The following is a 54,826-nucleotide window of genomic DNA, read 5'->3' on the forward strand; positions in this document are numbered from 1 at the left end:
GGAAAGCGGCTTATACCGCGAGCGCGCAGTCGACCGGCAGCACCGTCGAGCAATTCGCCTTTACCAGCGGCTGCAACCTGATCGCGAAGACCAAGCCGGGCGAGAAATATCAGACGCCGGGCGGTGCATGGAAAACCCGCGACGCGAGCCCGCCCGAACGCGACGCGCGCTGCCCGTAAAATCCGCAACCGAATAATGGAGCCCGTCGGGCTCCCATATGCCGCCGCGCCCCTAAACGCGGCGGCATTTTTTCGACACTAGGCGCGGATGGCCTTGCCCGATTCCGTTCGTGTCGAGCGAAGTCGAGACATCCCTCGTCCGTGCAAGGCCTCACGGCATCTCGACTTCGCTCGATGCGAACGGGAAGAGGGATCGGCGGCGGCATTTTTGTGCGCAAGCAGAAGCATTGACTTAATCGGGCGGCGTTCCTAAACGGACCGCGCCTTAGGGGTCCCCCGAATTTTCGGGCCTTTTTTCGCAGGCGGAATCGGGAGTTTCCGGTTCTGTTTCAGGAGGATGGCGCAAATGACGGGGAATGGCAGCGATCCGGAACTTGGCTCTGAGGATTCGCGCCTGGTCTCGCTCGAAGAGCGATTGGACCGGGCCGAAGCCGCAGAAGCAAGAAGGACCGCAGCGACCGCCGGACCGGAGACCGATGCGAATTACAAGCTCGGCAATCGCGTTCTGGCCGAGCTGCTGGGCGGGATCGGTGGCGGCGCGCTGGTCGGTTGGACGATCGACCATTTCGCCGGCACGGCGCCCTGGGGCCTGTTGGCGGTGCTGTTCCTTGGAATAGCCGTCGCCTTCAGGAATATATTTCGGATTGCGAATGTTCGGCCCAAAAAGCCGGACTGACAGGATTTTAGGCGAGGTATCGCGTGGCGGATCAAGGCAAAGTGGACCCGATGCACCAGTTCGAGGTGCAGAAGATGTTCGACATGTTCCATGTCGGCAATCATGAGGTTGCCTTTACCACCAGCGCGATGTGGATGGTGATCGCCGGCCTCTTGCTCTGGGTCTTTATGATCGGCGGGATGAAGCGCCAGCTCGTTCCCGGTCGCTGGCAGGTCGCCGTCGAGGGCTTCACCGGCTTCATTTCCAGCATGATGAACGCCAATATCGGCCCCGAAGGCCGCAAATATACGCCCTATGTCTTCTCGCTGTTCATGTTCATCCTGATGCTGAACGTGATCGGCCTCATGCCCTTCGGCCTGTTCGGCCTGCATCCCTTCACCGTGACGAGCCACTTCGCGATCACCGGTTTTCTCGCGATCCTGAGCTTCTCGATCGTCCTGATCGTCGGTTTCTGGCGCCACGGCCTGCATTTCTTCTCGCTTTTCGTCCCGCACGGCACGCCCTGGTGGCTGCTGTGGCTGATCCCCGCGATCGAGCTCGTATCGTTCCTCGTCCGCCCGTTCAGCCTCGCTCTCCGACTGTTCGTCGCGATGACCGCCGGCCACGTGCTGATGAAGGTGTTCGCCTCGTTCATCATCGACGGCATCGCTGCTGGCCCCGCGGTTGGCCTTGGCGTCGGGATCCCCAGCATGGCGCTGATGGTCGGGATCAGCGGGCTCGAATTGCTGGTCGCGGGTATTCAGGCCTATGTTTTCGCGCTGCTCACGTCGCTCTATCTGAACGACGCGATCAATCTGCACTGATATTTCAACTAGTTAATTAACGTTTTTCCCAAGGAGTATAAAATGGACGTTCAAGCTGCTTCGCTCATCGGCGCCGGTCTGGCCGCCATCGGTGCCGGTATGGCCGCCATCGGTGTGGGCAACGTCTTCGGTAGCTTCCTCGAAAGCGCGCTGCGCAACCCCGCGGCCGCCGACGGCCAGCAGGGCCGCCTGTTCATCGGCTTCGCGGCCGCCGAGCTTCTCGGCCTGCTGTCGTTCCTGATCGCGATCCTGCTGTACCTCAAGGCAGCCTGATTTCGTCTGCGGGGCTGGCTCGCTAAAAGTCGGCCCCGCGACTGCTTTTCTTTTGTCGGTCGAGTATATCCATGCCTCAAATCAGCCAATTCGCTGAAAGCTGGTACGCCGCATCGCAGATTTTCTGGGTGCTGCTGACCTTTGGCTTCGTCTTTTTCGTCATCGGCCGCGGCATGCTGCCGAAGATCGAGGCGACGGTGGACGCGCGCGACCGCAAGGTGGCCGACGATCTGGCGGCGGCGAAAGCCGCCCATGCCGCGGCCGACGGCCTGGAAGAAAGCTACCGCCAGCAGAGCGACGCGAGCCGCGCCGCCGCGCAAAAGGCGGTGACCGACGCCAAGGACAAGGCGGCAAAAGACGCCGAAAAGCGTCTGGCCAAGGTCGATGCCGAACTCGCCGGCAAGCTGGCGGCGGCGGAATCCGAAATCGGCGCGGCGCGCACGTCGGCGATGGCGGAAATCGAGGCGGTCGCGGCCGAAGCGGCGGGCGACCTCGTCGCCAAGCTGTCGGGTGTGAAGATCGCCACGGCGGATGCCAAGGCGGCGGTGAAGGCGGTGCTCCATGGCTGATTTCCTGATGGTCCTGGCCGAAGGGGTGGCCGAACCGAAGTCTTTCGGTATCCTCACGGCAACCACCTGGGTGTCGATCGCGATGACGATCTTCATCGCGATCCTGCTGTGGAAAAAGGTGCCGGCGCTGATCGCGGGCATGCTCGACAACAAGATTGCCGAGATTTCGAAGCAGCTCAAGGAAGCCGAGCAACTGCGCCTCGACGCCGAATCGTTAAAGGCCGAATATGAGGCGAAGCTCGCCGACGCCGCGAAGGAAGCCGACGAGATGCGCGCCCGCGCCGATGCCGAGGCCGAGGCGCTCGTCGCCAAGGCCAAGACCGATGCGACCGCGCTGATCGCGCGCCGCAAGCAGATGGCCGAAGACCGCATCGCCGCGGCCGAAGCCGGCGCCCTCGCCGAAGTTCGCACCGCGGCCGCCAAGGCGGCGACCGAAGCGGCGGCACGGCTGATCGCCGACAAGCACGACGCCGCAGCGGACAAGGCGCTGGTCGATCAGGCCATCGCGGGCGTCGCCAAGGGCTGAGCCCTTCGACATCACCGGATAACGAAGCGCCCGCGGTTTTCCGCGGGCGTTTTGCTTTGGAGCATTGGTCTTGATTGGAGATGGGCGCAACCGTTGGTCGGTCACTTCATCGTCCAGAGCGATCGGTTGCTGTCGCTCGGCCTACCAACTCCATTCGCATTGAGCGAAGTCGAGATGCCCCTCGGCCTAGGGGTGCCGATGGGCGTCTCGACTTCGCTCGACACGACGGAATACAGAACCGACGGGAAAGCGACGCTTGGTATCTCGTCACCCTGAGCTTGTTTCAGGGTCCATGGCCCAGCCGTTTCCTTCGGCGCTGCGCGGGATTGGAGGTCAGGCCATGGATGCTGAAACAAGTTCAGCATGACGAAACTATACGGCAGTTCACCACCCCAAAGCCACCACGCGTCTCATCTTACCCATCGGCGGCCCCAGCTAGGCCGGCGCGATTTCCCAAAGGATCGGCTTGGTCGCGTGAACATTCTCGCGCGCCTTGGCGAGCGTGACGTTCATCAGGCCGGAGCGAATTCTCCCGTCGCCTCTTCCATCAGATGCAGCACGCCATCGTTGATCGCGAAAAACGCGCCGCGTAGCTTCAGCGTCCCGCGCCGTTCCTTTTCCTGAATGCAGGGAAAGGTTCTGAGGTTGTCGATGCTGACGCGCACCGCGGCCATTTCCATCGCGCGGCCCGCTTCGCGGTTATCGATGTCGGCATGTTCGGCACGCACCGTCTCGGCCGCCTCGTCGAGCACCGCGATCCAGTCGGCGATGAAGCCGCCGCGTCCAGGCTCGGCGCCCGCCATCGACTTGTGAAGCGCCGCGTGGCAGCCGCCGCACATTCCGTGGCCCATCACGACGATTTCCTCGATCTTCAGGAACTGCACCGCGAATTCGAGCGCGGCCGAGACGCCGTGGCGCCCCGGCGTCGTCTCGAACGGCGGCACCAGCGCCGCGACGTTGCGCACGACGAAAATTTCGCCCGGGTTGGTGTCGAAAATCTGCGAGGGTTCGGAGCGGCTGTCCGAACAGGCTATGATCATCACCTTGGGCGATTGCCCCTCCGCAAGCTGTTCCCAGCGTTCGCGTTGCTCCGCCCAGCCGCCGTTACGGAAACGCCGGTAGCCCTCGATCATGTCAGCAAAGTGAGTCATGGACGCGCCTTAGCATAGGTAGAGAGGTTGAGAAGAGGCGCGTGCGCGACTATGTGGGCGAAATGAACGCTCCCGCCCAGCCCCAACCGACCGCCACCACCACTCCCAGTCAGCGCCAGCGCAAGCCCGACTGGATTCGCGTCAAGGCGCCGACCAGCCCCGGTTACGCCGAAACGCGCAAGCTGATGCGCGAGCTCAACCTGCATACGGTGTGCGAGGAAGCGGCGTGTCCGAACATCGGCGAATGCTGGACCAAGAAGCATGCAACGGTGATGATCCTCGGCGACACCTGCACGCGCGCCTGCGCCTTTTGCAACGTCAAGACAGGGATGCCGCGCCCTGTCGACCTGCTCGAGCCCGAGCATACCGCGATCGCCGCCGCGAAGATGGGCCTGAGCCACATCGTCATCACCTCGGTCGACCGCGACGACCTGCCCGATGGCGGCGCCAGCCAGTTCGTCAAGGTCATCAACGCGCTGCGCCGCGAGACGCCGCAGACGACGATCGAGATCCTGACCCCCGATTTCCGCAACAAGCCCGAAAGCGCCGTCGCGGCGATCGTCGATGCGCGTCCCGACGTCTATAACCACAACCTCGAAACCGTGCCGCGGCTCTATCCGACGATCCGGCCCGGTGCGCGCTATTACGCGTCGCTGCGCCTGCTCGAAAGCGTCAAGCGCCGCGATCCGTCGATCTTCACCAAGTCGGGCGTGATGCTCGGGCTCGGCGAGGAGCGGCTGGAGGTCCATCAGGTAATGGACGACATGCGCAGCGCCGACATCGATTTCATGACGATGGGCCAATATCTCCAGCCGACGCCGAAGCATGCCAAGGTCATCGACTTTGTGACCCCGCAGGCGTTCGACGCCTATGCGCAGATCGCGCGCGCGAAAGGCTTCCTGCAGGTCGCCTCGTCGCCCCTCACGCGTTCGAGCTATCACGCCGGCGACGATTTCGAACGGATGCGCGCCGCGCGTGAGGCGCAACTGGCGCGCGTCAAGGCGGACTGATTGCCCCGGCACCACGAAACGCGCGAGTTGCCGTATAGCGACGAGCAGATGTTCGCGCTCGTCACCGATATTGCGCGCTATCCCGAGTTCCTGCCGTGGGTCGTCGCGCTCCGCATCCGCGACGACAGCGAGCATGAAACCGTCGCCGACATGATCGTCGGCTTCAAGGGGCTGCGCGAAAGCTTCTCGTGCCGCGTCCACAAGCAGCGGCCGCACGAGGTGATCGTGAGCTATATCGACGGGCCGATGAAGCACCTCAGCAACGAATGGCATTTCCGGCCCGCCGAGGGCGGCGGTTGCCGCGTCGACTTCATGGTCGATTTCGCATTCCGCAGCCGCATGTTCGAGGCGCTCGCGGGGCAGATGTTCGACAAGGCGCTGCGCAAGATGATCGCGGCGTTCGAAACGCGCGCCGACGAACTTTACGGGGCGGGGAGGGTGACATCCTCCGACGGCCGCAGCGAATCCTTGCCCGGCTGAAGCAGTTCGAGCGCGAACAGCGTCGCATGATGGCGGATCGCGCGGCGATCGGTCGATTCGAACTGGACGCGCTGGGTGAAATAATCGTCGGGGTCCTGCCCGCGCAGCGCGCGCGCGAAGACGACCTGACCGACGGGCTTCTTCTCCGACCCGCCGCCCGGCCCGGCGATGCCGGTGATCGCGACCGCGACATCGGCGTCGCTGTTCGCGAGCACCCCCGCCGCCATCGCCCACGCCGTCGCGAGCGATACTTCGCCGAAGGTTTCGAGGATTTCGCTGCTGACGTCGAGCTGCGACTGTTTGGCGTGTCCCGAATAGGTGACGAAACCCGCGGAGAACACGTCCGAACTGCCCGCTATGTCGGTCAGCGCGGCGCTCACCATGCCGCCGGTGCAGCTTTCGGCGACCGCGATCCGGCGGCCCGCCGCGCGGTTGTCCGCAAGCACGGCGGTGGCCAGATCGTCGCGCGCGGCAAGGCGCGTTTCTTCGGCAGACTGCAAGGTTCAATTCTCCGGAAGTTGCAAGGTCGCGACGGCCTGCGCAGCAATCCCCTCGCGGCGACCGGTGAAGCCCAGCCGCTCGGTCGTTGTCGCCTTCACACTAACCCGTTCGATCGGAAGCGCAAGGATTTCGGCAATGCGCGCGCGGATCGCGGCGCGATGCGGCCCGATCTTCGGCGCTTCGGCGATGATCGTCAGGTCGATATGGTCGATGCGTCCGCCGCGCGCGCCCACCCGCTCGCCGGCGAAGGCGAGGAAGCGGTGCGATGCGGCGCCGCGCCATTGCGGATCGCTTGGCGGGAAATGGTCGCCGATGTCGCCGTCGGCGAGGCCGCCGAGGATCGCGTCGGTGATCGCATGAAGCGCGACGTCGGCATCGCTATGCCCTTCAAGCCCATGACTATGCTCGATTTCTATCCCGCCGATCCACAGCGGCTTGCCGGCAACGAGGCGGTGGACGTCATAGCCCATGCCGACCGCGGTTCGCATCATGGCGTTCGTCCCCAAAAGCCCCGAAAGGATCGCCATATCCTCGGCATATGTCAGTTTGTGGAGCCGGGCATCGCCCGGCACGGTCGCCACGGCCACACCAAGCCGGCGAACGAGTTGCGCATCGTCGGTCGCGGCCGCCTCGACCGCCTCGGCATGCGCGCGGCGCAAAATGCCCAAGCGAAAGGCCTGCGGGGTCTGGACGCGCGCCAGAACGCTGCGGTCGACCACATCGCCGGCTTCGTCGTGCGCCTGTTCGACGAGTGTATCGGGGACGGGCAATGTCGGGATCGCGGCGTCGGCGGTTTGCAGGGCGGCCAGCAAGCGGTCGATGATTTCCCTGCTTACGCCCGGCCGCGCGGCGTCATGGACGAGTATGAACGCCCCGTCTTCCCATTCATCGAGCGCGGCGAGTGCGTTGCCGACCGATTGCTGGCGTTCCGCGCCGGGATCGGCGGAAATCCAGTCCTCCGGCAGCGGGCCGATCGCCGCCATGACGTCACCATTCGCCACTAGCACGCCGCCCGAAATCCTCGGATGCGCGATGAAGGCATCGAGGCTCCATTGCAGCACCGGTTTGCCGCCGAGCCGTTCGAGCTGCTTTGGCCGGTCGAAACCGGCGCGTATTCCCTGGCCGCCGGCGAGCAGGATCACCGCGGCACGCGGGGCAGGGGGAGGGGCGGACTCGCTCATCTGACGCGCCGGTTAGCGCAGCCGCGCCTTGCGGGAAAGCGGCTTAGCGTGTAGGGGCTGCTCAAAATTTAGGCAATCAGACGAAAGCTCCTCGCCATGGCGCCGCTCAGGCCCATCCAGATCGGCAATATCACTATCGCGGATCCCGTGATCCTCGCGCCGATGACGGGCGTCAGCGACCTGCCGTTCCGCAAGCTCGTGCGCTATTACGGCTCGGGGCTCAACGTCACCGAGATGATCGCGAGCCAGGCCGCGATCCGCGAGACGCGCCAGTCGATCCAGAAAGCGGCATGGGATCCGGTCGAAGAGCCGGTATCGATGCAGCTCGTCGGCTGCACACCCTATGAAATGGGCGAAGCCGCGAAGCTCAATGAGGATCGCGGCGCGTCGATCATCGACATCAACATGGGCTGCCCGGTGCGCAAGGTGACCAACGGCGACGCCGGATCGGCGCTGATGCGCGACCTGACGCTCGCCGCGGCGCTGATCAAGTCCTGCGTCGAGGCCGTATCGGTGCCGGTGACGGTCAAGATGCGCATGGGCTGGTGCCACGACAGCCTCAACGCCCCCGAACTCGCGCATATCGCCGAGGATCTGGGCGCAAAGCTCGTCACCGTCCACGGCCGCACGCGCAACCAGATGTATCGCGGCGAGGCCGACTGGGGTTTCGTACGCTCGGTCAAGGACGCGGTCTCGATCCCGGTCATCGTCAACGGCGACATCTGCTCGGCCGCCGATGCCAAAACCGCACTCGCGCAGAGCGGCGCCGACGGCGTGATGATCGGGCGCGGCGCCTATGGCCGGCCTTGGCTGCTCGGTCAGGTGATGGCGGCGCTGCGCGGGGAGGCCGAGCGGCCCGACCCCGGCCTCGACGAACAATATGACGTCATTACATCGCATTACCGCGCGATGGTCGGCCATTATGGCGAAATGACCGGGGTCAATATGGCGCGCAAGCATCTCGGCTGGTACGTCAAGGGACTGCACGGCTCGGCCGAGTTCCGCAACAAGGTCAATCAGATCCCCGACAGCAAGGGCGTGCTCGACGCGCTCGAAGCCTTTTATGGCCCGCATCTGACCAGGGCCGCTGCGTGAGCGCGCTCACGTCGAGCATCCCGCGCTTCGACCATGACGAACTGATTCAGTCGCACCCCATTCCCACGCTGTTGATCGACGGCGGCGGGGTCGTGCTGTTCGTCAATGCCGCCGCCGAACAGCTTTGCAACGTCAGCCGTTCGGCGATGGTCGGGCGCGTCATCTATGACGTCATCGCTATGGATCGCAGCTATCGCCAGCGGATGAGCGACGCCGCGACGTCGGCGCTGTTCGCGCATCGCGCCGAAATCTCGGTCGGCGGGCGCAAAACGGTCTTCGTCGATATGCAGATGGTCCCTTACGGCAGCAGCGGCCACCGCATCCTCGCGCTCGTGCCGTCGCAAAGCGATGCCGAGCTGATGGGCGGCGCGATCGGCCGTTCGGGGCGCGCGGCGGGCGCCGCCGCATCGATGCTCGCGCATGAGATCAAGAACCCGCTCGCGGGCATCAAGGGCGCGGCGCAGCTGCTCGCACGCAAGACCGATGCCGGCGGCGAACCCTTCACGACGCTGATCTGCGCCGAGGTCGACCGGATCGCGACGCTGATCGACCAGATGGAGCATTTCTCGCGCGGGCAGCCGATCGCGTGCGGCCCGATCAACCTCTACCAGCCGATTCATCAGGCGATGGAAACCGCGCGCGCGCGTCAGTTTTCGGGCGTGCGCTTCGCCGAGGATTTCGATCCGTCGCTGCCGCTGGTGCACGGGAACCATGATGCCATGGTGCAGATATTGCTCAACCTCGTGACCAATGGCTGCGAGGCGCTGGGCGGGCGCGACGACGGCGTCGTGCGGTTGACGACCGCCTATCGGCACGGCCTGTCGATCGACAATGGCGACGGACGCGGGCGCATCGCGCTGCCGATCGAGGTCAGTGTCAGCGACAACGGTCCCGGCGTCCCCGCCGACATTCGCGGCGACCTGTTCGATCCCTTCGTGACGACGAAGCGCGAGGGACGCGGGCTCGGCCTCGCGCTCGTCGCCAAGCTCGCGCGCGACATGGGCGGCACGGTCCAGCATATCCGCGACGGCGAATGGACGCGCTTTCGTGTGCATCTGCCCGTAGCGCAAAAGGGGCGCCGCGCATGACACGGGGCAAGACGATCCTGCTCGTCGAGGACGATCCGGCGATCGCGATGATCATCCGCGAAACGCTTGTCGGCGAATGCGGCCATTTCGTGTCGGTCGCCAGCCTTGCCGAGCGCAATGCCTGGCTGGCCGACCACCGCGCGGACCTCGTTATCACCGACGTCGTGCTGCCCGACGGCGACGGCATCGATTCGCTGGCGCACACGGGCATCGACCCCGCGACGCCGGTGATCGTGCTGTCGGCGCAAAATACGCTCGACACCGCGGTGCGCGCGACCGGCATCGGCAGCTATGACTATCTGCCCAAGCCCTTCGATCTCGACGAACTGACCGCGAGCGTCCGCGCCGCGCTTGAACGGCGCAGCGAACCGGCGACGCGTGACGCCGCGGCGCCCGCCGACAGTCACGGGCTGGTCGGGCGCGCACCGGCGATGCAGGCGGTCTACCGCACCATCGCCCGCCTCGCATCGAATGACCTCGCGGTGCTGATCCTCGGCGAATCGGGCACCGGCAAGGAAGTCGTCGCGCGCGCGATCCACGCGACCGGGCTGCGCCGAAACGGGCCGTTCGTTGCGATCAACATGGCGGCGATCCCGCGCGAGCTGATCGAAGCCGAGCTGTTCGGGCACGAAAAGGGCGCGTTCACCGGCGCGCACAGCCGCAATGCGGGACGTTTCGAGCAGGCGGCGGGCGGCACGCTCTTTCTCGACGAGATCGGCGACATGCCGATCGAGGCGCAAACGCGGCTGCTCCGCGTGCTTCAGAGCAACGAATATTCGACCGTTGGCGGCAATCAGGCGTTGCGCGCCGACGTGCGCGTCATTGCCGCGACGCACCGCGACATGCGGACGCTCGTCGCCGATGGCCGCTTCCGCGAGGATCTCTTCTACCGCCTCAACGTCATTCCGGTCACGCTGCCGCCGCTACGCGACCGGCGGAGCGACATCGCCGCGCTTGTCGGCCACTTCGTCGAGGCGGGGCGCGGCTCGGGGCTTCCCCACCGCCAATTCGCGCCTGCGGCGATGCAGTGGCTCGAACGCCATGACTGGCCGGGCAATGTCCGCGAGCTGGGCAACGTCGTCCAGCGGCTCGCCGTGCTTTCGCGCGATACGGTGGTGACGGTGCGCGACGTCGAGACGGTGCTCCGCGAAAACGGCGAGGGCGGCGGAGCGGTCGAGCCCGCCGCGCTGATCGCGCGCGCCGTCGACGACTGGGTGCGCGAGCAGATGGCGGGTGCGACGAACGAGGGCGACATTCACGGACAGCTCGAGGCGATCGTCGAGGCAGCGCTTTTCCGCCGCGTCCTGCGCGAGGTGCGCGGCAATCAGCTCGAGGCGGCGCGGCGACTCGGGATCAATCGCAACACGCTGCGCAAGCGGCTGGGGCAGCTCGACATCGACCCGGCACGCCCCTGAACCGGTAAATAGTCCCGGAATCGGCGCAATTGGGCGACGGACGGGCCGATTGTGTGTTTTCTATGCAACAGGATTGTCGTAACGCGGCAACAATGGCGCAAGCGGCTTCCTTGGCATTCGGCATGGATTCGGACGAAGAGGAAGTGCGCTCGGGCTTCTGGCGCTTTGGAGCACCCGAATATTACACGCTCGCGGTCATCGTCAGCGTGGCGATTGCGACCTATATTTTCGTCACTGGGGACGCGCAGAGCGAGCGATTGCTGACGCCGGCGCTGGTTGCCGCAATCATGGTCGTCAACCTCGTTCCGGCGATGGCGCTGATCGTGCTGATCGGAAGCCGCGTCGCGCGCGCGCGCGCGGTGCGGACGATGGCGGGGGGTAACGGGCGGCTTCATGTGCGGCTCGTTGCGCTCTTTTCGCTAATCGCCGCGGCGCCGACGCTGCTAGTAGTAATTTTTGCGTCGCTGCTTTTTCAATATGGCGTCGATTTCTGGTTTTCCGACCGCTCGCGCGGCATGTTCGAAAATGCGGCCAGTCTGGCCGAGGGCTATTACCTGGAAAACCAACGCGAGGTTGGGGCAAATACCGTCAAAATGGCAGGCGACCTGAGCAGTTTGCTGAGCAGGGCGCGTATGGACGACCCCGACTTCACCAACTATTATTTGCAGCAGGTCGTGGTGCGAAGCCTGAACGAATCGGCCATCATCGAAATTGGCGATGATGGCATAGCGCGCACGGCCGCTATGATCGACCCGGACAATCGCACGGCTGAAAACCGGCTGACGGACGAGATGAAGAACCGGCTTGACGCCGGCGAGGATGTCGTCGTGATTCGCGAACCAGACCGGATTAATGCCGCGACCCGGCTTCCTGGATCGCGCAACGCCTATCTCTACGCCTCACGCGATTTCAATGTGCCGGGCTTCCAGCAGTCGATCCGCGCGGGAACGGTGCTTGCCGACTATAATGATCTGTTCGATCGGTCGCGGCTGCTCCAGCTCCAGTTCAACGGCGCACTCTATCTGGGCTCGCTCTTGCTGCTCGCGCTCGCGGTGATCGCCGCGATCGTCGTCGCCGATCGCATCGTCCGTCCGCTCGGGACGTTGATCGGTGCGACGCGCACGGCGGCGGGGGGCGACCTGTCGGTCCGCGTCACGCCGCCGGCGCGCGACGACGAAATTGCGGTGCTGACGCGCGCCTTCAACCGGATGACCGAGCAGCTGGAAGGGCAGACCGGCGTGCTCGTCAATGTGAACGAGCAGCTCGAGGCGCGGCGCAGCTTCATCGAAGCGGTATTGAGCGGGGTGTCGTCCGCCGTGGTCTCGGTCGATACCGATCGCCGCATCCTGCTGGCGAATGCCGCTGCCGAGCGGCTGATTGGCCAGTCGGCGGAAAGCCTGACCGGCCAGCCGCTCGACGATGTGGCGCCCGAACTGGCGCGGCTGCTCACCGGCGAGGAACGCGAGGGGATCGTGCAATTGTCGCGCAAGGATGCCGAGCCCGCGACGCTCGCGGCCAAGGCGGTGGCGCAGGGCGACGGCTTCGTGCTCAGTTTCGAGGACATCACCCAGCAACTGCTCGACCAGCGGCGCGCGGCCTGGTCCGACGTCGCCCGGCGCATCGCGCATGAGATCAAGAATCCGCTCACGCCGATCCAGCTCGCCGCCGAACGGCTCCAGCGCCGTTTCGGCGATAAGGTCGAGGGCGACGCGGCGACCTTCCGCAAGCTCACCGATACGGTGATCCGACAGGTTCACGACATGCGGCGCATGGTCGACGAATTTTCGAGCTTCGCGCGAATGCCCAAGCCGACCTTCGGCGTCGAGGATGCACGCGACATATTGCGCCAGGCCGTTTTCCTGTTCGAAGTCGCAAAGCCCGACATCGCCTTTTCGGTCAAGACGCCGGCGGAGATCGAACCGCTCGTCTGCGATCGCCGCCTCTTGTCGCAGGCGGTTACCAATATTGTAAAAAACGCTGTCGAAGCAATTGAAGAAAAATATAAAAACTCCGATTCCATCGCTACGGGCCACGTCGGCGCGGCGCTCGAAATCGGCCCGGGGGGAGAGGTGATCATCCGCGTCACCGACGACGGCATCGGGCTGCCCGAGGCGCGCGACGCGATCGCCGAGCCCTATATGACGACGCGACAGGGCGGCACCGGTCTCGGCCTCGCAATCGTCAAGAAGATCGTCGAGCAACATTATGGCGACCTTGAATTTTTGGACAATCCGGCGGGGCAGGGGACGTGCGTGACCCTGACGCTCCATCCCGACCGGCTCCGGCCTTTGGCCGGGAAGGGCGGGGAGCAGAATATGGGGCAAAATGAAACGGTTCCGGGGCGCATCCGGAATCGTCAGGACAGAGAAGATCATGGCGCTTGATATATTGATCGTCGACGACGAACGCGACATTTGCGACCTCGTCGCCGGGGTCATGGAAGACGAAGGTTATGAGGCGCGCACCGCGTCCGACAGCGATTCGGCGCTCGAGGCGATCCGCCAGCGACGGCCGTCGCTCGCGCTGATCGACGTCTGGCTGCAAGGCTCGCGGCTCGACGGCCTCGGCCTCGTCGAAGCGATCAAGGCGTTCGATCCGACGCTGCCGATCATCGTCATCTCGGGCCATGGCGGCCTCGACACCGCGGTCGCCGCGATCCGCCGCGGCGCGTTCGACTTTATCGAAAAGCCGTTCGAGGCGTCGCGCCTGCTCCACCTCGTCGCGCGCGCGACCGAGAGCGAAAGACTCAAGTTCGAATATGAGCAGCTCCGCGAAAAAGCCGGGCCGTCCGACGAACTCACGGGAACGAGCGCCGCGATCAACAATGTCCGCGCGACGCTGAAACGCGTTGCCGGAACGGGAAGCCGCGTCCTGATCACCGGCGCGCCCGGGGTCGGCAAGGAAGTTGCTGCACGCGTGTTGCACGGATGGAGCGGCAGGCACAATGCGCCGTTCCGCGTCATTTCGTCGGCGCGCATGGACCCCGAAACGGTCGAAACCGAATTGTTCGGGTCCGAAGCCGAGGATGGGTCGATCCGCGTCGGGCTGCTCGAACAGGCGCATGGCGGGACCTTGTTCCTCGACGAGGTCGCCGACATGCCGCTGACGACGCAGGGCAAGATATTGCGCGTCCTGACCGACCAGAGTTTCGCGCGCGTCGGCGGCCGCACGATGATCCGCGTCGACGTCCGCATCATTTCGGGGTCGGCGCGCGACCTGATGACCGAAATCACCGAGAGCCGGTTCCGCGAGGACCTCTATTATCGGCTCAACGTCGTGCCCGTGCATATCCCCCCGCTGCGCGAGCGGCGCGACGATATCGCCAGCCTGTGCGACCATTATATCCGGCGTTACGCCGCCGACCGCCGCGTTCCGCCGCCCGAGATCAGCGCCGAGGCGATGGCGGCGCTGCAGGCGCATGAATGGCCGGGCAATGTCCGCGAGTTGCGCAACGTCATCGAACGCGTGATGATCCTCGCGCCAAGCGACCGGCTGGCGCGGATCGACGCCGATATGCTGCCCGCTGAACTGGTGCGCGGCGGGACCGATATCCTGCCCAATTCGGAATCGATCACCGCGATCCCGCTGAAAGAGGCGCGCGAAAACTTCGAGCGCGAATATCTGCGTATCCAGATCAACCGCTTTTCAGGCAATATTTCGCGCACCGCGACCTTCATCGGGATGGAGCGGTCGGCGCTGCACCGCAAACTGAAACTTTTGGGCCTTACCGAGAGTTCGGAAGGCGAAGCATAGGCTGGACGTTCCCGGTGCTTTGCCGCATATTGCGTTTTAGAAGAAGGTTTTGAATGCCGGGGAAAACCGGCGCCGTACCCGCGGTTCCACCGCCAAAAACAGGAGGCAAATGTGTCCGATAAAAACCAGAATCTCCAGGATATTTTCCTCAACGCCCTCCGCAAGAGCAAGACCCCGGTGACCATGTTCCTGGTCAAGGGCGTCAAGTTGCAGGGCATCATCACCTGGTTCGACAATTTCTCGCTGCTGCTCCGCCGCGATGGACAGTCGCAGCTCGTCTATAAGCACGCGATCTCGACCGTGATGCCGTCGCACGATTTCGACCTGTCGCTGCTCGGCGACAATCTGCGTGACGCGCCGGCCAGCAAGGGCAAGGCGCTGCAGGACGTGTTCCTGAACGCGGTCCGCCGTTCGGACGAGTCGGTCACGATGTTCCTCGTCAACGGCGTGATGCTGCAGGGCGATATCGTCGCGTTCGATCTGTTCTGCATGCTGCTCGAGCGCGAGCGGCAGGTCCAGCTCGTCTACAAGCACGCGATTTCGACCGTTCAGCCGAACGGACCGATCAATCTGACCGACAATGGCGAGGCTGACGGCGAAGCGGATAACGCCTGATCGACCCGCCCAAAACCTCGATGGCCGACAATGAAGACGAGGTAGCGCGTGGCGCCCCCGCGCTTGTCATCGTACCCGAATGGCATAGCCAGCGGCTCGCGCGCGATCTCGACGCGCGTGCGGAGGAGGCGCGGGGGCTCGCGGTCGCGATCGGGCTCGACGTCGTCGCCGTCCACACGCTGCGCTTGCGTCAGACGCGCGCCGCCACCCTGCTCGGCGTCGGGCAGATCGACGCGATCGCGCCCGACATAGCAGCGAAGGGCGTCCAGCTTGTCGTCGTCGATGCGGCGCTCAGCCCGATCCAGCAGCGCAATCTCGAAACGGCGTTCGGCACGAAGGTGATTGATCGCACCGGGCTGATCCTCGAAATTTTCGGCGAGCGCGCGGCGACGGCCGAGGGGCGCTTGCAGGTCGAACTCGCGCATCTCGACTATCAGGCGGGACGGCTCGTGCGCAGCTGGACCCACCTCGAACGCCAGCGCGGCGGTTTCGGCTTCCTCGGCGGCCCCGGCGAAACGCAGATCGAGGCCGACCGGCGAATGATCCGCAACCGGATGGCGCGGATCCGGCGCAGCCTCGACGATGCACGCCGGACGCGCCAGCTCCAACGGTCGAAACGCCAGCGCGCGCCTTGGCCCGTCATCGCGCTCGTCGGCTATACCAACGCGGGAAAATCGACTTTCTTCAACAGGTTGACGGGAAGTGACGTCATGGCGGAAGATATGCTTTTCGCCACCCTCGATCCTACGATGCGCGAAATCCGGCTGCCCGGCATCGACAAGGCGATCCTGTCCGACACGGTCGGTTTCGTGTCAGACCTGCCGACCGAACTCGTCGCCGCGTTCCGCGCGACGCTGGAAGAGGTCACCACCGCCGACCTGATCGTCCATGTGCGCGACATCGTCCATCCTGACAGCGAAGCGCAATATGACGACGTGCGCGCGATCCTGAACTCGCTCGGCGCGAACGGCCCTCAGGACGGCGGGGAGGGCGATACGCCCGAGGCCATCCCGCAGATCGAGATATGGAACAAGGTCGATACCGCCGATGTCGATCGCCGCGCGATCATCGAAGAAATGGCGGCGCGGCGTCCCGACGTCGCGGTCATTTCGGCGGTGACGGGCGAGGGCGTCGATGCTGCGCGCATCCTCATGGCGTCACAATTGACCGCGCAGCACCAAGTGCAACGCATCTATCTCGGTTATGAGCAGGGCGAGGCGATGGCTTGGCTTCATGCGCGCGGCGAGGTGCTTGCCGACGAGCCGGAGGGCGCGGGCCATGTGCTGACCGTGCGGCTCGATCCCGCCGACCGGGCGCGCTTTGAACGACTGTGGCCGGCTAGCGGCGCTCCGACGCCTTGACCGCCAACCAGTGATCCTCCTGCGAGTCGAGCGACAGGCCAGCGATGCTGCCTCCCGCGCGATCTTCCATCGCGGCGAAGCGCCCGGCGAATTTCAGATTGGCGTCGCGTAGTGCGCTTTCCGCATCGACGCCGAGCTTGCGCGCATAGTTGACGACCGCGAACAAGAGGTCGCCGACCTCTTCATGGCGTTCGGCCTCATTCACCGCATCCGCCACCTCGGCCAATTCTTCGGCGATCTTGTCGCGCGGACCGTTCACATCGGGCCAGTCGAAACCGACGCGCGCGGCGCGACCTTGCAGCTTTTGGGCGCGGAGCAAAGCCGGCAGCGTTAGCGCGACGCCCGCCAGCGCACCGCTGGGTCCTTCGGCGGCGCGCTCATCGGCCTTGATCGCTTCCCATTGCCGGCGAACGTCGTCGGTCTTGCGGTCGCCGAAAATGTGCGGATGGCGGCGTTCCATCTTGTCGCTGATCGCGTTGGCGACGTCGTCGAAACCGAACAGGCCGTCGTCGGTCGCTATCTGGCTATGGAACACGACCTGGAGCAACAGGTCGCCGAGTTCATCGCGGATCGCAGCAGGATCGCCGCCGGCGATCGCGTCGGAAACCTCATAGGCTTCCTCGATGGTATAAGGCGCGATCGTCGAGAAATCCTGCGCGAGATCCCATTCGCAACCGCCGTCGGGATTGCGCAACTGGCGCATGATGCGGAGCAGACGATCGATGGGGGATTGATTCGCCGGAGCGGGCATGTGATTATCCGATAATATATATTATGTTAAATATGATCCGATCGGCGAGAGAATGAGCGACGCCGATCCCCTCTGCACGGCAAATCATATGCCCCCGTCTAAAATCGCTTCCTGCCGCAGTAAAGCCCGAGCGCCCGATGTGCGGGCGGTTGGTTGGCGCAAAATCGAATCTCTCCGACGACGCTATCAGTGCTGAACCCATCCGGCGTCCCGCGCCGCCCGTTCACCCCCGGCGTCAAGTGCGTCGCGCTTCATCATGGCCGCCGCCGCCGCGGCAAGTTCGCCCGATGAAGCCTGCCGGTAATCGCCGCGGGTTTGGCCCGGCAGCGTCCTTTCGATCTGCCAGCGATCCTGCTCGCGGCACCCGATGCCGTCGATCGCGCGGCTTTCGAAGCTGCGGCAATAGCGACCGGTCTTGTCCTCGAAGCTGAGCATGATCCGCACCGCGGCATCGCTGGGCTGGGTCGAGGCGAGCTGCGTATCGAGCGCTTCGGCGAGCGGACCCGCCGCGACCAGCGTGCCGTCATCGATCGCGACATCAGCGGCAGGCGTCCAGGGGCGCAGCCCGATCGTCAGGCCGAATATCAGCGAAGCCGCGATGGCGCCCCAATGAATGCCACTAAAGCGCGCGCGCGCGGCGCTGCGGCGATCGACCAGACTGGTATCGACCTCGTCATCGACCACGAGCAATGCGCCAAGCCGTTCGGGAACCGCCTCTTCCACGATGGGAGCATAATGCGCCTTCAGCCGCGCCTTGAGCGCGCGGTGGCGGGCGATCTCGGCCGCTAACGCCGTGTCGGTCGCGGCCTCGCGCTCGATGCGGCGCGCGGTGAGGTCATCGAGTTCGCCGTCCACGAAAGCGGCGACGGTGGCGGGATCAAAGCTCATGCCGCTTCTCCGAGATAGAACATCAACGCCTCGCGCCCACGCGCGAGGCGCGAGGTGACGGTGCCGACCGGCACCTCGAGTATCTCCGCTGCCTCGCGATAGGCATAGCCTTCGACCAGCACGAGCATCGCGACTTCGCGCTGTTCGTCCGGAAGCCGGGCCATCGCGCCGTCGACATCGCCGCGCAAAGCGCCCGCCTCGACCTCGGCGGCGCCTTCGCCCGCGACTTGCGTGACCGCGTCGTCGATCGGAGTGTGAACGCCGCGCCGGCCCGCTGCACGGCGCTCGTCGATCCAGAGATTGCGGGTGATGCGGTACATCCAGCTGTCCAGTCTCGTTCCTGATTGCCATTGGTCGCGCGATCGCAGCGCGCGCTCGATCGCCGCCTGGCACAAATCGTCGGCATCGCTTTGATGACGCGTCAATCCGCGCGCGAACCGGCGCAAGCGCGGCAGTAATTCGACCAGTTCCTCTTCAAAGCGCATATTCGCCTTTTCGCTGTGTTCGAGGAAGAAACGACGCCACTCTATCGTTTCTTCCGCAGCATGCTAAATTTTTCGGACGCGGCTGGTTCGCACCCCGTCCGTCCCGCTGATACGAGGAGTTTCGATGCGCGCCTTGATCGCCCCCGCCATACTGCTCTCGCTTCTGTGCGCGGGAATCGCATCGCGTGTCGACGCCCAGATCGGCTTGCCGTCGGTCCAACTGCCCGGCGTTGCTCGCACCCTGCCCTCGCTACCCGAAATCGCTACCGAACCGCTGATAGACGTGCGCGACACGCTCGCGCGGGCCCGGCTCGACCGGATCGCTACGCTGCTACGCGACAATCGCGACCGCATCGAGCGCGACCGCAACGGCCAGCCCGCAGTGCGCGGCATACTCGTTGCAACGGGCGTCGACGAGGCGATGATCGCGCGCGCGGCCGAGGACGGGTTCCGGCTGGTCGACCGCGATCGCATCGAGGGCCTCGACCTCGACATCGTTCGCTTCGCTGTTCCAGATGGGCATAGCCTCGCTCGCGCGCAAAAGAAGCTTTCCAAGCTGCTCCCCGATGCCGAAGTCGATGCCGACCATATCTATTTCGCGAGCGGTCCCGGTGGGGCGCTGCCCACCGTGGCATTGGCGACGACAGCGTCGCCTGGCCAGGCACGGCTCGGATTGATCGATGGCGGCGTGGCCGCGCATCCGTCGGTCGCGGGCCGCGTCGAGCAGCGCGGCTTCGCTGCCGGTGCACCGCATGCAAGCCGCCACGGCACCGCTGTGGCCTCGCTACTGATCGGCAGCGGGCGGGTGCGCGGCGCGGCTTCGGGGCAGAAGCTGCTCGCCGCCGATGTCTATGGTTCCGATCCGGCTGGCGGTAACGCGAGCGCCATCGTGCGCGCGCTTGGCTGGCTGGTTCAGCGCGGCGCCGCGGTGACCACGATCAGCCTCGTCGGGCCCGACAACAAGCTGCTCGCGGCCGCCGTCTCGCGCGCGCAGCAGCGCGGCATGTTGATCGTCGCGGCAGTCGGCAACGACGGCCCCGCCGCTCCGCCCGCCTATCCCGCCTCCTATAAAGGCGTGTTTGCCGTGACCGGCGTCGATGCCAGGAATCGCGCCTTGCCCGAGGCTGGCCGCGCGCTCCACCTCGACTTCGCTGCGCCGGGCGATGCCGTGCTGGCCGCGACCGGCGTCGATGCGACCGACCGCCTGCGCGGCACTTCTTTCGCCGCGCCGTTGGTCGCCGGACGGCTCGCCCTCCGCTATCCCGCACCAGCGATCGACCGGATCCGGCCTGCGGTTTCGGCGCTGGTCTTCGAAGCGCGCGACCTGGGAAAGAAGGGCCGTGACAAGATCTATGGCCACGGCCTGATCTGCGGAGATTGCGGCGGCCGCTGACCCGTCCCGGATATTTTTCGGAAGAAATTCGAACGCGCCATCGTTCTTCCTTCAGGCCCTCCCCTCCGGGCCGCAAATGAAGGAGAAGAATGGTGGCACATCGTATTTTCACGCCGGCGCTCGCGCTCGCCGCGTCGGCCTTGGCATTTTCGACCCCGGCCTCGGCGCAGCTGCTCGGCGGTAGCGGCGGGCTTGGGGGCGGGCTCGGCGGAACGCTGGGCAGCACGCTCGGCAATCCGACGGGACCGATCGGCGGAACGCTTGGCAGCGCCGGCGACATCACCGGATCGGGCCGCGGCGACGCCCAGGTCGATCGCCGCTCGGGCCGCGTTCAGGGCAAGGGCAGCGCCGATGCGAACAGCAAGGGTTCGGCGAATGGTGACGTCGATCTGCTCGGCCGCAGCGTCGGCGGCAACGCCAGCGGTTCGGGTTCCGCTTCGGGTAGTGGCAGCCTCGACGCACAAGCCGTCGGCACCGATTTCGTCGGCCAGACCGCGCGCGGCGCCGTCGGAACCGCACGAGGTACCGCTTCGACCGCTACCGACACCGCGCGCGGTGCGGTCGGGACTGTCCGTGATCGGGCCGGAGGCGCGCTGTCGAACGTCTCAGGCAGCGCCAGCGCCGCCGGCTCGATCGCGGGCAGTTTCCAGGGCAGCCTGGGTCAGCTTGCCGCCGCAGGTAGCGGCGCCGCCGGCGGTAACGGCATGTTCGCGGTCGCTCCGGGTATGCCGGTCACCGATCCGCGCGGCAAGGTGATCGGCTATGTGCAGAACCTGCGCCAGACAGGTAGCGGGGTGGTGCAGGCGGTGACGGTCGAAGTCGGCGACCGGGTCGCAACGCTGCCCGCCGCAAGCTTTGCCGGCTCGGGCGACGTGCTCGTAACCGGGATGACGAAAGGCCAACTCAAAGACGCGGCCGAGCAGCAGGAAACCAGCGAATAAGCGATCGAATGGGGCGATCGGCGACGACCCCAATGACGCCGATCGACAACTGGGCGGGCCGCCATGCGGTCCGCCCTCTTTCTTAGCTCGCGGGATCGTACATGAACGCGCGAAGCTCCTGCGGGCAACGGCAGGCCACCGCGATCTTTCGCGCCCATTCGACGGCATCTTCGCGGATCGGCAGCTCGAGCACGGTGAACCCGCCCTTGATCCGGCTGCCCGGATAAGTCCGCTCCGATACCGATCCGTCGCCCGAAACCAACACCGGATCGACCTGCTCGTCGATTCCGCCGCCGAACACATAGACGCCCGCAGCCTTGGCTTCTTCGATCACGGCGTGCGCGTCGACGGAGACCTCGGGCAATTCCTCGTCGGCGACGACCATGGCTTCGCTCGGGAAGGAGATAAGATATTTAGTCATGTCACCGCCTGCCACGTCCGGATCACAAGGAATACGAGCCCGAAGATCGCGACCCATGCGAGCGTCATCTTGAGCCAGTCGGCCATCGGCAACCGGCGCGCGAGCAACGAACTGAGCACCAACGCGAACGCGCCGGCGAACCACAGCGTCTGGACGACGGTATCACCACTCATAGCTGGACCTCCAACCCGTCATAGCCCGGTTCGACCCCTCCGGGCAATTCGGCCGCAAGGTCTTCGTAATCCATCGTATTGTCCATATGCGTGATAATCGCGCGCGGATTGCCGACCTTCGCCAGCCCCTCCAGCGTCATCTGAAGGTGCGGATGCGTCGGGTGGGGATAACGGCGCAGTGCGTCGATGACGAACAGGTCGACGCCTTGGAAGAAATCGATCATTTCGTCGGTAAACTTCGAAAAATCAGTGGCATATGCGATTCTGTGCGCACCGTCGCTGAAGATCAGTCCGCTCGCCTTGATCGGCCCGTGCGGCATTTCGATCGCCGAAACCTCGATCGGGCCGATCGATTGATGATCGTGGAGATCGATCGGGTCGACCGACGCCGGATATCCTGCATTGCCTGCAAAGGCGTAGGTGAAACGCCACTTCAATATGTCGAGGACGTGATCGCGGGCATAGACCGGAACCGCCGAGCGGCGCAGGTGCATGACCTGGCGCAGATCGTCGAGACCATGGGTGTGATCCGCATGCTCGTGCGTCCAGATGACGGCGTCGATCTCGCCTACTCCCGCGTCGAGCAGTTGCAGCCGCATATCGGGGCTGGTGTCGACGAGGATGCGAAAGCCGCCGAGCGATACCATGATCGATGCGCGGCTGCGCAAATTGCGAGGATTGTCGGGATCGCACTGTCCCCAGTCGTTACCGATCCGTGGCACCCCCGAAGAGGTCCCGCAGCCAAGGATGCGAAGCTTCATAAGGCGCGTGACGTCATGGCGCCGCCTTGTTGAAAAGCGTGTAGAAATTGGCGCTTGTTACGGCCGCGAGCGCATCCTTTTCCTCGCCCCGCAGATCGGCGAGGAAGGCGAGCGTGTCGGCGACAAAGGCGGGCTCGCCCGTCTTGCCGCGGTGCGGGACGGGGGCGAGAAATGGGGAGTCGGTTTCGATCAACAGCCGATCCTGCGGAAGCCATTTGGCGGTCGCCTGAAGCTCGGCGGCGTTCTTGAAGGTCACGATTCCCGAGATCGAGATGTAGAGGCCGAGATCGAGCGCCTTCCGCGCGAAATCGTCGCTCGCGGTGAAGCAGTGGATCACGCCGGGGAATACCGCGCGGGCCATCTCCTCGCCAAGCAGCGCCAGCGTATCCGCTTCGGCATCGCGGGTGTGGACGATGATCGGCAGGCCGGTCTGCTGCGACGCGTGGATGTGGCGACGGAAACTGTCCTGCTGTCGCGCCCGATCGCTCTTGTCGTAATAATAGTCGAGCCCGGTCTCGCCGATGCCGATCACCCGCGAATGCGCGGCGCGCTCGACCAGCTTGGCCGTGTCGACGTCGGGATGATGATCGGCGTCGTGCGGATGGATGCCGACGCTCGCCCACACATCCGGATTGGCCTCCGCGGCCGCAAGCACATCGTCCCATTCGCTTTCGCGCGTCGCGATGTTGAGCATCGCCGTGACACCCCGCTCCCGTGCACGCACCAGCACCTCGCCCTGCTGCTCGGCGAGCCCCTTGTAATTGAGGTGGCAGTGCGAATCGACGAGCATTACGCCTCCCCTTCCTCTTCTCCCTCAGGCAATTCGAGGCGCGGGAAGATTGGCACAGGCTGGCCGACCGCGAAACCGCTTGCAACCAGCTTCTCGAACCAGCCCATGTCAGCAAGTGCCGCAAAATCGCGCGTATCCTCGGCGATGCCCATCTGATCGAGCAGCTTGTCGGCGGCTGCGGGCACCACCGGGCGGATCGCGATTGCCAGCGTACGAACCGCCTGAAACAGCGTCATCAGCACCGCGCGCATGCGCTCGGGGTCGGTCTTGCGGAGCGCCCATGGCGCTTGCGTATCGACATATTGGTTGCACGCGAAGACGGCGCGGATCCAATCCTCGATGCCCACCGAAAAGGCGAGCTGCTCGAATTCGCGCGGCAGGCGTACACGCGCCATATCGAGTATGTCGGCAATCAAGCTTATGTCATCGTCTGTCGGCGACCAATCATTCGACAGAACGCCATCTAAATTCTTGAAAATCATCGACAAGCTGCGCTGCGCGAGATTGCCGAAACTGTTCGCGAGATCGGCGTTCGCGGTGCGAACGATCGCCTCGGCCGAATAGCTGCCATCCTGCCCGAAGCTGACTTCGCGGAGCAGATAATAGCGCAGCGCATCGACGCCGAACTGGTCGGCGAGCACCATCGGGTCGACGACATTGCCGAGCGATTTCGACATTTTCTCGCCGCGATTCAGAAGGAAGCCGTGGCCGAACACCTGCTTCGGCAGCGGCAGATTGGCGCTCATCAAGAACGCCGGCCAGTAAACCGTATGAAAACGAACGATATCCTTGCCGATCATATGGATATTCGCCGGCCAGAATTTTCCGAAGTCGCTGTCCGGATCGGGATAGCCGAGACCCGAGAGATAGGTCGTGAGGGCATCGACCCAGACATACATCACATGCCCCGGCGATCCCGGCACCGGCACGCCCCAGTCGAAGCTGGTGCGCGAGACGCTGAGATCCTTGAGTCCGCCTTCGACAAAGCGGAGCACTTCGTTGCGCCGGCTTTCGGGGCGGATGAAATCGGGCTGCTCCTTGTAGAGCGCGAGCAGCCGGTCCTGATAGTTCGACAGACGAAAGAACCAGCTTTCCTCGACCGTCCATTCGACCGGCGTCCCTTGCGGCGAGAGGCGGACGCCCCCTTCCCCGTCGGTCAGTTCGCTCTCGTCGTAAAAGGCTTCGTCGCGGACCGAATACCAGCCCTCATAGCGGTCGAGATAAAGATCGCCATTGGCCTCCATCGCCTTCCAGAGCGCCTGCGAAGCCGCATGATGCGCCGCGTCCGACGTGCGCGTGAAGACATCATAGCTGATATTCAGTTTGGCATACATCTCTCGGAAATAACCCGACATTTCGTCAGCCAGATCGATCGTTGCGCGTCCTTGGTCGCGCGCGGTCTGAAACATCTTCAGCCCATGTTCGTCGGTTCCGGTGACGAGCCGCACGTCGCGGCCCCGCGCGCGCTGGAAACGCGCCATGACATCGGTGGCGATCGCTTCATAAGCGTGGCCGATATGCGGACGGCCATTGGGGTAGCTGATCGCGGTGGTGATGTAGAAAGGTGCGTTATCTTCGGACATGCGCGCGCCTTAGCCGCTGGCGCGAGGGAGGGAAAGCGTCAGCGTGCGGCCCGTTCCGGTCGCGGCGCCAATTCGGCGAGGCAATTGCCGATTTCGAAGCCGACCATCGCGCCGTCATAGGATCCGCGGATTGCATCGCGGACTGTGCGCTGAACGCGGTCCCATTGCGCTAGGATCGGCGCGATTTCGGCAATCGGGCGCTCGCGCGCGATGCGGGAGAGTAGGCCCGGCACGATATCGATCACCAGCTCGAGGCGGGCGCGATTGCTCGTGCCGCCGACTTCGCGGGCCAGTGCCTCGCGCAGCCGGTTTTCGGGATCGCCGCTCGTCGCGATCGCCATCAACTTCTTCTCCATGACCGCCACGTCGCTATCGATGAGCGCCAGCGCCTTGCCCGGCACCCCGCCCGATGCGGCAACGATCGCACGCAGCTCGTCCATCTCTATCATCGGCCGCAGCTCGTGCAGCCATGTCGTCATGGCGTCACGGGCAACGGGTTGAAAACGCAGGGTTCTGCACCGTGAGCGGATCGTCGGCAACAGGCGTCCGGGCGAGTGGCTGACGAGCAGAAAAAGGGTTTTCGCCGGAGGCTCTTCCAGCGTCTTGAGCAGCGCGTTCGCCCCGTCGGTTTCAAGGTCGTCGACCGCGTCGACGATGATCACGCGCCATTCGCCAAGCGACAGGGACAGATGCAGGCGGCGGATCATTTGCCGAATCTGTTCGATCGTGATGTTGCGCGCGAGGTCCTTGGACTTGTCCTTCGGCTGGCGGGCGAGGCGCAGAGTTTCGGGATGGTTGCCCGCGTCGACCAATCGCGCCGCCGCATCGTCGCCGCGATCGTCGAGCGGGATCGCCTCGCCTTCGCCGCTGCGCCCATGCGTGACGAGAAAGCGCGCGACCCGCTCGGCAAAAGCGCCCTTCCCCATCCCCTGCGGCCCGGCCAGCAGCCAGGCATGATGGATGCGGCCGCCCTGCCACGCTTCGAGGAACGCCTTTTCGGCATCCTGATGGCCGATCATGGCAGCCATTCTACGAGCTCCGCGAAGATCGCCGCCGTCACCTCTTCGGCGCTTTTGTCGGCATCGACGATCCGCCAGCGTCCGGATTCGGCCCCGGCCATTTCGGCGAAGCGGGCGGCGAGGCGCGCCTGATAGTCGCGGGGCTTGCTCCCCATGCGGTCGCTGCCGCCACGTTCGGCGAGGCGCCGCGCCGCCTCGTCGAGGCTGACGGTGAGCAGGAAGGTGCGGTCGGGCAGTAATCCTTCCGAACCGAAGCCGTGCAGCGCAAGGAGATCGGCGTCGGTGATTCCGCCGCCCCCGCCCTGATAGGCGCGGCTCGAATCGACGAAACGATCGCACAAGACCCAGGCGCCGCGCGCCAGCGCCGGGCGGATCGTGCGCGCGACATGGTCGGCGCGTGCGGCGGCGAAGAGCAGGGCTTCGCTCCGCGCATTCCAGCGGTCGTCGCTGCCTTCCATCAACAGCGTCCGGATCGCCTCGGCGCCGGTGCTGCCGCCGGGCTCGCGCGTCGCGACGATTTCGAGTCCGCGTGCTTCGAGAGCGGCGGCAAGCGCGCGAATCTGTGTCGACTTGCCGACGCCCTCCCCGCCCTCAAGCGTGACGAATCGACCGGGCGTCACGTCGCTAGTCCGCGATGGTGAGGAATGGAAAGCGGGCCGTGCATGACCGGGCCGTAGCCCGGCCGATCGCTTTTGTCATCTCGCCCCAGCAGCGTTCGTTCGGCCTTTCGGCATGCCGCCGTGCCGATTTTGGGCTGCAACCGACATGCTTTTGTTCGCAAAGCCCCAGTTCATCAGCCGTTCGGCCTCTTCGCGGCGCGCCTTGTCGCTGGGCAGGCCCGCCACCACCATGATCAGGCGGCGCCCGTCGCGCTTCGCGGAACCGAGAAAGCAATAGCCAGCTTCCGACGTATGCCCCGTTTTGAGCCCGTCCGCGCCGACGAAACGGCCCAGAATCGGATTGCGGTTCGACTGGATGATCGGTTTGCCGTCGGGCGACATCCCGTGCTGGAATTTCGGGATCGAGAAATAGCGGGCATAGGCGCGCGGGTGATCGCGGATCAGCCGGTCGGCAAGCAGGATCAGATCGCCCGCGCTGACTTGGGTGACTCCGCCGTCGGGCCAGCCGCTCGCCGTGCCGAATCGGCTCGACACCATACCAATCTTTACCGCCATGTCATTCATTCGCTTAACGAAAGCGGCCTCACTGCCGTCGATGCCCACGGCAAGAACCGATGCCGCGTCGTTTCCCGAAACAGTGATCAGTCCCTTGAGGAGATCATCGACCGACACTTTCTCGCCCGCCCGCAGGAACATGGTGGATTCGCCGCGGCGCGCGCTCCACAGCTTCCATGTCGCGTCCTTCACTGTGAAAAGCTTGTCGCGCGACAATTCGCCCTTCTCGATCAAGTCGACGACGACATAGGCGGTCATCACCTTGGCCATGGATGCGGGTGCGAAGCGTTTGTCGGCGCCGCGTGAAAAGAGAATCCGGCCCGAATCGAGATCCTTGAGCATCACGACGGGCGCTTCGGTGACATAGGGTGCGCGGGTGACCGGCGCGCTCTTCGGGCTTGCCTCGCGAGCCGATGCGACGGGATGGGAGAGAAGCAGCACAAAGCCCGACAGGGCGGTTGCGGCGGTTCGGAAAAACACGGCTGGCTTGCGCATATCAGGCGGTCAACGGTCGCGTTGGATCAAGGCGTCGCGAAACCCCTTGGCCTTCGCCGTCGCCTGCGCGCTGCGCGCCTCGGCGTCGCCGGCGAACGGCCCCATGCGCACACGCCAGAGATTGCCGGCCTTGCTGACATGCCCGCCCACCAATTTCGCAGCTGCCGTGGCGCGGCTCTCGGTGCTGAAGGCGCCTACCTGCACAAAATAGCTGCCGGCGGTGGCTGCGGGCTTGGTGCCGGGTTGCGGTGGAGGCGCCGGCACCTTCGTTCCGGGACCTTCGACGATGAAGCGGCCCTCCCCCGCCTTGCCAGCCGCAGATGCGGTCGCGGGACTGGCGGGCGTCGACGCAGTAGCGGCTTTCGGTGCCGGCAATTCTTTCGCCTTGGCCCGGAGAATCGCCAGCAGTGATTGGGGCGTGGCAATCCGTTCGCGAACCGGCTCCCCGGCACGAAGCAGCCTGCGTTCGGCGGCGGGCGGGTTCGTTCGGCGCACGCGGACCGCGGTGACGCCATCGGCGATGCCGAGCTGCTCCGCCGCGCCGCGCGAAAGGCCGATCAGGCGGTCGGTGACCATCGGGCCGCGGTCGTTGACGCGGACAAGGATCGTCCGCCCGGTGTCGAGCGCGGTCACCTCGACATAGCTGGGCAGCGGCAGGGTCTTGTGCGCCGCGCTGATGCTCGCGGGATCGAAGGTTTCGCCGTTCGCCGTCGGCTTTCCGGCGAGATCGTCGCCGTACCAGCCCGCATAGCCGACCTCGTCATAGTCAGCGACGTCGATGGGCGTATAGGTCACTCCGCCGATTTTGTACGGATCGCCGATCGTCACCGGTACATCGGTCACGCCCGTGACCGCAGGCGCCGGGCTCGCCGTCGGTCCTGCTTCGCGTTTACCGTCCAAACTGCCGCAACCGGACAGCAGCAACGCTGCCCCGGCCATCAAGCCCCCGCCCCTAACGATCGATTTCATCCGCCAGCAACCCCACAGATAATGCGTAAAAATTGGAACAATTATAGTCCAATATCGCACGATAGTTACCGGTCAGCAAATATGCGGTCCGGCCAGGTCCATCGGGTTCGAGCAGAGTCGCCTGCACATTGCCATCGGGCCAGCGTCCGTTGACCGACCGAATGCCGGCCGCGCGCCATTCGGCCATCGATCGCCAACGGCTGTGACGATCGAAGACGCGCGGGCAGCGCGTCGGGGTCAGGCGATTGGCGACCGCGCCGCGATTGAAGCTCGCGGGGACCGTGACGGCGACGCCCCAGGGTTGCCCGGCGCGCCAGCCGGCGTTGCGAAGATAAGAGCCGATCGACTCGATCGCGTCGGCTTCGCTCGACCAGATCCGCGCGACGCCGTCGCCGTCGCCGTCCTCGGCGACGCGGAGATAGACCGACGGCAGGAATTGGGGATAACCGAAGGCGCCGGCCCAGCTGCCCTTCAGCACGCCGCGGGGCACGCCGCGCTCGACCATCACCAGCGTCGCGATCAACTCGGGCTCGAACAGGCTGCGGCGGCGTCCTTCATAGGCCAGGGTGGCGAGCGCCTCGGGCAGGTCGAAACCGCCCGTGACCTGGCCATAGGCGGTTTCATGGCCGTAAATGGCGATCATGATGCTCGTCGGAACGCCGGTGCGCTGCTCGATCCGCGACAGAAGCGGGAGCAACCGGTCATGGACGCGGCGCCCGCCGCCGATGCGCGCGGCATCGACATGCTTCGCCCTGTACGGCGCGAAAGCCGGGATCGGGGTGTTGGGGTTCGGCGGGCTGCCCAGATTGTCGCGGTCGAGCGCGACGACGCGCGGATTGTAGCGCAGCCCCGCCGTCACCCGGTCGAAGGTCGTGCGCGACACGCCGCGCGCCTGCGCCTTCGGCCATAGCGACTGGACATAGGTATCGAAGCCGGCATCGCCGCTCTGCGCATGAAGCGGCGCCGAAGCGGTGAGCATCCATGCCGACAGGAAAGCGGCAGCGATCCCGAAAAGGCGTCCGGCTCTGAAACTTATAGCGTGTATCATGTCCCCACCCATAAGGCGTGTCTCGCACAGATGCGAGCGGCTTGGCTAGGTCGCCGCAGGACGAGGCGAGTCATTCGCGCGGTGGGTCGAGCGGGCAAGGTTTCGCTTGCCGCCGGGCGCCGCCGCGCTATGGCGGCGGGCCAAGGACAGGTGGCCGAGTGGTTTAAGGCAGCGGTCTTGAAAACCGCCGTGGGTGCAAGCTCACCGTGGGTTCGAATCCCACCCTGTCCGCCATCAGGCGAAATGCAGCCGGCGATATTTCCCGCGGAAATAGAGCAAGGGGTCGCGGTGCGGTTCGAACTGTGCACGGACGACCCGGCCGACAAGGATGAAATGATCGCCCGCCTCGTGAAGCGATTCGCGCTGGCATTCGAACGACACGAGCGAACCGCCGAGCAGCGGCACACCGGTTTGCCCCGGCGCCCACGGCTGGTTGGCGAAACGATCCTCGCCCCTGGCAGCAAAACGGTTCGACGCGGGCTGCTGGCCGATTTGCAAGACGTTGACCCCGAAATGCGCCGCCCCGCGAAGCACCGGCGCGGTTCCCGCCGTGTTGGCGATGCACACGAGCAGCAGCGGCGGGTCGAGCGAAACCGAGGTGAAGCTGTTCGCGGTCAGCCCCACGGGCGTTCCCGCCGCGTCGAGCGCGGTGACGATCGTGATGCCGGTCGCGAAGCAGCCCATGGCGTCGCGCAGCGTGCGCGGGTCCGATCCGGCCTTGAATTCCATGGCCTCGCGCGGCTGGCGGCGCTCGAGGAATTCGAGGAGCTGGCCGAGCAATGCCTCTTTACGGTCGGAGGCAAGTTCGAGGTCGCATTCGTTGATGTCGGCGCTCTCGCCGAACGGCAGTGCCGCGTTGAATGCCTCGCTGGCCGCGCTGTCTTGCGCGGGCGAGAAGCCGCCGCGTACGACCAGCGTGGGCAACGCCAGCCGCGCTGCGACCCCGCTTTCAACGGCATCCTCATCGACCGGCATGTCGACGAGAACGAGGCCCGCGGCGAGATGCGCGCCGTCGAGCCCCAGCGCGCGCGTCGCGATCCAGCTGCCGCGCCCAGCGGCCACCACCACCGGGCGCGATCCCATCTGGGCGAGCACCGCTCTGAGATCTTCGATATGCGGCGCGAGTTCCCTGTCGCCGCGAAGGTCGAGATTCACGACGCGGCGGCCCGAAAGCACCAGCGCTTCGGCGACCTCGCGCCACGCGGTCCGGCCCTGCCCCACCTCGGGGACCAACAGCACGGCGGGGTCATTTTCGTCGCCGAGCATGTCGGCTGCCAGAGGAACTCCGCCGAAACCCTTATATTCGATGAGGCTCAAACATCCCCCTTGCCGCGCCGGCGGGCGCGGACGCCGGCGGGCTTCGATACCATCAGATTGCAAAGAATCGGATCATATCGAAAGCGGTCGCGGCGCGCCAGCGTGGAGGCGCGTCAGGCGCGCAGCGAGGCGAGCCGCTGATCGACGATCGCGTCGGCCTCGGCGATGATCCGGTCGATCAACTGCTTGCAGGTCGGGATGTCGTGGATCAGTCCCTGCACCATGCCCGCCCAGAAAACGCCCTTCGACAGATCGCCGCTCTCGAGCAATTCGCGGCCCGCCTTGCCGTTCACCAGTTCGGCGACATCGGCGAAGGTGGCGTCGGGAACCGCGAGGCGGCGCACGACCTCTTCGCTCACGGCGCTCTTGCCGACGCGCGCGGTGTTCTTGAGGCTGCGGAAGATCAGGAAGCTGCCGCGCTCGTCATTCTCGACATAGGCCTGTTTCACATTGTCGTGGATCGGCGCCTCGACGGTTGCGCAGAAGCGTGTGCCCATGTTGATGCCCTCGGCGCCCAGCGACAGCGCCGCGACGAGCCCGCGCCCGTCGCCGAAACCGCCCGACGCGAGCATCGGGATCTTCACCTTGTCGGCGGCGGCGGGGATCAGGATCAGCCCCGGGATATCGTCCTCACCCGGATGACCGGCGCATTCGAAGCCGTCGATCGAGATGATGTCGCAGCCCGCGCGCTCGGCCGACAGCGCGTGGCGAACCGCGGTGCATTTGTGGAGGATGGTGACGCCATGGGGTTTCAGCATCTCCCAGATCTCGCGCACCGCCTGCGTTCCCGCGGTTTCGACGATCTTGACCCCGCCGTCGATGATCGCCTGCGCATAGGCTTTGTAATCGGGCGCGTTGATCGTCGGAAAGACGGTCAGGTTCACGCCGAACGGCTTGTCGGTCATCGCGCGGCACCGCTCGATCTCGGCGGCGAGCGCCGCGGGGGTCGGCTGGGTCAGCGCGGTCAATATGCCAAGGCCGCCGGCGTTCGACACCGCGCTCGCCAGTTCGGCATAGCCGACGCTCTGCATCCCGCCCTGGACGATCGGATGTTCGATCCCCAGCATTTCGGTGATGCGTGTCTTGAAAGCCATTCGATCCCTCCTGTGCGGTCCTGCCCTTACGGCATCTTCGTTCCGGTCCATGAAATAACTTGACGCTTACGTCAACGTCGGGTTGACTAAGAAGGTGGTTAGATAGCGAAGGGAATCGGAATGACGGCGGGCGAAGGCATATCGGATCGGGCGCTGGCCATCGCCGCAAAGGTCGAAGCTTTCGTGCGCGAAACCGTCGCCCCTTATGAAGCCGACCCGCGCCGCGACCATCATGGCGCGCCGACCGACGAGCTGGTCATGGAGATGCGCGAGCATGCCCGCGCCGCCGGTGTGCTCACTCCCCACATTCTGAGCGACGGCAGCCACCTCAACCAGCGCGAGACCGCCGTCGTATTGATCAAGAGCGGCCTGTCGCCGCTCGGTCCCCTCGCCTGCAACACGATGGCCCCCGACGAGGGCAATATGTATCTGCTCGGCAAGGAAGGCAGCGCAGAACTCAAGGCGCGTTTCCTGAAGCCGATGGTTGAGGGCCGCGTTCGCTCGGCCTTTTTTATGACCGAGCCCGCCGAGGACGGCGGCGCCGGGTCCGACCCGTCGATGATGAAGACGACGTGCCACCTCGACGGCAATCATTGGGTCATCAACGGGCGCAAGACCTTTATTACCGGTGCGCAGGGCGCGCGTGTGGGCATCGTGATGGCGAAGGCGGAAGAAGGCGCGTGCATGTTCCTCATCGACCTGCCCGATCCCGCCATCCGCATCGACGATGTGCCGAACACGATCGACAGTTCGATGCCCGGCGGTCACGCGACGCTGACGATCGACAATCTGCGTGTGCCCGCCGACCAGATGCTGGGCGAGGCTGGCGAAGGCTTCCGTTATGCGCAGGTCCGCCTCTCTCCTGCCCGCCTGTCGCATTGCATGCGCTGGCTCGGCGCCTGCATCCGCGCGCACGAGATCGCGACCGACTATGCCAATCGTCGCGAGGCGTTCGGCAGGCCGCTGATCGAACATGAGGGCGTGGGTTTCATGCTCGCCGAGAATATGATCGACTTGAAGCAGGCGGAGTTGATGATCGACTGGTGCGCGGGCGTGCTCGACACCGGATCGCTCGGTACGGTCGAAAGCTCGATGGCGAAGGTCGCGGTGTCGGAGGCGCTGATGCGCATCGCCGACCGCTGCGTGCAGGTGATGGGCGGCACCGGCGTGACGGACAAAACGATCGTCGAGCAGGTGTTCCGCGAGGTTCGCGCCTTCCGCATCTACGACGGCCCGACCGAGGTCCACAAATGGAGCCTCGCGAAGAAGATCAAGCGCGACTGGAAAGCCGGGCTCGCCTGACAGGGGCGCCAGTTGATCCCGCTCCCTCGCCGCGTCAAAATACTTGACGTTTACGTTAACGTTCGGATGATGGCCGAAAGCAAAGGGTAGAGGAAACGGGGCGATGTCGATTTTGTACGACGAAGGGCAGCACGCGATCGCGACCGAGTCGCGGCGCGCGCTTGAGGGGCGGGTCAGCAAGGACGATCTGCTGCCGCTGCTCCAGACCAGCGGCCGATATCACGAGAATTTCTGGACGACGGCCAAGGAACAGGGCTGGACGGCGCTCGCGCTTCCCGAGGCGTTTGGCGGACTCGCGCTGGGCCTCGTCGAGCTGGGGCTGATCGCGCATCAGGCAGGACGATCGCTCAGCGGTGCGCCGTTCCTGACGTCGAGCTTTGGCGCGGCGAAGGCAATCGAGCTTTACGGTAACGACACGCAAAAGGCGCGCTGGCTTCCCGGGCTTGCAAGCGGCGAGACGATCGGCGCGGTGGCGTTCGCGGCGGGGCCCGATCCCTTGCCCGCCCGGCCCGGCGTCGCGCTGAAGGCAGGCAAGCTCGGCGGAAGGGCTGTCGGCGTATCGGGCGGGCTTTTCGCCGATGTCGCTGTTGTTTTCGCCGACGAGGGCGGCACGTCTGTGCTGGCAATCGCCGATTTGGCCGGCGTCGCACGCGACGCGATCGACAGCTTCGACAACAGCCGTTGCATCGCCGATCTGACCTTTGCCGACACACCCGCCGAAACGCTCGTAACCGGTGAGGCGGCGCGCACCGCGGCACTCCATATTCTTGCATTGCAGGCGGTCGTCACCGCGCACGAACAGACAGGCGGCGCCGAGGCGCTGATGGAGACCGCGCGCGATTATGCTTTGACGCGCAAGGCTTTCGGTCAGCCGATCGGCGCCTTTCAGTCGATCAAGCACCGCATCGCCGAGCTCTACGGCCTCGTCGAACTCGCGCGCGCCAATGCGATCCACGCTGCGGCGCGCGAGGAACAGGATGACTTCATCATCGCGGCCGCCGCCGCGCGGCTGTCGGCGACCGAGGCATATGACACCGCCGCGCGCGACTGCGTCCAGATCCATGGCGGCATCGGCGTGACGTGGGAGATCGGATTGCATCTGCACATACGCCGCTCGCGTACACTCGCGCTCGAACAGGGGAGCAGCTTCTTCTGGGAGGATGTGCTCGTCGACCGGCTGGCAGGAGGCGCCGCATGACCGATCTCGAAACCTATCGCGCCAAAGCTGCGGCTTGGTGCGAATCGATGGTTCCAACATTTGGAAAGGCGGCGCGCAAGGGGCTGGCCGTCGAGGAAGATCTCGCGCTCGGCCGCCGTTACCAGAAGGCGAAATTCGACGCGGGTTATGCCGGCATCAACTGGCCGACCGACCTCGGCGGCCAGGGCCTTGGCCACCTCGAAAAAATCACTTTCGAGGGCGAGGAGATGAAGCACGGCTTCCCGAACGTCTATTTCGGGATTTCGCTCGGCATGCCCGTGCCGGTGCTGATGCAGTTCGGCAGCGACCGCGAGTTTGTGAAGGAGCGCGTGCTGAAGGCGCTGCAAGGCGAGGAAATCTGGTGCCAGCTCTTTTCCGAACCCTCGGGCGGCACCGATCTTGCCGGCCTGCGCACCCGCGCCGAGACCGACGGCAACGGCTGGAAGATCAACGGGCAAAAGGTCTGGACCAGCTGGGCGCAATATAGCGATTATGGCGTCATCGTCGTGCGCACCGACCCGACGGTCGCGAAGCACAAAGGGCTCACCTATTTTTGGGTCGACATGAAGGCGCCGGGCGTCACGGTGCGCCCGATCAAGCTCGCGGGTGGCGACAGCCATGTGAACGAAGTTTTCTTCGACGATGTGAAGATCAGCGACGACCATCGCATGTCGCCGGTCGGCGGCGGCTTCGCCGTCGCGCTCGCGACGCTGATGATCGAACGCTATGTCGCGACCGACAGCGCGGGCTTCGGTCCGCACCTCGATCTGTTCGTCGATCTTGCGAAAGAGGTCCGGCTGAACGGCCGCCCCGCGATCGAGGACGGCCGCATCCGTCAGCAGATCGCGCGCAATTACGCGATGCGCGCCGGACTCGATTCGATCAACCGCCGCGCGCGGCTGATGATGCAGGCGGGGATGACGCCGGGTCCCGAAGGTTCGCTCAACAAGCTCGTCGCGGTGCGCTCGCGCCAGAAGCTGTCCGAACTCGCGCTCGACCTGCAGGGGACCGATGCCTTTGCGTTCGACGAACATGCCTCGCTCAAGGACGACTGGGCGTCGAGCTGGATCAATGCGCCGACGGGCCGCATCGCGGGCGGGTCGGACGAAACTTTGCTCAACACGATCGCAGAGCGCATCCTCGGGCTTCCGCAGGACCATCGCCCCGACAAGGGCATCCCCTTCAACCAGATTCCGGCCTGAGGAGCCTCCCCATGAAAATCGATTCCAGCATATCGGCCGTGGTCACCGGCGGCGCGTCGGGCCTTGGCCGCGCGACCGCCGAGGCGCTCGCCGCGTCGGGCGCGAAGGTCGCGATCTTCGACATCAACGATGCGCTCGGCGAGGAGGTCGCGGCGTCGATCGGCGGGCTTTTTGTTCATGTCGACATCACCGATGAACACTCGGTCCTCGATGGCTATGCCAAGGCGCGCGCCGCGCATGGGCAGGAGCGCGTCTGCGTCCATTGCGCGATGACCTCGCGCCGCGGCAAGACGCTCGCCTATGACAAGGAAACCGGAGGCTATCGCCGGACGCCCACCGCCGACTATGCCTTTGGCGTCGAAGGCATATTGACCGCGAGCTATCGTGTTGCATCGATCGCCGCCGAAGGCATGGCTAGCCTTCCCGAAATGGAAGATGGCGAACGCGGCGCGATCGTGCTGACTGCCTCGGTCGCGGCGCAGGATGGCCAGATCGGCCAAGTCATCTATGGCTCGGCAAAAGCCGGCGTGAACGGGCTTGTCCTGCCGATGGCGCGCGACCTGATGGATCTCGGCATCCGCGTCAATTCGATCATGCCGGGCGTGTTCGGCACGCCGCTCCTCAATAATATGAACCCGAAGGTGAAGGAGAGCCTAGAAGCCTCGGTCCCCTTCCCCAAGCGCCTCGGCAAAGCCGAGGAATATGCGAGTCTCGCGATGGAGATGGTTCGTAATACCTATTTCAACGGCCAGGCGGTGCGCCTCGATGGCGCCATTCGCATGGCTCCCCGCTAATCTTCCCGACCGAAAGGATTTCCCTCATGGCCGAAGCCTATATCATCGACGCCGTTCGTACCCCTCGCGGAGTGGGCAAGCCCGGCAAGGGCGCGCTCTCGCACCTCCACCCCCAGCACCTCGCCGCGACCGTGCTCGCCGCAATCCGCGACCGCAATAACCTCGACACCGCGACCGTCGACGACATCGTCTGGTCGACCTCGTCGCAGAACGGCAAGCAGGGCGGCGACCTCGGCCGCATGGCGGCGCTGTCGGCGGGCTATGACACCAAAGCCTCGGGCACCACTCTCGACCGCTTCTGTGGCGGCGGCATCAGCTCGGTCAACTTCGCTGCCGCGAGCGTGATGAGCGGCATGGAAGATTGCGTCATCGCCGGCGGCACCGAGATGATGAGCTATACGACCGCCCATGCCGCCGAACAGGCGAACGCCGGGCTGCCGCCGCGCCTGATGGGGTCGGGCCACGAGGCGCTCGACGAACTCCACCCGCAATCGCATCAGGGTGTGTGCGGTGACGCGATCGCGACGATCGAAGGGATCAGCCGCGAAGCACTCGACGCGCTCGCGCTCGTCAGCCAGCAGCGCGCCGATCGCGCGATCAAGGAAGGCCGCTTCGCCAAATCGGTGGTACCCGTCCTGAACACCGACGGCAGCGTCGCGCTCGACCATGAGGAATTTCCGCGGCCCGAAACGACCGCCGAGGGCCTTGCCTCGTTGAAGCCTGCTTTCACCGGCCTTGCCGATTTCGACCTCGGCGGCGGCTTCACCTTCCGCAAGCAGGTCAACCGCCGGTATCCCGACGTCGAAATCCAGCATTTCCACCACGCGGGCAATTCGTCGGGTGTCGTCGACGGCGCCGCGGCGCTGCTGCTGACGTCGAAGGACTATGCCGACAAACACGGCCTCAAGCCCCGAGCGCGCGTCGTCGCCTATGCCAATATCGGCGACGATCCGACGCTGATGCTCAACGCGCCGGTTCCGGCGGCGAAGAAGGTGCTCGAAAAAGCCGGGCTCACGAAGGAAGACATCGACGTCTGGGAAATCAACGAGGCTTTCTCGGTCGTTGCAGAGAAGTTCATCCGCGATCTCGATCTCGACCGTGAGAAGGTGAATATCAACGGCGGCGCGATGGCGCTCGGCCATCCGATCGGTGCGACGGGGTCGATCCTGATCGGGACCGCGCTCGACGAGCTCGAACGTTCGGGCGGCCGCTATGGCCTCGTCACCATGTGCGCCGCCGGCGGCATGGCGCCCGCGATCATCATCGAACGTATCTGAGGGACAGGGAGAGCATCATGGCCGGGCCGCTGAAGGGTATCAGGATCATCGAATTTGCCGGCATTGGTCCCGGTCCCTTCTGCGGCATGATGCTTGCCGACCATGGCGCCGAGGTGATCCGCATCGATCGCCCCGGCGGCTTCATGGACCCGCGCGATCCGCTGAGCCGCAACCGGACGTCGATCGCGCTCGACATGAAGAACCCGGATGCCGTGCAGATCGCGCGCGAGCTGTGCAAAAGCGCCGAAGGGATCATCGAGGGCTATCGCCCCGGCGTGATGGAGCGGCTCGGGCTCGGCCCCGAGGTGCTGCTCGCCGACAATCCGAAGCTCGTCTACGGCCGCATGACCGGCTGGGGGCAGTTCGGCCCCTATGCCCAGGCTGCGGGGCACGACATCAACTATATCTCGCTCTCGGGCGTCCTTCACGGCATCGGGCGCGCGGGCGAGAAGCCGGTGCCGCCGGTCAATTATGTCGGCGACTTCGGCGGCGGCGGCATGATGCTGGCCTTCGGCATGTCGAGCGCGCTCGTCCACGCCGCGCGCACCGGTGAGGGTCAGGTGATCGACTGTGCGATGACCGACGGTTCGGCGCTGCTCGCGGGCATGACCTGGGGCTTCCACGCCGCTGGGCGGCTCAAGGATGAAGCCGGCGTCAACATGCTCGACGGGGCAGCGCATTTTTACGACAGTTATGTGTGTTCCGACGGCAAGTTCATCTCGATCGGCTCGATCGAACCGCAATTCTATGCGTTGCTCCGCGAAAAGACGGGTCTCATCGATGATCCCGATTTCGATGCGCAGATGGACCCGTCGAAATGGGCGCCGCTCAAGGAGAAACTGACTGCGCTGTTCAAGACCAAGACACGCGACGAATGGTGCGCGATCATGGAAATGACCGACGTCTGCTTCGCGCCGATCCTGTCGCTGAGCGAAGCGCCGCAGCATCCGCACAATGTCGAACGCGAAACCTTCCTGACGGTCAGCGGGGCGGTGCAGCCCGCGCCCGCGCCGCGCTATTCTGTGACGGTCAACGACACGCCGAGCCCGGCCCCGGCGGTCGGTGCCGATGGCGATGCTGTGCTAGCGAATCTGGGTTATGACGCTGACAAGATTGCCGCGCTCCGCGAAGGCGGCGCGGTGCGCTGACGGCTCAGGCGCCGCGCGCGGCCATCGCTTCCCAAAGGCCGCGTCCGCCAAAACCGCCGACCTGACGGCCGAGAATTTGAGCCCAATGAGCGTCGTTCCCTTGGGCGCTGCGCCAGCGCATCAGCGGGATCGTCACGCGGTGGAGGTCATATTCCCCGGTAAAACCGATCGCGCCATGCACCTGGTGCGCGATGGCGGTGACGACGCCGACCGCACGGTTGGCGCGGAGTTTCGCCGCCGCAATTTCAAAGTCGGCTGCCAACGGGTCGCGGCCCACGGCATCCAGCCGCGCAGCCAGCGCCGCCGCCGCGGCATCGACCGCACGCACTTCGCACGCCATGACCGCGAGCGATTGCTGCACGGCCTGGAATTTGCCGAGCGGCCGTCCGAACTGCTGACGGGTATTCACATGGTCAATCGACAGCGCGAACGCCTGCGCCATTGCGCCCGCCATCAGGCTGACGGTTGCTGCAGCAAGAAGTGCCTCGTTCACGATGAACTCGGCGACCGGTAGCTCGGGCACGGCCACTCCAGCGATTTGCAGCACGGCGTCGACGTCGCCCCAGTCGCCGCCAAAACCGCCCTGATCTTCCGAGACCAGCAAGAGATCGAAGCCCGCCTCCTCGATTGGCGTCATCCCTGTTGCCGACGCTTCGGCAAACACCGCGCGCGCGGTATCGCAAAGCATATCACGCGCCTCGCTCATCGGAGGCCCAATCCGCGCGCGATGATCCCGCGGATCACTTCGCGCGTCCCACCACGCAATGAGAAGCTGGGTGACGCGATGAGCAGCGCGCGGAGCAGTTTGGCGAGATCGGTGTCACCGTCCCAGGCGCAATCGACGATGGCCTGCACGCGGCGCGGCATATCCTGTTCGAAGGCATTGCCGAGTTCCTTCACCACCGACGCCTCGACCATCGGATCCTCGCCCGCCGCGAGCTTGGCCGCGGTCGACATCGACAGCTGGCGCAGCGTCCACATCTCGGCGGTGAGCTCGCCGATCAGACCCGCGACCGCCGGATCGGGATCGGGGCCCGCCGCATCGACCAGCGCGGCCAGCAGCGCATGGCTCGACAGATAACGTTCCGGCCCCGAGCGTTCGAGGCCGAGTTCGGCGGTGACCTGTTTCCATCCCTGCCCGCGCGTCCCGACCAGCGCGCCGTGCGGCACGAGGACATCGTCGAAGAAGACTTCGTTGAAGTCGTGATGCCCCGCCATGTCGATGATCGGGCGAATCGTGATGCCGGGCGTATCGAGGTCGATCAACAGCTGGCTGAGCCCGGCATTACGCTCGCTACCTTCCTCGGTGCGGACGAGCGCGAGCATGATGTGGGAGAAATGCGCGCCGGTGGTCCAGATTTTCTGGCCGTTGATGCGCCAGCCTTCTGTCGTCTCGCGAGCGATGGTCCGCACGGCGGCAAGGTCGGATCCGGCGCCCGGCTCGGACAGGCCGATGCAGGCATAAAGCTCGCCCTTCGCGATTCCGGGCAGGTAACGCTCGCGTTGTTCCTCGCTGCCGTAGCGCAGGATCAGCGGACCGGTTTGACGGTCGGCGATCCAGTGTGCGCCGACGGGCGCTCCCGCCGCCAGCAATTCCTCGATCACGACATAGCGTTCGAGCGGATGGTGGTCGCCGCCGCCATATTGCGCCGGCAATGTCATTCCCACATAGCCTGCGGCACCGAGCGCGCGGCTGAAATCCGGATCGAAACTCGCCCAGCAATTGGCCCGCGCGACCACATCATCCTGCGGCTGATTCATCGCAAGCCAGCCCCGCAAATCGGTGCGCAGTGCGGCAACGTCACCGGGCGGATCGAAAGGATAGAGCGCAAAGCCTTGCATGTCGCACCAGCCATGCAATAGCTTTGGTTAGTCAGCAAAGGATAATTGAAGATGGGCGAATTTCTGAGTGTCGAGCGGCGGGGCAAGATCGCGATCCTGACGATGATCAAGCCCGAAAGCATGAATGCGATCGGCACCCACGAAGACTGCCAGGACATCATCGACACGCTGCGCACCCTTGGCGACGACCGGGGCGTCAGCGCGATCATCCTGACCGGCAGCGGCAAGGCGTTCAGCGCCGGCGGGAACCTGAAAGGGATGCAAGACCGCACCGGCATCGGCGTGCTCGATCAGCCCGATTCCACCCGCGCCAATTACCGCAAGGGCGTGCAGGCGGTGATCCGCGCGCTGATGGACTGCGAGGTTCCGATGATCGCCGCGGTCAACGGCCACGCGATCGGCCTTGGCGCCGACCTTGCCTGCACCTGCGATATTCGCATCGCGGCCGAGAGCGCGAAATTCGCGTGCAGCTTTATCAAGGTCGGGATCGTCCCGGGCGACGGCGGCGCCTGGCTGCTCCAGAAGATACTCGGCTATCCGCGCGCCGCCGAACTGTTTCTTACCGGGGACCGCTTTGACGCCGCGCAGGCAAAGGAATATGGTCTGGTCACGGACGTCGTGCCCGATGCGGAACTGCTCGACCGCGCGATCGCCATCGCCGAGCGGATCGTCTGCAACCCGCCCCGCGCGCTGCGTCTGACGAAACGTCTGCTGCGCGAAGCGCAGCACAGCCGGATGAGCGATATTTTGGAACTCAGTGCAGCCTATCAGGCGATCGTCCACGAAACCGCGGATAACCGCGAGGCGATCAATGCCTTCGTCGAAAAGCGTCCCCCTATGTTTACAGGAGAATGACCATGCTCGCCGAGCGTGTCCTGCCGCTGTCCGGCATCCACAATTTTCGCGACTATGGCGGCTATGCCGTCGAGGGCGGCGGGCGGTTGCGCGGTGGAACGCTGTGGCGCTCGGCGCACCATGAGGCGGCGACCGACGAGGATTTGACCGCGCTCGACGCGCTGGGGCTCGAGACGGTCGTCGATCTGCGCGGCGATGACGAGCGCGAGATGCACCCGTGCCGGCGGTCGGATAATTTCGCGGCGCGCGTGCTGTTCGCGGGCGGGGTGACGGCGGGGCTCGCGCCGCATTTGCAGGCGGCGGGCGGGACGATCGATGTCGAGACGGCGCGCGAACGGATGATCGACACCTATGCCGGCATGCCCTATCGCCCCGCGCTTGTCGCGACGTTGCGGCTCTATCTGGCGGCGCTCGCCGAATATGATGCGCCGAGCCTCGTCCACTGCGTTGCCGGCAAGGATCGCACGGGGTTCGCCGTCGCGATCGTCCACCGGTTGCTTGGCGTCCACGAAGACGATCTGATGCACGATTATCTTCTCACCAACACCGCGGGCAAGATCGAGGAACGCATCGCGCAGGGCGCCGCGCATATCCGATCGCGCTACGGTGCCGAAATCCACGACGATGCGATCCGCGCGCTGATGTCGGTCAATCCCGCCTATCTCGACGCCGCGTTGGCCACGGTGCGCCGCGATCATGGCGATATCGCGACCTATGCCGAGGGGGTGCTGAACTTCACCCCCGAGATGCGCGAGGCGCTGCTCGACCGGCTGGTGGTCTAGGGGCCTATTCGCCCCGCACCAGCACTCCGCCCTTCACCACCGCATCGACGCTTTCGAGTTGGCGCACGTCGGTCAGCGGATCGCCGTCGACCGCGACGATGTCGGCATAGCGGCCGACCGCGATCGCGCCGACGTCCTTTTCGCGCCCGAGCGCCTCGGCGGCGGTTTTCGTCGCGGCCTGGATCGCCTGCATCGGGGTCATCCCATATTCGACCATGACGCGGAACTGCTTGCCGACGTCGCCGTGCGGCATCACGCCGGCGTCCGAACCGAACACCATGCGCACGCCCGCCTTCACCGCCTTGCGGAAATTGTCGCGCTGAATCTGCGCGATTTCGCGATCCTTGCGGAGATTATCCTCGAGCACGCCGTTCTTCGCGCCTTCGGCCTGCGTATATTCGGTGTTGTAGATATCCATCGAGAACCACACGGGACGCTTGCGCGCGAGCGCCATGCGGATGCCCTCGTCGTCGACGAGGCTGACATGCTCGATCGTATCGATGCCCGCCGCGATCGCAGCGCGGATGCCCTCGGCACCATGCGCGTGCGCGGCGACGCGAAGGCCCCATTGATGCGCTTCGTCGGCGATCGCGGCGAGTTCCTTCTCCGACACCTGCAACTGGCCCGGTTCGGTGTTGCGCGAAAAGACGCCGCCGGTCGCGCACACCTTGATTACCTCGGCGCCATATTTGCGCTGGCGGCGGACCTGATAGCGCAGCTCGTCGGGCGTGTCGCCGATGCCCTCTTCCTTGCCGTCCTTCTTCTCCAGGCTCGGCGGCAGGTAAGTGCTGTCGCAATGCCCGCCGGTCGCGCCCAGCGCATAGCCCGCGGGGACGATGCGCGGCCCGGTCGCATAGCCGGCGTCGATCGCCTGCTTGAGCCCGATGTCGTTGCGGTCGCTTGAGCCGACGTTGCGCACCGTGGTGAAGCCCGCGCCGAGCATGTCGTTGGCATTCTTGACGGCGGTCATGCCCCAGAAGCTGTCGGTGAATTCGAGTCCGCGATAGCCGCCGATGTCGGCGGGACCGTCGAGGTGGACGTGCATGTCGATGAGGCCCGGAAGCAGCGTCTTATCGCCAAGGTCGATATGCTTGACATTCGATCCCCAACGCACCGTGCGCGCATCGGCGATGTTCGTGATGCGGCCGTCGGCACCGACGAAGATCGCGGGAAACTCGACCGCCTTGCCGGTCAGCACGTCGATATAGCGCGCGGCGGTGATGACGGTCTGGCCGGCGGCGTCCTGTGCCTGTGCCGGCATGGTCAAGGCGGCAAAGAACGCCGTCGAGCCCAAAGCGATTCCCCGCAGAAAACTCCCTAACTTCACTCGCGATTGCATGTTTACCCCGCCCGTTGTTCTTGCCCGCAAACTAGATGGCAAACCGCCGCAAAATAGGACAGCGGAAAATGCTTCAGGCGGTCGCCCTGTGCTTGGCAACCCACCAAGCACCGAGCAGCGCGAACGCCGCGCCGAGCATCGTGCCCCCCGCGATGTCGCTCGCCCAATGAACGCCGAGCATGATCCGCGAGAAGCCGTTGAGGATGATCATCGCCGCGGCGAGCGTCCAGGCGAAGGGCCGCCAGCGCGGCGGCGCGAGCCAGGCAAGGAGGAGGTAGACCGTCGCCGCGCTCGTCGCGTGGCCGCTGGGGTAGGAAAAGCTCGTCTGATGGTCGAGGTGATCGATCAGGTCGGGCCGCGCGCGGCCGAAACCGAGCTTCAGTACGCTCGACGCAAGGTTCGAGAGCAGCGACGCGCCGCCGAGCGCGACCGCGCAGCGCGGCCCGCACCAGTGCCATACGAGCCCGCACAGCAGGATGACGATGATCCAGCGCGGGGTGCCGCCGCCGATCCAGCTGGCCCATTGCATGAATGCGACGAAGGCGGGGTCGCTTTCGTCGGCGCGGATCGCAAGGCCGTGAGAGATTTGCCAGTCGGCGGCATGCGTCCAGCCGGCACCGACTACGAAGCCGAGCAGGATGGTGGTGAGGAGGAGCGCCGCAGCAATGACAGGTAGTCGGTCGATCTTGGCTATTACATGTCCCCCCTTTGTCATTCCCGCGAAAGCGGGAACCCAGCGAGCTGACGGTGCAACTGGGTTCCCGCTTTCGCGGGAATGACGAAATTAGTGAAGCTTAGATATGCAGCGGCCGTCCGAACGCTGCCAGCACGCCCTCGTGCATCGTTTCGCTGAGCGTCGGATGCGGGAAGACGGTGCCGATGAAATCATCCTCGACCAGCTCGGCGGTCTTGCCGATCGTATAGCCTTGAATGAGTTCGGTGACTTCGGCGCCGATCATGTGCGCGCCGAGCAGCTCGCCGGTCTTCGCGTCGAACACGGTCTTGGTGAAACCCTCGGACTCGCCCAGCGCAATCGCCTTGCCGTTGCCGATGAAGGGGAAGGTGCCGGCCTTGACCTCGTAACCGAGTTCCTTCGCCTTCGCTTCGGTCAGCCCGACGCTGGCGATCTGCGGGCGGCAATAAGTGCAACCCGGGATGTTGCGCGGGTCCATCGCGTGCGGGTGGCCCCCCGCGATCGCCTCGACCGAAATGATCGATTCGTGCATCGCCTTGTGCGCGAGCCACGGCGGCGCGGTGACGTCGCCGATCGCCCAGATGCCGGGAACGTTGGTGCGGCACATCGCGTCGGTGTCGATATGGCCCTTGGTCGTCTTCACGCCGAGTGCTTCGAGCCCGATATTCTCGGTGTTCGGGACGATGCCGATCGCGACGATCGCGTGGCTGAATTCGGCGCTTTCGGTCTTGCCGTCCTTGGTCCTGATCTTCGCGGTGACGCCGTTCGCGGTCGCTTTCAGTTCCTCGACGCCGGCGCCCGTGAAGATCGTCATGCCCTGCTTCTTGAGCGATTTTTCAAGAAAGGCCGACACATCCGCATCCTCGACGGGGACGAGGCGGTCGAGCATTTCGACGACGGTCACGTCGACACCCATGTCGCTGTAGAAGCTCGCGAATTCGATCCCGATCGCGCCCGATCCGATGACGAGCAGCTTCTTCGGCATTTCGGGCGGGACGAGCGCGTGGCGATAGGTCCAGATGCGCTTGCCGTCGGCGGGGGCGAACGGCAGGTCGCGCGCGCGCGCGCCGGTTGCGACGATGATGTTCTTGGCGGTCAGGGTTTCGGTGCCCTTCTCGCCCTTCACTTCGAGCTTGCCCGGCGCGGTGAGCTTGCCCTCGCCCATATGGACGGTGATCTTGTGCTTCTTCATCAGGAAGGCGACGCCCTGGCTGAGTTGCTTCGCGACGCCGCGGCTGCGCTTGACGACCGCGTCGATGTCGGCGCTGATCTGCTGGGCGATCAGGCCGTAATCGCCCGCATGCTGCATATAATGATAGATTTCGGCCGAGCGCAGCAGCGCCTTGGTCGGGATACAGCCCCAGTTGAGGCAGATGCCGCCGAGATTCTCGCGCTCGACGATCGCGGTCTTGAGTCCAAGCTGCGCCGCACGGATCGCCGCGACATAGCCGCCGGGTCCCGAGCCGAGGACGATGAGGTCGTAGTTGGTGTCAGCCACAATTATCTCCTTGTTCGCCATTCCGGTTGCGGAGTTTGTCGATCAACTCCCAAAACACGGAAGCGGCTATAGCCGCATAGGCGAGAAACCATATTTGCCTTGAATCTTCAGGCCAAATCCAACTGGCCGTGGCGGCCAGAATGGCGAGCGCGAGCAGTCCGACCAACCAATGCAGAAGCTGTCGAACGAAGCGCATCGCCCTTCCCTGATCAGGCCACCAGCCCCAGCGGGTTCTCCACCAGTTCCTTGAAGGTCTTCATCAGCAGCGCCCCATCGGCGCCGTCGATTGCGCGATGGTCGAAGCTGCCGGTTGCCGACATAACGGTGGCGATCGCGAGCGCGTCGTCGACCACATAAGGCCGCTTCTCGCCCGCGCCGATCGCCATGATCATCGCCTGCGGCGGGTTGATCACCGCGGTGAACTGCTTGATCCCCATCATGCCCATGTTCGAGATCGAGGCGGTGCCGCCCTGATATTCTTCGGGCTTCAGCTTGCCTTCCTTTGCCTTCGCCGCGAGTTCGGACATTTCGGTCGAGATTTTCGACATCGACTTGCCGCCCGCATCGACGATGATCGGGGTGATCAGGCCGCCCGGGATGCTGACCGCGACCGAGATGTCGGCGCGCTTGTATTTGCGCATCACGTCGCCGCCGAAGCTGACATTGCACGCCGGCACGCGTTCGAGCGCGACCGCGAGCGCCTTGATCAGCATGTCGTTGACGCTGAGCTTGACGCCGCGGCTTTCGAGGCTGGCGTTGAGCTCGCCGCGCAGTTTCAGGAGCGCGTCGAGGCGGATGTCGACGGTGAGGTAGATGTGTGGCGATTCCTGCATCGACTGGCTGAGGCGGCGCGCGATCGTCTTGCGCATTCCGCTGAGCTTTTCGTCCTCGTGCGGGATGCCGAAATCGGGGATTGCGCCGGCTGCTGCCGGGGCTGGCGCGGCCGCGGCCGCGGCAGGCGCCGGAGCGGCGGTTGCGGCCGCGGGGGCCGCGGCGCCCGCCGGGGCGCCCTCGAGGTCGGCCTTGACGATACGGCCGCCGGGGCCGGTGCCGGTCACGCCCTTGAGGTCAATGCCCTGTTCGGCGGCGAGACGCTTGGCGAGCGGGCTCGCCTTGATGCGGTCGCCCGGTGCAGCGGGGGCGGCAGCCGGCGCGGGTGCCGGGGTCGGCGCGGGAGCCGCAGCGGGTGCCGGCGCCGGGGCTTCGGCCTTGGGCTCGGCGGCAGGCGCCGGCGTCGGCGCCGCCTTCGCGCTCGACGCATCTTCGTCCTCGCCCGCGATCACCGCGATCACGGTGCCGACCTTCACATTGTCGGTGCCTTCGGCGACGAGAATCTGCGCAATCGTGCCTTCGTCGACCGCTTCGAACTCCATCGTCGCCTTGTCGGTCTCGATCTCGGCGAGCAGGTCCCCCGATTTGACCGTATCGCCCTCTTTCACCAGCCATTTGGCGAGGGTGCCCTCCTCCATCGTCGGCGAGAGAGCGGGCATTTTCAATTCGATTGGCATGTCTAGGCTTGTCCCTGTCAGTCTTGCAGGCGGGGCCTGCCGCTACGGATTCTTCCTCGCCATAAGCCCTGTCCCGGTCAAGGTCCAGCGGGCCAGCTTGCGTTTCATACGAATGTGACGCACTCTCCCACCCAAGCAAAAACACGAGGGGTCGGGGCGATGCGGACATATCTGGTGGTGATCGACGACAGCCCGGAGGCGTCGCTCGCGCTGCGCTTCGCGGCGCGGCGCGCGGCACGAACGGGCGGCGGCGTGATCGTGCTGGCGATCATCCCGCCGCAGGATTTCGTCGCCTTCGGCGGCGTCCAGGCGACGATCGAGGCCGAAGCGCGCGAACATGCCGAGGAACTGGTCGCCGCCGCCGGCGATGCCGTCGTGCAGGAAGCGGGCGTAACGCCGCAGGTCATGGTCAAGTCGGGCAAACCGGCAGACGTGGTGTGCGAACTGATCGGCGCGAACGACGAGGTCGCGGCGCTGGTCCTCGCAACGGCCGCGAGCGGCGCACCGGGGCCGCTCGTGACCTTTTTCACCGGACAGGATGCGGGGGCGCTCCCGTGCCCGGTGATGCTGGTGCCGGGCGGGATCGATATTACCCGGCTCGATGCGCTGAGTTAGGACCGATCGGCATTCAGCCCCTGGCGGCCTGCAAATGGCGGCGTCCCGCGCTTCCGGTGCTCACGTGCAGAAAGCACGCTGCGCTCCGGGTCACGGAAAACCACCATTTTCGACTCACCAGGAACTAAATGCCGATCGGTCCTAGGCGGCGGCGACGCGCGGCGTCGCCACCGCCTTCCACTCGAGGATCGCGAAGCCGAGCACCGCGAAAGCCTGCGCGACGACGACCGCGATGCCGAGGCCGGTCATCTGGACGGCAAAAGTCGCGACGACCGCGAAGCTCGCGGCGACCCAGCCGAGATTGCCGAGCGCGATCAGCTTGACCAGCGCCGGATTCGGCACCTTCTGCAAAGCGGCAACGACCATCAGCAGCGCGGCGGCGAGGCAGATCCAGCCGCCAACCGCGACGATATTCGCGGGCAGGCCGAGCAGCGCGCCGACCGGCGCGGCGGCGAGCAGGCCGATGGCGAAAACCCCCGTGCAGGTGACGGCGTCGGCGATGAGGATATATTTGAGATTGCGGATCGACATAGTGATTCTCCTTTCGACCCGCCCCAATTGGACCCCGGAGTGAATGGCGTCGATTACGCGTGAGGTAATGGAAAAACCGAAGGCCGGGGTATAGCGGACGTTACGAAGGAGAATGATGATGAAGCCCGCTTCCCTCGGCGAACAGCTCCGCGAATGGCGCGTCCGGCGCCGGATGAGCCAGATGGACCTCGCGCTCGACAGCGAGATTTCGACGCGTCACTTGAGCTTTATCGAAACGGGGCGTTCGAAACCGAGCGCGGCGATGTTGCAGCGCATCGCCGATTGCCTCGAGGTGCCGCACCGCGCGCGCAACGCGTTGCTCCTCGCGGGCGGTTATGCGCCCGATTATCAGGAGCGACCGCTCGACAGCGACGAAATGGCGGGGATGCGGGCGATCGTCGAACATGTGCTGAAGGGGCATGAGCCCTACCCCGCGCTGGCGGTCGATCGCCACTGGAACATGGTGGCGGCGAACGCCGCGGTCGCGCTGCTGGCGCAGCTCGCGGCGCCCGAATTGTTCGAGCCGCCGGTCAATGTGCTGCGCGTCGCGATGCACCCAAAGGGGCTCGCGCCGCACATCGTCAATCGCGGCGAATGGCGCGCGCATCTGCTCGAACGGCTCGATCACCAGATCGACGCGAGCGCCGATGCCGGGCTGATCGCGCTGCGCGAGGAGCTTGCGGACTATGGTGGCGACGCCGAGGGCGATCATGGCAGCGCGGCGAACGGTATTGCGGTGCCGCTGATCCTCGACACGCCGATGGGGCAGATCCGCTTCGTGTCGACCGTGACGATCTTCGGCACGCCGGTCGATATCACGCTCTCGGAGCTGGCGATCGAGGCGTTCTTCCCGGCGGACGCGGAGAGTGCGGCGTTGTTGCAGGCGATGGCGGCTGCCTGAACTACCGTTTCCGCCCCTTATGCTTGATATTCGCAGGGCGGCCGCGCTTGCCGACCATATGCTTGCCCGCCTTGTCCTTGCCCTTCATCCCGTCACGTCGCGGCGGGCGGTTACGGAAACCGCCTTCGGGCGCGTCGGGGAGTTCGAAGCGCAGCGCGCCGCTGATCGGGTTGGCATCCATCAGCCTCAGGTCGAGCCGCTGCCCGACCGTGAAGCTCACTCGGCCATGCTCGCTGTCGAGGCTGCGCGCCGCTTCGTCATAGAAAAAGCGTTCGCTGCCCAGCGTCGACACCGGCACCAGCCCGTCGCCGCCCAGCCCGTCGACCGTGGCGAAAAAGCCGAAGGGCTGCACCCCGGTGATCCGCGCCGCGACGATCTCGCCGGTTTTGCTCGCAAGATAGGCCGCGACATAGCGGTCGACGGTTTCGCGCTCGGCTTCCATCGCGCGGCGCTCCAGCGCGCTGATCGCCTCGCCGATGCGCGAAAGGCCCTTGGCATCCGCTTCGCCCAGCCCGGTGCGTGCGGGCAGGTCTTTCGGTTTGCCCGGCACTTCGAGGCGGTAGCCGTCGACGAGGGCGCGGTGGACGATCAGATCGGCGTAGCGGCGGATCGGCGAGGTGAAATGCGCGTAGCTGCCGAGCGCGAGCCCGAAATGCCCCGCGTTGGCCGGGCCGTAATAGGCCTGCGTCTGGCTGCGCAAAATCGCCTGCATGATCTCGGGCAGCCGGTCGTCCTCCGAAAAGCCGTCGATCAGGCGGTTGAACACCGCAGGGGTAATCACCTGCCCCAGCGCGAAACTCTGTTCGAAGGTTTCGAGATAGTCTTTCAGGCTCACGAGCTTCTCGCGGCTCGGCGGTTCGTGGATGCGGTACATCACCGGCGACTTCTTCGCCTCGAGCGCCTTCGCCGCCGCGACGTTCGCCGCGATCATATAATCCTCGATCAGCCGCATCGAATCGAGCCGGTCGCGGACGCGAATCTCCGCAATCCCGCCCGCCTCATCGAGGATGACCTGCCGTTCGGGCAGGTCGAGATCGAGCGGTGCGCGCGAGGCGCGCGCCTTCGCCAGCAGCGCCCAGCACGCCCACAAATTCCGGAGCGTCGGGAGTACATCGGCATCCCATTCGTCACGCGGCGCGTCGGCGTCATAGGCGGCTTGCGCATGTTCATAGGCGATGTTCGCGCGCAGCCGGACGAGCGCCCGCGCGAAGCGCCATGACGTCACCTTGCCATGCTTGTCGATGACGAGATGGCACGCCATCGCGGCGCGGTCCTGCCCGGCTTTCAGCGAGCAAACGCCCGCCGAGAGCGTTTCCGGCAGCATCGGCACGACCTGATCGGGGAAATAGACGCTGTTGCCGCGCCGCCGCGCCTCGCGGTCGAGCGCCCCATCGGGGCGGACATAGTAGCTGACGTCGGCGATCGCGACGATCGCGCGGAAACCGCCCTTGTTGCCGGGGTCTTCGTCGGGGACGGCCCACACGGCGTCGTCATGGTCGCGGGCATCGATGGGGTCGATGGCGACGATCGGCAGGTCGCGCAGATCTTCGCGTCCGTCGGGGGTGAGCGGCAGCTTCGCCGCCTTCTCCGCCTCGGCGAGCGTTTCGCCGTCGAAGACGTGCGGAATCTCGTGCCGCGCGATCGCGATCATGCTCAGCGATTTGGGCGCGAAGGGATCGCCGATGCGGTCGACGACCTTTGCCTTGATCGCCGGACCACGCCCCGTCAGTTCGGCGCGCACCAGATCGCCGATGGCGGCGTCGCCCTTGTCGGCGACGGCGAAGTCATAGCGCGCGCGCTTGTCGGCGGGACGCAGCCAGATCATCGGCTTGCCGCCCGGGCCGACATCCTCGACGAGCAAGCCGATCACCATCTCGGCGCTCGCTGCCAAGCGTTTCATCGGATGCGCGACGTGGCCGCTGCCGTGCTCTTCGGTGCGCGCAAGAATGCGGTCGCCGACGCCGAGCGCGCCTTTCCGTCCCTGCTCCATCACGCGCAGCCGCGGCGCGGGGCCGGCGCCTTCCCAGCGATCGGGCACCGCCCAGAGGTTGCTGCCCTCGATCGCCGCGACGCGCAGCACGGTCACACGCGGCAGGCCGCCATGCTTGTGAAAGGCGCGGCCCGGCGCCAGATCGACGAGGCCTTCGTCGGTCATGTCCTTGAGCAGCGCCTTCAGCGCGATCTTGTCATTGCCGTGGAGCGCGAAATGCTTCGCGATCTCGCGCTTGCCGACGGGCTGATCGGACGCCGTGATGAAGTTGAGGATCTGCTCGCTGCTGGGCAAGCCGGGCGAATTATTCGAACGTTTTTTCATTAGCCGAAGCTATAAGCGCGCCAGCGGGCTTTACCAAGCGATAGCACGCCCTCTCCATCGTCAGCCGTAAGCGATCCAGCGGCCCGATGCGCCCGCCGCGAGCCACAGGAGCAGCGACGCCGCGGCCATCGCCTGCGCCGGGCGCGGCGCTCCATCCGTCCAGCCCGCAATACGCGCGCTCCATGCCCACCGAAAGGCGGCGGCGTTCGCCAGTGCCGCAGCGACGATGATCAATTTTCGTTCGAAAATGGCCGACCGCGCCAGTGCCGCGCCGTCGGCGGCGAACAGGATCGTGCCGCTGGCTACCATCAGGACCAGCCCGGCGATGGCAACGGGCGTCAGCGCGCGCGACAGCTCCGCGATCGGCAGCCTGCGCCACAGGCCGATGACCCGCAGATCGACGATGCCGATGCCGCCGACCAGCATGACGAGACCCAGCAGATGCAATGTATTGGCGACGGGATAGACCAGCGCCGACCCGCGCGACCATGGCCCGATGCCGACGGTATCGAGCCATGCCGCGGCGGCGGTCAGAAGGGGCTCCACGCGACCTTGCTCAGCGCAGCTCGACCGTCTTCTTGCCGATCATCACGCGCTCGATCCGCATTTCGGCGGTGCCGTCGCGGCGGAGATAGCCGGTCAGGCGAAAGCGTTTGCCGGGCTCGATCTCGGCGCGCGTCAGCCCGCGCGCTTCCATGCGGCCGACCGGCGCCAGGATGACGTCCCAGACCTTGCCCTTCCAGCGCATCTTCGCGCTGCCGTGCGGGTTTCCCCACGACAGTTCGGAGAAAGACGCGGTCAAGGTGACCGGTTTGGTTTCGTCATAGGACGACCAGCCATGATGGGCTGCGGCGGGAAGCGCGGCGAAGGCCAGCGTAGCCGCCGCGATCAACAGGGGAAATCGCATCGACAGTCTCCTTCGAGCCCCTCGGCGCGAAGGCTAAGGACCTATGCCCTTCCATGCAAGCGCGTCGCGGTTCAATAGGTCCGCCCGATCAGCACGCGCTCGACCGCCGGTTCGCCGGTGAAGAAGCAGGCGTCGTCCGCGGGGGCGGCGCCCAGCGGCGTGTTGCGCATCGTCAACTTGAGCGCCTTCAATTGCTCGACGATCTTGTCGAGCGTCGCCCCGCTCGGCCGTGACCATTGCACTTCGACCCAGCCGGCGAATTTGTCGTCGCCGGCGAAATGCGCCTTCAGGTCGGTGACGTCGCGGCGGATATTGGCGTGGAGCCGTTCCTTCGCTTCGGCATGGAGGCTCGTCTGGATGTCTTCGAGCGTCGCGACCGCGTCGGCGACGAAATCGCCCTTCGCGACGAACGCCGAGTTGAGCTTGCCGTCGTCCTTGTAGAGCCGGTCGCGGCGGATCACCGCGACATTGCCGCCCGCGACATCGCGCGGGCCAACCTCGACGATGATCGGGGCGCCCTTCTTGACCCAACCCCAACGTTTGGTCTGCGGCTTGTTCGCGCCGGTGTCGAACAGCACGCGGAGGGGCTCGCGGAAGGCGTCGAGCGTCTTGAGCCGGCTTTCGAGGTCGCGGCAATAATCGAGGACCGCGGTATCCTCGTCATTGTCGCGCAGCATCGGCACGATCACGATATGGTGCGGCGCGATGCGCGGCGGACAGCGCAGCCCGTCATCGTCGCCATGCGTCATAATAACGCCGCCGATCATGCGCGTCGACGTGCCCCAGCTCGTCGTGTGGCAGAGGCTGTGGCCGCCGTCCTTGTCCTGATAGCGGATGTTCGCCGCCTCGGCGAAACCGGTGCCGAGATAGTGCGAGGTGCCGGCCTGCAGCGCCTTGCCGTCCTGCATCATCGCCTCGATCGAATAGGTCGCGACGGCGCCCGGAAAACGCTCATTCTCGGGCTTCTCGCCGGCGATCACCGGCATTGCGAGGACATCCTCGGCAAAGGCGCGGTACATTTCGAGCGCCCGCAGCGTCTCGGCCATCGCGTCTTCGCGGGTTGCGTGCGCGGTATGGCCTTCCTGCCAAAGAAACTCACTGGTGCGCAGGAACATGCGCGTGCGCATTTCCCAGCGCACGACGTTGGCCCACTGGTTGACCTTCAGCGGCAGGTCGCGCCAGCTCTGCACCCAGCGGCTCATCGCCGAGCCGATCACCGTTTCGGACGTCGGGCGGACGATCAGCGGCTCTTCCAGCTTCGCCTCGGGATCGGGGACGAGCTTGCCCTTCCCATCCACAATCAGCCGGTGGTGGGTGACGACCGCCATTTCCTTTGCGAAACCATCGACATGGTCGGCCTCCTTTTCAAAGAAGCTCAAGGGAATGAAGAGCGGGAAATAGGCGTTCTGAACGCCGGCATCCTTGATCGCGGCGTCCATCACCGTCTGGATGCGTTCCCAGATGCCATAACCCCACGGCTTGATCACCATGCAGCCGCGCACCCCCGATTCCTCGGCGAGGTCGGCCTCGGCAATGACATCCTGATACCAGGCCGCGAAGTCGGCCTGGCGGGTTACGCTGAGCGCATGCTTGATCATCTGTCCTGTTTTCTGTGCTTTGGGGGCGGCGAGAGCGGCCCCGGTTATTTCTTGCTTGCGAGCTCGGCCTTGAGGTCGGCGATTTCGGCCTTCAGCGCGGCGATCTCGGCGTCTTTCGCCTTGCTTCCGCCGGCGCCTGGGATGAAGGCCCCGGCGGCCTGCTGGAACATCTCCATATTGCGGCGGGTGAGTTCGGCGAGCGGGTTCGCGCCGAGCGCGCCTTCGAATGCCGAACGGACATCCTGCTGGTTCTTGCGAAACGCGGTCATCGACGCTTCCAGATATTGCGGGACCATCGACTGCATCTTGTCGCCGTACATGCCGATCAGATGACGCAGAAAATTGACCGGCAACAAGGTTTCGCCGCGCGTTTCCTCATCCATGATGATTTGCGTGAGCACATTATGCGTGATGTCCTCGCCGCTTTTGGCATCGACGACGCGAAAATCGCGGCCGTCGCGGACCATCGTGCCCAGATCGTCGAGCGTGATATAGCAGCTGCGTTCGGTGTCGTAGAGGCGCCGGTTGGCGTATTTCTTGAT

At 65.3% G+C, this 54,826-nt stretch carries 57 protein-coding genes and 1 tRNA gene (2 of these 58 cut by a window edge); 28 read left to right on the forward strand and 30 right to left on the reverse strand.

What is annotated here, in order from left to right; genetic code table 11:
* From GGR90_RS09035 to GGR90_RS09060, 6 genes are all read left to right on the forward strand, one after another.
* Window positions 1–179: the final stretch of a YdbL family probable chaperone protein gene (locus GGR90_RS09035; RefSeq protein WP_381449003.1), read on the forward strand. It extends 223 nt beyond the left edge of the window; only the last 179 of its 402 coding nucleotides appear in the window; its start codon lies beyond the left edge, outside the window; its stop codon occupies window positions 177–179.
* 346 nt (window positions 180–525) lie between these two features.
* Complete coding sequence (locus GGR90_RS09040; protein ID WP_167921104.1) at window positions 526–855, forward strand: AtpZ/AtpI family protein; 330 nt, start codon at window positions 526–528, stop codon at window positions 853–855.
* Between the two features lie 50 nt (window positions 856–905).
* Window positions 906–1,658, forward strand: a complete 753-nt coding sequence (locus GGR90_RS09045; protein ID WP_167921535.1) for a F0F1 ATP synthase subunit A — start codon at window positions 906–908, stop codon at window positions 1,656–1,658.
* Between the two features lie 42 nt (window positions 1,659–1,700).
* On the forward strand, window positions 1,701–1,931 hold the full coding sequence (locus tag GGR90_RS09050) for a F0F1 ATP synthase subunit C (protein WP_037515205.1): 231 nt from the start codon (window positions 1,701–1,703) through the stop codon (window positions 1,929–1,931).
* Between the two features lie 71 nt (window positions 1,932–2,002).
* Window positions 2,003–2,500, forward strand: a complete 498-nt coding sequence (locus GGR90_RS09055; protein WP_167921105.1) for a F0F1 ATP synthase subunit B family protein — start codon at window positions 2,003–2,005, stop codon at window positions 2,498–2,500.
* Window positions 2,493–3,026, forward strand: coding sequence for a F0F1 ATP synthase subunit B family protein (locus tag GGR90_RS09060; protein ID WP_167921106.1), 534 nt, complete (start codon window positions 2,493–2,495; stop codon window positions 3,024–3,026). Before GGR90_RS09055 ends, GGR90_RS09060 begins: the two co-directional genes overlap by 8 nt.
* A 512-nt stretch (window positions 3,027–3,538) precedes the next feature.
* Here the strand turns inward: GGR90_RS09060 and GGR90_RS09065 are convergent.
* Window positions 3,539–4,177, reverse strand: a complete 639-nt coding sequence (locus GGR90_RS09065; RefSeq protein ID WP_167921107.1) for a carbonic anhydrase — start codon at window positions 4,175–4,177, stop codon at window positions 3,539–3,541.
* A 62-nt stretch (window positions 4,178–4,239) separates the two neighbouring features.
* On the opposite strand from GGR90_RS09065, the gene lipA reads away from it, so the two are divergent.
* Window positions 4,240–5,187 (forward strand): lipoyl synthase, encoded by a 948-nt coding sequence (gene lipA, locus GGR90_RS09070; RefSeq protein ID WP_167921108.1) that lies wholly within the window; start codon window positions 4,240–4,242, stop codon window positions 5,185–5,187.
* Window positions 5,188–5,667: a type II toxin-antitoxin system RatA family toxin gene (locus tag GGR90_RS09075; RefSeq protein ID WP_167921109.1), complete on the forward strand. Its 480-nt coding sequence runs from the start codon at window positions 5,188–5,190 to the stop codon at window positions 5,665–5,667.
* Here GGR90_RS09075 and GGR90_RS09080 read toward each other — a convergent pair.
* Window positions 5,610–6,167 carry a CinA family protein gene (locus GGR90_RS09080; RefSeq protein WP_167921110.1) on the reverse strand — a complete coding sequence of 186 codons (558 nt, stop codon included), beginning with the start codon at window positions 6,165–6,167 and terminating at the stop codon, window positions 5,610–5,612. The two genes, GGR90_RS09075 and GGR90_RS09080, sit on opposite strands and share 58 nt — an antisense overlap.
* 3 nt (window positions 6,168–6,170) lie before the next feature.
* On the reverse strand, window positions 6,171–7,349 hold the full coding sequence (locus GGR90_RS09085) for a bifunctional 2-C-methyl-D-erythritol 4-phosphate cytidylyltransferase/2-C-methyl-D-erythritol 2,4-cyclodiphosphate synthase (protein ID WP_167921111.1): 1,179 nt from the start codon (window positions 7,347–7,349) through the stop codon (window positions 6,171–6,173).
* A gap of 96 nt (window positions 7,350–7,445) precedes the next feature.
* Here GGR90_RS09085 and dusB point away from each other — a divergent pair, with 96 nt between their 5' ends.
* The 7 genes from dusB (at window position 7,446) to hflX (ending at window position 16,676) form a co-directional block, all read left to right on the forward strand.
* Window positions 7,446–8,444 carry a tRNA dihydrouridine synthase DusB gene (gene dusB, locus GGR90_RS09090; protein WP_167921112.1) on the forward strand — a complete coding sequence of 333 codons (999 nt, stop codon included), beginning with the start codon at window positions 7,446–7,448 and terminating at the stop codon, window positions 8,442–8,444.
* Window positions 8,441–9,532, forward strand: a complete 1,092-nt coding sequence (locus GGR90_RS09095; RefSeq protein WP_167921113.1) for an ATP-binding protein — start codon at window positions 8,441–8,443, stop codon at window positions 9,530–9,532. The genes dusB and GGR90_RS09095 overlap by 4 nt, the downstream gene beginning before the upstream one ends.
* Window positions 9,529–10,947 (forward strand): sigma-54-dependent transcriptional regulator, encoded by a 1,419-nt coding sequence (locus GGR90_RS09100; RefSeq protein ID WP_167921114.1) that lies wholly within the window; start codon window positions 9,529–9,531, stop codon window positions 10,945–10,947. The genes GGR90_RS09095 and GGR90_RS09100 overlap by 4 nt, the downstream gene beginning before the upstream one ends.
* Window positions 10,948–11,069: 122 nt before the next feature.
* Window positions 11,070–13,331: a sensor histidine kinase gene (locus GGR90_RS09105; protein ID WP_245198554.1), complete on the forward strand. Its 2,262-nt coding sequence runs from the start codon at window positions 11,070–11,072 to the stop codon at window positions 13,329–13,331.
* The gene (ntrX, locus tag GGR90_RS09110) at window positions 13,321–14,700 is read left to right on the forward strand and encodes a nitrogen assimilation response regulator NtrX (protein WP_167921116.1); all 1,380 of its coding nucleotides are present in this window, start codon (window positions 13,321–13,323) and stop codon (window positions 14,698–14,700) included. The genes GGR90_RS09105 and ntrX overlap by 11 nt, the downstream gene beginning before the upstream one ends.
* Before the next feature lie 111 nt (window positions 14,701–14,811).
* Window positions 14,812–15,315, forward strand: a complete 504-nt coding sequence (gene hfq / locus GGR90_RS09115; protein ID WP_167921117.1) for an RNA chaperone Hfq — start codon at window positions 14,812–14,814, stop codon at window positions 15,313–15,315.
* Window positions 15,316–15,335: 20 nt separating this feature from the next.
* Window positions 15,336–16,676: a GTPase HflX gene (gene hflX / locus GGR90_RS09120; RefSeq protein WP_167921118.1), complete on the forward strand. Its 1,341-nt coding sequence runs from the start codon at window positions 15,336–15,338 to the stop codon at window positions 16,674–16,676.
* On the opposite strand, the gene mazG is transcribed toward hflX, so the two are convergent.
* From mazG to GGR90_RS09135, 3 genes are all read right to left on the reverse strand, one after another.
* Complete coding sequence (gene mazG, locus GGR90_RS09125) at window positions 16,654–17,427, reverse strand: nucleoside triphosphate pyrophosphohydrolase (RefSeq protein WP_167921119.1); 774 nt, start codon at window positions 17,425–17,427, stop codon at window positions 16,654–16,656. The genes hflX and mazG overlap by 23 nt on opposite strands.
* A 186-nt stretch (window positions 17,428–17,613) precedes the next feature.
* Window positions 17,614–18,315 (reverse strand): anti-sigma factor family protein, encoded by a 702-nt coding sequence (locus GGR90_RS09130; RefSeq protein ID WP_167921120.1) that lies wholly within the window; start codon window positions 18,313–18,315, stop codon window positions 17,614–17,616.
* Window positions 18,312–18,800 (reverse strand): RNA polymerase sigma factor, encoded by a 489-nt coding sequence (locus tag GGR90_RS09135; protein ID WP_167921121.1) that lies wholly within the window; start codon window positions 18,798–18,800, stop codon window positions 18,312–18,314. Before GGR90_RS09135 ends, GGR90_RS09130 begins: the two co-directional genes overlap by 4 nt.
* Before the next feature lie 124 nt (window positions 18,801–18,924).
* On the opposite strand from GGR90_RS09135, the gene GGR90_RS09140 reads away from it, so the two are divergent.
* Both GGR90_RS09140 and GGR90_RS09145 read left to right on the forward strand, forming a co-directional pair.
* Window positions 18,925–20,193, forward strand: coding sequence for a S8 family serine peptidase (locus tag GGR90_RS09140; protein ID WP_167921122.1), 1,269 nt, complete (start codon window positions 18,925–18,927; stop codon window positions 20,191–20,193).
* Window positions 20,194–20,285: 92 nt separating this feature from the next.
* A complete protein-coding gene (locus GGR90_RS09145) occupies window positions 20,286–21,134 on the forward strand; it encodes a hypothetical protein (protein ID WP_167921123.1) in 849 nt (282 codons plus the stop codon).
* Window positions 21,135–21,216: 82 nt separating this feature from the next.
* Here GGR90_RS09145 and GGR90_RS09150 read toward each other — a convergent pair whose 3' ends face one another.
* From GGR90_RS09150 to GGR90_RS09195, 10 genes are all read right to left on the reverse strand, one after another.
* Window positions 21,217–21,555: a YciI family protein gene (locus GGR90_RS09150; protein WP_167921124.1), complete on the reverse strand. Its 339-nt coding sequence runs from the start codon at window positions 21,553–21,555 to the stop codon at window positions 21,217–21,219.
* Window positions 21,552–21,728, reverse strand: coding sequence for a hypothetical protein (locus GGR90_RS09155; RefSeq protein WP_167921125.1), 177 nt, complete (start codon window positions 21,726–21,728; stop codon window positions 21,552–21,554). The genes GGR90_RS09150 and GGR90_RS09155 overlap by 4 nt, the downstream gene beginning before the upstream one ends.
* Entirely contained in the window at window positions 21,725–22,489 is a 765-nt protein-coding gene (locus tag GGR90_RS09160) for an MBL fold metallo-hydrolase (protein ID WP_167921126.1), read from the reverse strand. The genes GGR90_RS09155 and GGR90_RS09160 overlap by 4 nt, the downstream gene beginning before the upstream one ends.
* 13 nt (window positions 22,490–22,502) lie before the next feature.
* Window positions 22,503–23,279, reverse strand: a complete 777-nt coding sequence (locus GGR90_RS09165; RefSeq protein WP_167921127.1) for a TatD family hydrolase — start codon at window positions 23,277–23,279, stop codon at window positions 22,503–22,505.
* A complete protein-coding gene (metG, locus tag GGR90_RS09170; protein ID WP_167921128.1) occupies window positions 23,279–24,862 on the reverse strand; it encodes a methionine--tRNA ligase in 1,584 nt (527 codons plus the stop codon). The genes GGR90_RS09165 and metG overlap by 1 nt, the downstream gene beginning before the upstream one ends.
* Window positions 24,863–24,900: 38 nt before the next feature.
* Window positions 24,901–25,890 (reverse strand): DNA polymerase III subunit delta', encoded by a 990-nt coding sequence (locus GGR90_RS09175; protein WP_167921129.1) that lies wholly within the window; start codon window positions 25,888–25,890, stop codon window positions 24,901–24,903.
* The gene (tmk, locus tag GGR90_RS09180; protein ID WP_167921130.1) at window positions 25,878–26,501 is read right to left on the reverse strand and encodes a dTMP kinase; all 624 of its coding nucleotides are present in this window, start codon (window positions 26,499–26,501) and stop codon (window positions 25,878–25,880) included. The genes GGR90_RS09175 and tmk overlap by 13 nt, the downstream gene beginning before the upstream one ends.
* Window positions 26,502–26,576: 75 nt before the next feature.
* A complete protein-coding gene (locus tag GGR90_RS09185) occupies window positions 26,577–27,551 on the reverse strand; it encodes a D-alanyl-D-alanine carboxypeptidase family protein (protein WP_280740842.1) in 975 nt (324 codons plus the stop codon).
* Between the two features lie 9 nt (window positions 27,552–27,560).
* Complete coding sequence (locus GGR90_RS09190) at window positions 27,561–28,490, reverse strand: septal ring lytic transglycosylase RlpA family protein (RefSeq protein WP_245198556.1); 930 nt, start codon at window positions 28,488–28,490, stop codon at window positions 27,561–27,563.
* Between the two features lie 13 nt (window positions 28,491–28,503).
* Complete coding sequence (locus GGR90_RS09195) at window positions 28,504–29,568, reverse strand: lytic murein transglycosylase (protein ID WP_167921133.1); 1,065 nt, start codon at window positions 29,566–29,568, stop codon at window positions 28,504–28,506.
* A gap of 144 nt (window positions 29,569–29,712) precedes the next feature.
* Between GGR90_RS09195 and GGR90_RS09200 the strand changes: the two genes are divergently transcribed.
* Window positions 29,713–29,802: transfer RNA gene (locus GGR90_RS09200), tRNA-Ser, on the forward strand.
* Here the strand turns inward: GGR90_RS09200 and GGR90_RS09205 are convergent.
* The gene (locus tag GGR90_RS09205) at window positions 29,803–30,885 is read right to left on the reverse strand and encodes a flavin reductase (RefSeq protein ID WP_209023662.1); all 1,083 of its coding nucleotides are present in this window, start codon (window positions 30,883–30,885) and stop codon (window positions 29,803–29,805) included.
* A 113-nt stretch (window positions 30,886–30,998) separates the two neighbouring features.
* Entirely contained in the window at window positions 30,999–31,979 is a 981-nt protein-coding gene (locus GGR90_RS09210) for an NAD(P)H-dependent flavin oxidoreductase (RefSeq protein ID WP_167921134.1), read from the reverse strand.
* A gap of 120 nt (window positions 31,980–32,099) precedes the next feature.
* On the opposite strand from GGR90_RS09210, the gene GGR90_RS09215 reads away from it, so the two are divergent.
* The 6 genes from GGR90_RS09215 (at window position 32,100) to GGR90_RS09240 (ending at window position 38,900) form a co-directional block, all read left to right on the forward strand.
* Window positions 32,100–33,281: an acyl-CoA dehydrogenase family protein gene (locus tag GGR90_RS09215; protein WP_167921135.1), complete on the forward strand. Its 1,182-nt coding sequence runs from the start codon at window positions 32,100–32,102 to the stop codon at window positions 33,279–33,281.
* Between the two features lie 103 nt (window positions 33,282–33,384).
* Window positions 33,385–34,479: an acyl-CoA dehydrogenase family protein gene (locus GGR90_RS09220; RefSeq protein WP_167921136.1), complete on the forward strand. Its 1,095-nt coding sequence runs from the start codon at window positions 33,385–33,387 to the stop codon at window positions 34,477–34,479.
* The gene (locus GGR90_RS09225; RefSeq protein ID WP_167921137.1) at window positions 34,476–35,681 is read left to right on the forward strand and encodes an acyl-CoA dehydrogenase family protein; all 1,206 of its coding nucleotides are present in this window, start codon (window positions 34,476–34,478) and stop codon (window positions 35,679–35,681) included. The genes GGR90_RS09220 and GGR90_RS09225 overlap by 4 nt, the downstream gene beginning before the upstream one ends.
* A gap of 11 nt (window positions 35,682–35,692) precedes the next feature.
* Complete coding sequence (locus tag GGR90_RS09230) at window positions 35,693–36,475, forward strand: SDR family NAD(P)-dependent oxidoreductase (protein ID WP_167921138.1); 783 nt, start codon at window positions 35,693–35,695, stop codon at window positions 36,473–36,475.
* A gap of 26 nt (window positions 36,476–36,501) precedes the next feature.
* Window positions 36,502–37,752 carry an acetyl-CoA C-acetyltransferase gene (locus GGR90_RS09235; protein WP_167921139.1) on the forward strand — a complete coding sequence of 417 codons (1,251 nt, stop codon included), beginning with the start codon at window positions 36,502–36,504 and terminating at the stop codon, window positions 37,750–37,752.
* 17 nt (window positions 37,753–37,769) lie between these two features.
* Window positions 37,770–38,900 carry a CaiB/BaiF CoA transferase family protein gene (locus GGR90_RS09240; RefSeq protein ID WP_167921140.1) on the forward strand — a complete coding sequence of 377 codons (1,131 nt, stop codon included), beginning with the start codon at window positions 37,770–37,772 and terminating at the stop codon, window positions 38,898–38,900.
* A gap of 4 nt (window positions 38,901–38,904) precedes the next feature.
* Here the strand turns inward: GGR90_RS09240 and GGR90_RS09245 are convergent, their stop codons facing one another.
* Complete coding sequence (locus GGR90_RS09245; protein WP_167921141.1) at window positions 38,905–39,606, reverse strand: acyl-CoA dehydrogenase family protein; 702 nt, start codon at window positions 39,604–39,606, stop codon at window positions 38,905–38,907.
* Window positions 39,603–40,742: an acyl-CoA dehydrogenase family protein gene (locus tag GGR90_RS09250; RefSeq protein ID WP_167921142.1), complete on the reverse strand. Its 1,140-nt coding sequence runs from the start codon at window positions 40,740–40,742 to the stop codon at window positions 39,603–39,605. The genes GGR90_RS09245 and GGR90_RS09250 overlap by 4 nt, the downstream gene beginning before the upstream one ends.
* 51 nt (window positions 40,743–40,793) lie before the next feature.
* Between GGR90_RS09250 and GGR90_RS09255 the strand changes: the two genes are divergently transcribed.
* Together GGR90_RS09255 and GGR90_RS09260 are read left to right on the forward strand one after the other, a co-directional pair.
* A complete protein-coding gene (locus GGR90_RS09255) occupies window positions 40,794–41,597 on the forward strand; it encodes a crotonase/enoyl-CoA hydratase family protein (protein ID WP_167921143.1) in 804 nt (267 codons plus the stop codon).
* A 2-nt stretch (window positions 41,598–41,599) separates the two neighbouring features.
* Window positions 41,600–42,379, forward strand: coding sequence for a tyrosine-protein phosphatase (locus GGR90_RS09260; RefSeq protein WP_167921144.1), 780 nt, complete (start codon window positions 41,600–41,602; stop codon window positions 42,377–42,379).
* Between the two features lie 4 nt (window positions 42,380–42,383).
* Here GGR90_RS09260 and GGR90_RS09265 read toward each other — a convergent pair whose 3' ends face one another.
* From GGR90_RS09265 to GGR90_RS09285, 4 genes are all read right to left on the reverse strand, one after another.
* The gene (locus tag GGR90_RS09265) at window positions 42,384–43,718 is read right to left on the reverse strand and encodes a Xaa-Pro dipeptidase (protein ID WP_167921145.1); all 1,335 of its coding nucleotides are present in this window, start codon (window positions 43,716–43,718) and stop codon (window positions 42,384–42,386) included.
* A gap of 73 nt (window positions 43,719–43,791) precedes the next feature.
* Window positions 43,792–44,433 (reverse strand): phosphatase PAP2 family protein, encoded by a 642-nt coding sequence (locus tag GGR90_RS09270; protein ID WP_167921146.1) that lies wholly within the window; start codon window positions 44,431–44,433, stop codon window positions 43,792–43,794.
* A 79-nt stretch (window positions 44,434–44,512) separates the two neighbouring features.
* Window positions 44,513–45,910: a dihydrolipoyl dehydrogenase gene (gene lpdA, locus GGR90_RS09275; RefSeq protein WP_167921147.1), complete on the reverse strand. Its 1,398-nt coding sequence runs from the start codon at window positions 45,908–45,910 to the stop codon at window positions 44,513–44,515.
* Between the two features lie 209 nt (window positions 45,911–46,119).
* A complete protein-coding gene (locus GGR90_RS09285; protein ID WP_167921149.1) occupies window positions 46,120–47,418 on the reverse strand; it encodes a pyruvate dehydrogenase complex dihydrolipoamide acetyltransferase in 1,299 nt (432 codons plus the stop codon).
* A gap of 159 nt (window positions 47,419–47,577) precedes the next feature.
* Between GGR90_RS09285 and GGR90_RS09290 the strand changes: the two genes are divergently transcribed.
* On the forward strand, window positions 47,578–48,033 hold the full coding sequence (locus GGR90_RS09290; RefSeq protein WP_167921150.1) for a universal stress protein: 456 nt from the start codon (window positions 47,578–47,580) through the stop codon (window positions 48,031–48,033).
* A gap of 141 nt (window positions 48,034–48,174) precedes the next feature.
* Here GGR90_RS09290 and GGR90_RS09295 read toward each other — a convergent pair whose 3' ends face one another.
* Window positions 48,175–48,564 carry a hypothetical protein gene (locus GGR90_RS09295; protein WP_167921151.1) on the reverse strand — a complete coding sequence of 130 codons (390 nt, stop codon included), beginning with the start codon at window positions 48,562–48,564 and terminating at the stop codon, window positions 48,175–48,177.
* 118 nt (window positions 48,565–48,682) lie between these two features.
* On the opposite strand from GGR90_RS09295, the gene GGR90_RS09300 reads away from it, so the two are divergent.
* Window positions 48,683–49,465, forward strand: a complete 783-nt coding sequence (locus GGR90_RS09300) for a helix-turn-helix domain-containing protein (protein WP_167921152.1) — start codon at window positions 48,683–48,685, stop codon at window positions 49,463–49,465.
* Between the two features lies 1 nt (window position 49,466).
* On the opposite strand, the gene GGR90_RS09305 is transcribed toward GGR90_RS09300, so the two are convergent.
* The 5 genes from GGR90_RS09305 to phaR form a co-directional block, all read right to left on the reverse strand.
* Window positions 49,467–51,779, reverse strand: coding sequence for a ribonuclease R family protein (locus GGR90_RS09305; protein WP_167921153.1), 2,313 nt, complete (start codon window positions 51,777–51,779; stop codon window positions 49,467–49,469).
* Between the two features lie 60 nt (window positions 51,780–51,839).
* Window positions 51,840–52,325, reverse strand: coding sequence for a hypothetical protein (locus GGR90_RS09310; protein ID WP_167921154.1), 486 nt, complete (start codon window positions 52,323–52,325; stop codon window positions 51,840–51,842).
* A gap of 10 nt (window positions 52,326–52,335) precedes the next feature.
* A complete protein-coding gene (locus GGR90_RS09315) occupies window positions 52,336–52,686 on the reverse strand; it encodes a DUF6152 family protein (RefSeq protein ID WP_167921155.1) in 351 nt (116 codons plus the stop codon).
* A 71-nt stretch (window positions 52,687–52,757) separates the two neighbouring features.
* The gene (proS, locus tag GGR90_RS09320) at window positions 52,758–54,284 is read right to left on the reverse strand and encodes a proline--tRNA ligase (RefSeq protein ID WP_167921156.1); all 1,527 of its coding nucleotides are present in this window, start codon (window positions 54,282–54,284) and stop codon (window positions 52,758–52,760) included.
* 44 nt (window positions 54,285–54,328) lie between these two features.
* On the reverse strand, window positions 54,329–54,826 hold the 3' portion of the coding sequence (gene phaR, locus GGR90_RS09325) for a polyhydroxyalkanoate synthesis repressor PhaR (protein ID WP_167921157.1). The gene runs 42 nt beyond the window's last position; the window shows 498 of its 540 coding nt (coding positions 43–540); its start codon lies off the right edge, out of view; the stop codon is at window positions 54,329–54,331.

Origin of the sequence: Sphingopyxis italica, assembly GCF_011926545.1 — a bacterium.
Lineage (GTDB): Bacteria > Pseudomonadota > Alphaproteobacteria > Sphingomonadales > Sphingomonadaceae > Sphingopyxis > Sphingopyxis italica.

Excerpts from the sequence above, each read along its gene's own strand:
- GGR90_RS09175 (WP_167921129.1), bottom strand. The coding sequence starts at position 25,890 with ATGGCTGCCATGATCGGCCATCAGGATGCCGAAAAGGCGTTCCTCGAA.
- GGR90_RS09165 (WP_167921127.1), bottom strand. The coding sequence starts at position 23,279 with ATGCTCGTCGATTCGCACTGCCACCTCAATTACAAGGGGCTCGCCGAG.
- GGR90_RS09055 (WP_167921105.1), top strand. The coding sequence starts at position 2,003 with ATGCCTCAAATCAGCCAATTCGCTGAAAGCTGGTACGCCGCATCGCAG.
- GGR90_RS09245 (WP_167921141.1), bottom strand. The coding sequence starts at position 39,606 with ATGAGCGAGGCGCGTGATATGCTTTGCGATACCGCGCGCGCGGTGTTT.
- GGR90_RS09235 (WP_167921139.1), top strand. The coding sequence starts at position 36,502 with ATGGCCGAAGCCTATATCATCGACGCCGTTCGTACCCCTCGCGGAGTG.
- GGR90_RS09250 (WP_167921142.1), bottom strand. The coding sequence starts at position 40,742 with ATGCAAGGCTTTGCGCTCTATCCTTTCGATCCGCCCGGTGACGTTGCC.
- GGR90_RS09065 (WP_167921107.1), bottom strand. The coding sequence starts at position 4,177 with ATGACTCACTTTGCTGACATGATCGAGGGCTACCGGCGTTTCCGTAAC.
- proS (WP_167921156.1), bottom strand. The coding sequence starts at position 54,284 with ATGATCAAGCATGCGCTCAGCGTAACCCGCCAGGCCGACTTCGCGGCC.
- GGR90_RS09100 (WP_167921114.1), top strand. The coding sequence starts at position 9,529 with ATGACACGGGGCAAGACGATCCTGCTCGTCGAGGACGATCCGGCGATC.
- GGR90_RS09190 (WP_245198556.1), bottom strand. The coding sequence starts at position 28,490 with ATGGCCGGGGCAGCGTTGCTGCTGTCCGGTTGCGGCAGTTTGGACGGT.
- GGR90_RS09155 (WP_167921125.1), bottom strand. The coding sequence starts at position 21,728 with ATGAGTGGTGATACCGTCGTCCAGACGCTGTGGTTCGCCGGCGCGTTC.
- lipA (WP_167921108.1), top strand. The coding sequence starts at position 4,240 with ATGAACGCTCCCGCCCAGCCCCAACCGACCGCCACCACCACTCCCAGT.
- hflX (WP_167921118.1), top strand. The coding sequence starts at position 15,336 with ATGGCCGACAATGAAGACGAGGTAGCGCGTGGCGCCCCCGCGCTTGTC.
- GGR90_RS09210 (WP_167921134.1), bottom strand. The coding sequence starts at position 31,979 with ATGGCTTTCAAGACACGCATCACCGAAATGCTGGGGATCGAACATCCG.
- GGR90_RS09085 (WP_167921111.1), bottom strand. The coding sequence starts at position 7,349 with ATGAGCGAGTCCGCCCCTCCCCCTGCCCCGCGTGCCGCGGTGATCCTG.
- GGR90_RS09045 (WP_167921535.1), top strand. The coding sequence starts at position 906 with ATGCACCAGTTCGAGGTGCAGAAGATGTTCGACATGTTCCATGTCGGC.
- GGR90_RS09260 (WP_167921144.1), top strand. The coding sequence starts at position 41,600 with ATGCTCGCCGAGCGTGTCCTGCCGCTGTCCGGCATCCACAATTTTCGC.
- GGR90_RS09160 (WP_167921126.1), bottom strand. The coding sequence starts at position 22,489 with ATGAAGCTTCGCATCCTTGGCTGCGGGACCTCTTCGGGGGTGCCACGG.
- GGR90_RS09295 (WP_167921151.1), bottom strand. The coding sequence starts at position 48,564 with ATGTCGATCCGCAATCTCAAATATATCCTCATCGCCGACGCCGTCACC.
- GGR90_RS09315 (WP_167921155.1), bottom strand. The coding sequence starts at position 52,686 with ATGCGATTTCCCCTGTTGATCGCGGCGGCTACGCTGGCCTTCGCCGCG.
- GGR90_RS09240 (WP_167921140.1), top strand. The coding sequence starts at position 37,770 with ATGGCCGGGCCGCTGAAGGGTATCAGGATCATCGAATTTGCCGGCATT.
- GGR90_RS09255 (WP_167921143.1), top strand. The coding sequence starts at position 40,794 with ATGGGCGAATTTCTGAGTGTCGAGCGGCGGGGCAAGATCGCGATCCTG.
- GGR90_RS09290 (WP_167921150.1), top strand. The coding sequence starts at position 47,578 with ATGCGGACATATCTGGTGGTGATCGACGACAGCCCGGAGGCGTCGCTC.
- GGR90_RS09305 (WP_167921153.1), bottom strand. The coding sequence starts at position 51,779 with ATGAAAAAACGTTCGAATAATTCGCCCGGCTTGCCCAGCAGCGAGCAG.
- GGR90_RS09140 (WP_167921122.1), top strand. The coding sequence starts at position 18,925 with ATGCGCGCCTTGATCGCCCCCGCCATACTGCTCTCGCTTCTGTGCGCG.
- GGR90_RS09185 (WP_280740842.1), bottom strand. The coding sequence starts at position 27,551 with ATGCGCAAGCCAGCCGTGTTTTTCCGAACCGCCGCAACCGCCCTGTCG.
- GGR90_RS09195 (WP_167921133.1), bottom strand. The coding sequence starts at position 29,568 with ATGATACACGCTATAAGTTTCAGAGCCGGACGCCTTTTCGGGATCGCT.
- GGR90_RS09060 (WP_167921106.1), top strand. The coding sequence starts at position 2,493 with ATGGCTGATTTCCTGATGGTCCTGGCCGAAGGGGTGGCCGAACCGAAG.
- GGR90_RS09150 (WP_167921124.1), bottom strand. The coding sequence starts at position 21,555 with ATGACTAAATATCTTATCTCCTTCCCGAGCGAAGCCATGGTCGTCGCC.
- GGR90_RS09300 (WP_167921152.1), top strand. The coding sequence starts at position 48,683 with ATGAAGCCCGCTTCCCTCGGCGAACAGCTCCGCGAATGGCGCGTCCGG.
- mazG (WP_167921119.1), bottom strand. The coding sequence starts at position 17,427 with ATGCCCGCTCCGGCGAATCAATCCCCCATCGATCGTCTGCTCCGCATC.
- dusB (WP_167921112.1), top strand. The coding sequence starts at position 7,446 with ATGGCGCCGCTCAGGCCCATCCAGATCGGCAATATCACTATCGCGGAT.
- GGR90_RS09040 (WP_167921104.1), top strand. The coding sequence starts at position 526 with ATGACGGGGAATGGCAGCGATCCGGAACTTGGCTCTGAGGATTCGCGC.
- GGR90_RS09230 (WP_167921138.1), top strand. The coding sequence starts at position 35,693 with ATGAAAATCGATTCCAGCATATCGGCCGTGGTCACCGGCGGCGCGTCG.
- GGR90_RS09105 (WP_245198554.1), top strand. The coding sequence starts at position 11,070 with ATGGATTCGGACGAAGAGGAAGTGCGCTCGGGCTTCTGGCGCTTTGGA.
- GGR90_RS09130 (WP_167921120.1), bottom strand. The coding sequence starts at position 18,315 with ATGAGCTTTGATCCCGCCACCGTCGCCGCTTTCGTGGACGGCGAACTC.
- GGR90_RS09285 (WP_167921149.1), bottom strand. The coding sequence starts at position 47,418 with ATGCCAATCGAATTGAAAATGCCCGCTCTCTCGCCGACGATGGAGGAG.
- GGR90_RS09225 (WP_167921137.1), top strand. The coding sequence starts at position 34,476 with ATGACCGATCTCGAAACCTATCGCGCCAAAGCTGCGGCTTGGTGCGAA.
- GGR90_RS09050 (WP_037515205.1), top strand. The coding sequence starts at position 1,701 with ATGGACGTTCAAGCTGCTTCGCTCATCGGCGCCGGTCTGGCCGCCATC.
- GGR90_RS09135 (WP_167921121.1), bottom strand. The coding sequence starts at position 18,800 with ATGCGCTTTGAAGAGGAACTGGTCGAATTACTGCCGCGCTTGCGCCGG.
- GGR90_RS09215 (WP_167921135.1), top strand. The coding sequence starts at position 32,100 with ATGACGGCGGGCGAAGGCATATCGGATCGGGCGCTGGCCATCGCCGCA.
- GGR90_RS09265 (WP_167921145.1), bottom strand. The coding sequence starts at position 43,718 with ATGCAATCGCGAGTGAAGTTAGGGAGTTTTCTGCGGGGAATCGCTTTG.
- GGR90_RS09220 (WP_167921136.1), top strand. The coding sequence starts at position 33,385 with ATGTCGATTTTGTACGACGAAGGGCAGCACGCGATCGCGACCGAGTCG.
- GGR90_RS09270 (WP_167921146.1), bottom strand. The coding sequence starts at position 44,433 with ATGACAAAGGGGGGACATGTAATAGCCAAGATCGACCGACTACCTGTC.
- ntrX (WP_167921116.1), top strand. The coding sequence starts at position 13,321 with ATGGCGCTTGATATATTGATCGTCGACGACGAACGCGACATTTGCGAC.
- metG (WP_167921128.1), bottom strand. The coding sequence starts at position 24,862 with ATGTCCGAAGATAACGCACCTTTCTACATCACCACCGCGATCAGCTAC.